Source organism: Azospirillum sp. A23 (genome assembly GCF_042938965.1).
Lineage (GTDB): Bacteria > Pseudomonadota > Alphaproteobacteria > Azospirillales > Azospirillaceae > Azospirillum > Azospirillum melinis.
Map to the genome: position 1 here is coordinate 808,044 of NZ_CP170666.1, position 46,957 is coordinate 855,000.

49 protein-coding genes, 1 pseudogene and 1 riboswitch (2 of these 51 only partly in view) are annotated in these 46,957 nt (G+C 69.2%); of the genes and pseudogenes, 31 read left to right on the forward strand and 19 right to left on the reverse strand.

Annotated elements, in window-relative coordinates:
* Together ABNQ40_RS12525 and ABNQ40_RS12530 are read right to left on the reverse strand one after the other, a co-directional pair.
* Positions 1 to 495 carry the 5' end (the start) of a C-terminal binding protein gene (locus ABNQ40_RS12525; protein ID WP_247880027.1) on the reverse strand. 516 nt of this gene lie to the left of the window's left edge, so only the first 495 of its 1,011 coding nucleotides appear in the window; its start codon is at positions 493 to 495; the stop codon falls past the left edge of the window.
* 126 nt (positions 496 to 621) lie between these two features.
* Complete coding sequence (locus ABNQ40_RS12530; protein ID WP_109051646.1) at positions 622 to 1,632, reverse strand: CorA family divalent cation transporter; 1,011 nt, start codon at positions 1,630 to 1,632, stop codon at positions 622 to 624.
* 189 nt (positions 1,633 to 1,821) lie between these two features.
* Here ABNQ40_RS12530 and ABNQ40_RS12535 point away from each other — a divergent pair, with 189 nt between their 5' ends.
* Entirely contained in the window at positions 1,822 to 2,478 is a 657-nt protein-coding gene (locus ABNQ40_RS12535) for a GNAT family N-acetyltransferase (protein WP_282187223.1), read from the forward strand.
* Between the two features lie 26 nt (positions 2,479 to 2,504).
* Positions 2,505 to 4,853, forward strand: a complete 2,349-nt coding sequence (locus ABNQ40_RS12540) for an Orn/Lys/Arg decarboxylase N-terminal domain-containing protein (protein WP_109051647.1) — start codon at positions 2,505 to 2,507, stop codon at positions 4,851 to 4,853.
* Positions 4,854 to 4,904: 51 nt separating this feature from the next.
* On the opposite strand, the gene tauD is transcribed toward ABNQ40_RS12540, so the two are convergent.
* The 4 genes from tauD to tauA are packed head-to-tail and all read right to left on the reverse strand — an operon-like array spanning position 4,905 to position 8,506.
* Positions 4,905 to 5,756, reverse strand: coding sequence for a taurine dioxygenase (tauD, locus tag ABNQ40_RS12545; protein ID WP_109051648.1), 852 nt, complete (start codon positions 5,754 to 5,756; stop codon positions 4,905 to 4,907).
* 56 nt (positions 5,757 to 5,812) lie between these two features.
* Positions 5,813 to 6,664 carry an ABC transporter permease subunit gene (locus ABNQ40_RS12550; protein WP_109051649.1) on the reverse strand — a complete coding sequence of 284 codons (852 nt, stop codon included), beginning with the start codon at positions 6,662 to 6,664 and terminating at the stop codon, positions 5,813 to 5,815.
* Positions 6,661 to 7,464, reverse strand: coding sequence for a taurine ABC transporter ATP-binding protein (locus tag ABNQ40_RS12555; protein ID WP_109051650.1), 804 nt, complete (start codon positions 7,462 to 7,464; stop codon positions 6,661 to 6,663). The genes ABNQ40_RS12550 and ABNQ40_RS12555 overlap by 4 nt, the downstream gene beginning before the upstream one ends.
* Positions 7,465 to 7,489: 25 nt before the next feature.
* Complete coding sequence (tauA, locus tag ABNQ40_RS12560; RefSeq protein ID WP_109051651.1) at positions 7,490 to 8,506, reverse strand: taurine ABC transporter substrate-binding protein; 1,017 nt, start codon at positions 8,504 to 8,506, stop codon at positions 7,490 to 7,492.
* Positions 8,507 to 8,894: 388 nt separating this feature from the next.
* Here tauA and ABNQ40_RS12565 point away from each other — a divergent pair, with 388 nt between their 5' ends.
* From ABNQ40_RS12565 to ABNQ40_RS12660, 20 genes and pseudogenes are all read left to right on the forward strand, one after another.
* Positions 8,895 to 9,104 (forward strand): hypothetical protein, encoded by a 210-nt coding sequence (locus tag ABNQ40_RS12565; RefSeq protein WP_109051652.1) that lies wholly within the window; start codon positions 8,895 to 8,897, stop codon positions 9,102 to 9,104.
* A 43-nt stretch (positions 9,105 to 9,147) separates the two neighbouring features.
* Positions 9,148 to 10,482: a phenylacetate--CoA ligase family protein gene (locus ABNQ40_RS12570; RefSeq protein ID WP_391346709.1), complete on the forward strand. Its 1,335-nt coding sequence runs from the start codon at positions 9,148 to 9,150 to the stop codon at positions 10,480 to 10,482.
* 27 nt (positions 10,483 to 10,509) lie between these two features.
* The gene (locus ABNQ40_RS12575; protein WP_109051654.1) at positions 10,510 to 11,157 is read left to right on the forward strand and encodes a malonic semialdehyde reductase; all 648 of its coding nucleotides are present in this window, start codon (positions 10,510 to 10,512) and stop codon (positions 11,155 to 11,157) included.
* Between the two features lie 49 nt (positions 11,158 to 11,206).
* On the forward strand, positions 11,207 to 12,259 hold the full coding sequence (locus ABNQ40_RS12580; RefSeq protein ID WP_109051655.1) for an ABC transporter permease: 1,053 nt from the start codon (positions 11,207 to 11,209) through the stop codon (positions 12,257 to 12,259).
* Positions 12,253 to 13,047, forward strand: a complete 795-nt coding sequence (locus ABNQ40_RS12585) for an ABC transporter ATP-binding protein (protein ID WP_391346713.1) — start codon at positions 12,253 to 12,255, stop codon at positions 13,045 to 13,047. Before ABNQ40_RS12580 ends, ABNQ40_RS12585 begins: the two co-directional genes overlap by 7 nt.
* A gap of 12 nt (positions 13,048 to 13,059) precedes the next feature.
* Positions 13,060 to 13,698, forward strand: a complete 639-nt coding sequence (locus ABNQ40_RS12590; RefSeq protein ID WP_109051656.1) for a cysteine dioxygenase — start codon at positions 13,060 to 13,062, stop codon at positions 13,696 to 13,698.
* Positions 13,699 to 13,713: 15 nt separating this feature from the next.
* Complete coding sequence (locus tag ABNQ40_RS12595) at positions 13,714 to 15,345, forward strand: rhodanese-like domain-containing protein (protein WP_109051657.1); 1,632 nt, start codon at positions 13,714 to 13,716, stop codon at positions 15,343 to 15,345.
* A gap of 20 nt (positions 15,346 to 15,365) precedes the next feature.
* Complete coding sequence (locus tag ABNQ40_RS12600; RefSeq protein ID WP_391346716.1) at positions 15,366 to 16,388, forward strand: ABC transporter substrate-binding protein; 1,023 nt, start codon at positions 15,366 to 15,368, stop codon at positions 16,386 to 16,388.
* Between the two features lie 9 nt (positions 16,389 to 16,397).
* Complete coding sequence (locus ABNQ40_RS12605) at positions 16,398 to 17,288, forward strand: TauD/TfdA dioxygenase family protein (protein WP_391346719.1); 891 nt, start codon at positions 16,398 to 16,400, stop codon at positions 17,286 to 17,288.
* A gap of 14 nt (positions 17,289 to 17,302) precedes the next feature.
* Positions 17,303 to 18,133, forward strand: a complete 831-nt coding sequence (locus ABNQ40_RS12610) for an HAD-IIB family hydrolase (protein WP_109491161.1) — start codon at positions 17,303 to 17,305, stop codon at positions 18,131 to 18,133.
* Entirely contained in the window at positions 18,123 to 19,106 is a 984-nt protein-coding gene (locus ABNQ40_RS12615) for an ABC transporter substrate-binding protein (protein ID WP_109051660.1), read from the forward strand. Before ABNQ40_RS12610 ends, ABNQ40_RS12615 begins: the two co-directional genes overlap by 11 nt.
* Positions 19,107 to 19,136: 30 nt before the next feature.
* Positions 19,137 to 20,042, forward strand: coding sequence for a LysR substrate-binding domain-containing protein (locus ABNQ40_RS12620; protein ID WP_109051661.1), 906 nt, complete (start codon positions 19,137 to 19,139; stop codon positions 20,040 to 20,042).
* A 128-nt stretch (positions 20,043 to 20,170) separates the two neighbouring features.
* Positions 20,171 to 20,998 carry an ABC transporter permease subunit gene (locus tag ABNQ40_RS12625; protein ID WP_109051662.1) on the forward strand — a complete coding sequence of 276 codons (828 nt, stop codon included), beginning with the start codon at positions 20,171 to 20,173 and terminating at the stop codon, positions 20,996 to 20,998.
* A 6-nt stretch (positions 20,999 to 21,004) separates the two neighbouring features.
* A complete protein-coding gene (locus tag ABNQ40_RS12630) occupies positions 21,005 to 21,865 on the forward strand; it encodes an ABC transporter ATP-binding protein (protein WP_109051663.1) in 861 nt (286 codons plus the stop codon).
* A gap of 26 nt (positions 21,866 to 21,891) precedes the next feature.
* A complete protein-coding gene (locus ABNQ40_RS12635) occupies positions 21,892 to 22,905 on the forward strand; it encodes an ABC transporter substrate-binding protein (protein ID WP_109051664.1) in 1,014 nt (337 codons plus the stop codon).
* A gap of 64 nt (positions 22,906 to 22,969) precedes the next feature.
* Entirely contained in the window at positions 22,970 to 24,118 is a 1,149-nt protein-coding gene (locus ABNQ40_RS12640) for an LLM class flavin-dependent oxidoreductase (protein WP_391346723.1), read from the forward strand.
* A gap of 7 nt (positions 24,119 to 24,125) precedes the next feature.
* Positions 24,126 to 25,085, forward strand: a complete 960-nt coding sequence (locus ABNQ40_RS12645) for a D-isomer specific 2-hydroxyacid dehydrogenase family protein (protein WP_391346726.1) — start codon at positions 24,126 to 24,128, stop codon at positions 25,083 to 25,085.
* Positions 25,086 to 25,111: 26 nt separating this feature from the next.
* Positions 25,112 to 25,897: a class II aldolase/adducin family protein gene (locus tag ABNQ40_RS12650; protein WP_109051667.1), complete on the forward strand. Its 786-nt coding sequence runs from the start codon at positions 25,112 to 25,114 to the stop codon at positions 25,895 to 25,897.
* 38 nt (positions 25,898 to 25,935) lie between these two features.
* Entirely contained in the window at positions 25,936 to 26,952 is a 1,017-nt protein-coding gene (locus ABNQ40_RS12655; protein ID WP_247880029.1) for an ABC transporter substrate-binding protein, read from the forward strand.
* A 30-nt stretch (positions 26,953 to 26,982) separates the two neighbouring features.
* Positions 26,983 to 28,187, forward strand: a pseudogene (locus ABNQ40_RS12660) (acyl-CoA dehydrogenase family protein).
* A gap of 11 nt (positions 28,188 to 28,198) precedes the next feature.
* Here the strand turns inward: ABNQ40_RS12660 and ABNQ40_RS12665 are convergent.
* The 5 genes from ABNQ40_RS12665 to ABNQ40_RS12685 form a co-directional block, all read right to left on the reverse strand.
* Positions 28,199 to 29,182 carry an energy transducer TonB gene (locus tag ABNQ40_RS12665; RefSeq protein ID WP_391346729.1) on the reverse strand — a complete coding sequence of 328 codons (984 nt, stop codon included), beginning with the start codon at positions 29,180 to 29,182 and terminating at the stop codon, positions 28,199 to 28,201.
* A gap of 48 nt (positions 29,183 to 29,230) precedes the next feature.
* Positions 29,231 to 30,508 (reverse strand): TonB-dependent receptor domain-containing protein, encoded by a 1,278-nt coding sequence (locus tag ABNQ40_RS12670; protein ID WP_391346731.1) that lies wholly within the window; start codon positions 30,506 to 30,508, stop codon positions 29,231 to 29,233.
* On the reverse strand, positions 30,505 to 31,431 hold the full coding sequence (locus ABNQ40_RS12675) for a TonB-dependent receptor plug domain-containing protein (RefSeq protein WP_391346733.1): 927 nt from the start codon (positions 31,429 to 31,431) through the stop codon (positions 30,505 to 30,507). The genes ABNQ40_RS12670 and ABNQ40_RS12675 overlap by 4 nt, the downstream gene beginning before the upstream one ends.
* Before the next feature lie 138 nt (positions 31,432 to 31,569).
* Complete coding sequence (locus ABNQ40_RS12680; protein ID WP_391346735.1) at positions 31,570 to 31,746, reverse strand: hypothetical protein; 177 nt, start codon at positions 31,744 to 31,746, stop codon at positions 31,570 to 31,572.
* Positions 31,746 to 32,024: a hypothetical protein gene (locus ABNQ40_RS12685; RefSeq protein ID WP_391346738.1), complete on the reverse strand. Its 279-nt coding sequence runs from the start codon at positions 32,022 to 32,024 to the stop codon at positions 31,746 to 31,748. Before ABNQ40_RS12685 ends, ABNQ40_RS12680 begins: the two co-directional genes overlap by 1 nt.
* A gap of 261 nt (positions 32,025 to 32,285) precedes the next feature.
* Positions 32,286 to 32,520: riboswitch (cobalamin riboswitch) on the forward strand.
* A 122-nt stretch (positions 32,521 to 32,642) separates the two neighbouring features.
* On the opposite strand from ABNQ40_RS12685, the gene ABNQ40_RS12690 reads away from it, so the two are divergent.
* From ABNQ40_RS12690 to ABNQ40_RS12710, 5 genes are all read left to right on the forward strand, one after another.
* Positions 32,643 to 33,467 (forward strand): ABC transporter ATP-binding protein, encoded by an 825-nt coding sequence (locus tag ABNQ40_RS12690; protein WP_391346740.1) that lies wholly within the window; start codon positions 32,643 to 32,645, stop codon positions 33,465 to 33,467.
* Positions 33,464 to 34,450 carry an ABC transporter substrate-binding protein gene (locus ABNQ40_RS12695; protein WP_109051673.1) on the forward strand — a complete coding sequence of 329 codons (987 nt, stop codon included), beginning with the start codon at positions 33,464 to 33,466 and terminating at the stop codon, positions 34,448 to 34,450. Before ABNQ40_RS12690 ends, ABNQ40_RS12695 begins: the two co-directional genes overlap by 4 nt.
* Positions 34,447 to 35,475 carry a FecCD family ABC transporter permease gene (locus ABNQ40_RS12700; RefSeq protein WP_391346743.1) on the forward strand — a complete coding sequence of 343 codons (1,029 nt, stop codon included), beginning with the start codon at positions 34,447 to 34,449 and terminating at the stop codon, positions 35,473 to 35,475. The genes ABNQ40_RS12695 and ABNQ40_RS12700 overlap by 4 nt, the downstream gene beginning before the upstream one ends.
* Complete coding sequence (locus ABNQ40_RS12705) at positions 35,472 to 36,290, forward strand: ferredoxin (RefSeq protein ID WP_109051675.1); 819 nt, start codon at positions 35,472 to 35,474, stop codon at positions 36,288 to 36,290. The genes ABNQ40_RS12700 and ABNQ40_RS12705 overlap by 4 nt, the downstream gene beginning before the upstream one ends.
* A 145-nt stretch (positions 36,291 to 36,435) precedes the next feature.
* On the forward strand, positions 36,436 to 38,613 hold the full coding sequence (locus tag ABNQ40_RS12710; protein WP_109051676.1) for a TonB-dependent siderophore receptor: 2,178 nt from the start codon (positions 36,436 to 36,438) through the stop codon (positions 38,611 to 38,613).
* A 52-nt stretch (positions 38,614 to 38,665) separates the two neighbouring features.
* Here the strand turns inward: ABNQ40_RS12710 and ABNQ40_RS12715 are convergent, their stop codons facing one another.
* From ABNQ40_RS12715 to ABNQ40_RS12730, 4 genes are all read right to left on the reverse strand, one after another.
* Positions 38,666 to 39,460 carry an ABC transporter ATP-binding protein gene (locus ABNQ40_RS12715; RefSeq protein WP_109051677.1) on the reverse strand — a complete coding sequence of 265 codons (795 nt, stop codon included), beginning with the start codon at positions 39,458 to 39,460 and terminating at the stop codon, positions 38,666 to 38,668.
* Positions 39,457 to 40,464, reverse strand: a complete 1,008-nt coding sequence (locus tag ABNQ40_RS12720) for an iron ABC transporter permease (protein WP_109051678.1) — start codon at positions 40,462 to 40,464, stop codon at positions 39,457 to 39,459. The genes ABNQ40_RS12715 and ABNQ40_RS12720 overlap by 4 nt, the downstream gene beginning before the upstream one ends.
* Before the next feature lies 1 nt (position 40,465).
* Complete coding sequence (locus ABNQ40_RS12725) at positions 40,466 to 41,341, reverse strand: iron ABC transporter substrate-binding protein (RefSeq protein ID WP_247880032.1); 876 nt, start codon at positions 41,339 to 41,341, stop codon at positions 40,466 to 40,468.
* 433 nt (positions 41,342 to 41,774) lie between these two features.
* Positions 41,775 to 41,963 (reverse strand): hypothetical protein, encoded by a 189-nt coding sequence (locus tag ABNQ40_RS12730; RefSeq protein WP_109051680.1) that lies wholly within the window; start codon positions 41,961 to 41,963, stop codon positions 41,775 to 41,777.
* Between ABNQ40_RS12730 and ABNQ40_RS12735 the strand changes: the two genes are divergently transcribed.
* Positions 41,962 to 42,321 (forward strand): hypothetical protein, encoded by a 360-nt coding sequence (locus ABNQ40_RS12735; protein WP_109051681.1) that lies wholly within the window; start codon positions 41,962 to 41,964, stop codon positions 42,319 to 42,321. The two genes, ABNQ40_RS12730 and ABNQ40_RS12735, sit on opposite strands and share 2 nt — an antisense overlap.
* A gap of 177 nt (positions 42,322 to 42,498) precedes the next feature.
* On the opposite strand, the gene ABNQ40_RS12740 is transcribed toward ABNQ40_RS12735, so the two are convergent.
* From ABNQ40_RS12740 to ABNQ40_RS12750, 3 genes are read right to left on the reverse strand one after another with little or no spacing between them, the layout of a single operon-like run.
* Positions 42,499 to 43,053 (reverse strand): hypothetical protein, encoded by a 555-nt coding sequence (locus tag ABNQ40_RS12740; RefSeq protein ID WP_109051682.1) that lies wholly within the window; start codon positions 43,051 to 43,053, stop codon positions 42,499 to 42,501.
* A gap of 6 nt (positions 43,054 to 43,059) precedes the next feature.
* Positions 43,060 to 44,019, reverse strand: coding sequence for a hypothetical protein (locus ABNQ40_RS12745; protein ID WP_158285617.1), 960 nt, complete (start codon positions 44,017 to 44,019; stop codon positions 43,060 to 43,062).
* Complete coding sequence (locus ABNQ40_RS12750) at positions 43,925 to 44,350, reverse strand: MobA/MobL family protein (RefSeq protein ID WP_109051684.1); 426 nt, start codon at positions 44,348 to 44,350, stop codon at positions 43,925 to 43,927. The genes ABNQ40_RS12745 and ABNQ40_RS12750 overlap by 95 nt, the downstream gene beginning before the upstream one ends.
* Before the next feature lie 467 nt (positions 44,351 to 44,817).
* Between ABNQ40_RS12750 and ABNQ40_RS12755 the strand changes: the two genes are divergently transcribed.
* From ABNQ40_RS12755 to ABNQ40_RS12765, 3 genes are read left to right on the forward strand one after another with little or no spacing between them, the layout of a single operon-like run.
* Complete coding sequence (locus tag ABNQ40_RS12755; RefSeq protein WP_199235423.1) at positions 44,818 to 45,306, forward strand: DNA-binding protein; 489 nt, start codon at positions 44,818 to 44,820, stop codon at positions 45,304 to 45,306.
* A complete protein-coding gene (locus ABNQ40_RS12760) occupies positions 45,303 to 45,944 on the forward strand; it encodes a recombinase family protein (protein WP_282187225.1) in 642 nt (213 codons plus the stop codon). Before ABNQ40_RS12755 ends, ABNQ40_RS12760 begins: the two co-directional genes overlap by 4 nt.
* A complete protein-coding gene (locus tag ABNQ40_RS12765) occupies positions 45,916 to 46,530 on the forward strand; it encodes a recombinase family protein (protein WP_391346750.1) in 615 nt (204 codons plus the stop codon). The genes ABNQ40_RS12760 and ABNQ40_RS12765 overlap by 29 nt, the downstream gene beginning before the upstream one ends.
* A 119-nt stretch (positions 46,531 to 46,649) precedes the next feature.
* On the opposite strand, the gene ABNQ40_RS12770 is transcribed toward ABNQ40_RS12765, so the two are convergent.
* On the reverse strand, positions 46,650 to 46,957 hold the end of the coding sequence (locus tag ABNQ40_RS12770; RefSeq protein ID WP_391345271.1) for a transposase. It continues 781 nt past the right edge of the window; only the last 308 of its 1,089 coding nucleotides appear in the window; the start codon falls outside the window, past its right edge; it ends in the stop codon at positions 46,650 to 46,652.

Genomic DNA, 46,957 nt, shown 5'->3' on the forward strand with positions numbered 1-46,957 from the left:
GGTGCCGATCCGCCCGACCCCGACCACCCCGACCGTCGCGGCGTTGGACCGGTGGAGCGGGGTCAGCGTGTTCGCCTGCCATGTCGTCGTGTAGGCGCGGGCGCGGGCATCATGCTCCCACAGCCGGCGTTGCAGCGACAGGATCATGGCGACGGCGTGGTCGGCGACCTCCTCCGTCCCGTAATCGGGGTTGTTGCAGAAGGGAATCCCGGCGGCCTCCAGCGCCGCGACATCGACCCGGTCATAGCCGACGCCGAACCGCACGACGATCCGGCAGCGCTTCAACCGCTCGACGGTGGCCGGACCGATGCGCGTGCTCCACACCAGCAGGGCATCCAGGCGGGCGAGGCGGTCCAGGTCGAGATCCTCCTCCCGCCGGCAGTCGAGAAAATCGACCTCCGCAAACCCGTCCAGCACGGCGGCCTCCAGATCGGGAGGTGGAATCATGTGGTCGGTGACCCCGACGACCAACCGCCCGGTGCTGTGCTGCCCCATCCCCATCGCTCCCGTCACCGTTCGAACCAAGTGTCCGTCATTTTCCCATGCCGCACTGGATTTTCAAAGCCGATTGCCGCTTTGCACAATAGGAAATAACAGCCGCACGTGGACAAGGCTCCGGTTTCACTTGCGCGGGCGCAGGAAGAACAGCATGGCGAGACCGGACAGCAGGATCGACAGCATCACCCACCAGAAGGCGTGCGGCGAGACATGATCCTCGATGGCGCCGACCCCCGGCACCCCCGCCACATTCATGCCGAAGATGCCTGAGATCAGGGTCATCGGCGCGAAGATCACGGTCACCACCGCCAGCACATGCAGGCTGTGGTTCTGCTGGTCGGCGACACGGGCCAGAAGCTCGTCCTGCAAAACCTTGGCCCGGTCCTGCAACGCCTCGATGTCGTAGAGCACCCCGGCGAATTTCTCGACCGAATGGCCCAGGCGGGCGCGGTCGTCGTCGTCGATCCAGGGCACCCCGCTGGTGGCGAGCCGGCCCAGCGCCGCACGCTGCGGCGAGACATGGCGGCGCAGCCGGACGATCAGCTGGCGCAGCTGGCCCAGCCGCTGCCGGGCGAGCTGGTAGCGTTCGGCCAGCACGGTGTCCTCCACCTTGTCCAGATCGGCTTCGGCCCGCGTCACCACCTCGCCCAGCGTGTCGGCCAGCATGTCGATCAGCTCGGCCATCAGGGCGGCGGTGCTGCCGTAGCAGCCCTGGTCGTGCAGGGACTTGCGCAGGCGGTCGATCGCCTTCAGCGGATGCCGCCGGCAGCTGACGATGCGGCGTTCGTCCATGAACAGGCGCAGGGTGCCGATGTCCGACGGCTCGAACTTGAAATCGTAATGCATGTCGCTCAGCACGGCGAGGAAGCCGTCGTCGAACGGCTCCAGCCGCGTCCGGTCGTCCTTGGCGTCCAGCAGGATCTCGCGGGCGAACTCGTCGAGACCGCTCTTGCGGTCCAGCCAGTCGCGCGCCCGCGCCGAGGCGAGGTTGAAGTGCAGCCACAGCACGCCGCCGCTGCGCCGCTGCGCTGCGTCGATCTCATCGAAGGACACCGGCACCGGCGGCGCATCGGGGGTGAGGAAATAACCGCAGATCAGGTCGGTCCCGGTATCGAGCTTGATTGGCACTGCCATACCCGGCGAACCTTCCATTGCCTCTTCGCCGGCTGGGTGCCGGCCGGCGGGCAGGATACGCCGGCGGACGTGCGGCGCAACCTCGTCCTTGGGCGCCTGGAGCAACTGCAACAAGACCGTCTTGAAACCGTCATCACCCTGTCGCGCGTTTGCGGCATCAACGCGCGGGCGTCACCATTCGACAGGGGCATGACCGTGAGGACCGAGACCGCCGCCGGCGCCCACGACATGGACGCCTGCGATTTTGCCCGCCACACCCAAGACCCTGTCGGCCGACTCCGGTCCGACTCGCAGCATCCCGTGATCCGCCAATCCACCGAGGCGGACGTGCCGGCGATGCTGGAGATCTACGGCTATCACATCCAGCACGGCCTCGGCCCCTTCGACATCGAGCCGCTGCACCCGGAAGAGCTGAAGCGCCGGCGCAAGGCGATGCTGAAGCGACGCCTGCCGCATCTGGTGGCCGATCTCGACGGCGCCATCGCCGGCTACGCCTATGCGGCGCCGTTCCGCAAGCGCCCGGCCTATCGCTACACGGTCGAGCACTCGATCTACGTCCACAAGGATTTCCAGGGCCTCGGCATCGGCCGCCGGCTGCTGTCGGCGCTGGTCGATGCCTGCACCGTCGCCGGCTGCCGGCAGATGGTCGCCGTGGTCGACAGCGCCAACGCCCCGTCGCTGCGCCTGCATGAGTCCTGCGGCTTCGAGCAGGTCGGCGTTCTGCGCTCAGTCGGCTTCAAGTTCGGCCGCTGGACCGACAGCGTCTTCCTCCAGCGCGCGCTCGGCCCGGCCGACGGCGCGCTGCCCGACGACCATCGCGGCGGCACCGTCCAGGCCGGCGACTGACAGCCTTCCATCCCCCGGAGTTCCCCATGGATTTCTTTCGACGCTTCTCCTTCCTCGTCTGCGCCCCGGCCTTCGATGCCGACGAGCTGGAGGGCGTGCGCGTGCAGCAGATCGTCGCCGAGGTCGAGCGCATCGGCTTCGAGGTGGTGCGGACGCGCCGCGTCGAGGATGCCGAGCTGGCGATCCGCACCGACGCCGCCATCGGCTGCATGATCGTCGATTGGGGCAAGCGCGGGCTGGAGGGCAAGCCGGCCTCGCTGATCGCGCTGGCGCGCAAGCGCGGGCTGGAGATGCCGATCATCCTGCTGGTCCGCCGCCAGCGGCTGGAGAACATCCCGGTCGATGTGCTGAACCAAGTCGACGGCTACGTCTTCCTGGCCGAGGAAACGCCGGAATTCATTGCCAAGAACCTCGTCTCCCGCCTCAAGCAGTATGCCGAGACGCTGAAGACGCCCTTCTTCGGCGAACTGGTGGATTATGCCGAGGAAGGCAACCAGCTGTGGACCTGCCCCGGCCACAATGGCGGCATCTTCTACAGCCGCAGCCCCATCGGCCGCATCTTCGTCGAGCATCTGGGCGAGGCGGTGTTCCGCGACGACATCGACAATTCGGTGCTGGAGATGGGCGACCTGCTGGTCCATGAGGGGCCGGCGCTGAAGGCGCAGAAGGAAGCCGCCAAGATCTTCGGGGCCGAGCGCACTTACTTCGTGCTGAACGGCACCTCCGCCTCCAACAAGATCGTTCTGTCGGCGCTGGTGGCGGAGGACGACCTCGTCCTCTTCGACCGCAACAACCACAAGGCCGCCCACCATGGCGGGCTGTTCCTCGGCGGCGGCATCCCGATCTTCCTGGAGACCGACCGCAACCCCTACGGCCTGATCGGTCCCATCGACCACGAGGCGCTGGACGAGGAACGCATCCGCGAGAAGATCCGCAAGAATCCCCTGGTCAAGGACCCGGACGCCTGGAAGCGTGAGCGGCCGTTCCGCGCCGCGGTGATCCAGCAATGCAGCTACGACGGCACCATCTACAGCGCCGAGACCATCCTGGCGAAGATCGGCCATCTCTGCGACTACATCCTCTTCGACGAGGCGTGGGCCGGCTTCCTGAAGTTCCACCCGCTGTTCAAGGGCCGCTTCGCCATGGGGCTGGACAGCCTGCATGACGGCCACCCCGGCATCATCGCCACCCAATCGACCCACAAGCAGCTGGCGAGCTTCTCTCAGGCCTCGCAGATCCATGTGAAGGACAGCCACATCAAGGGCCAGCGCCGCCGGGTGGAGCATCGCCGCTTCAACGAGACCTTCCTGCTGCACGCCTCGACCTCGCCCTTCTACCCGCTGTTCGCCTCGCTCGATGTTGGCGCGCAGATGATGAAGGGTAAGTCCGGCGAGGTGCTGTGGGACGACACGATCCGGCTCGGCATCGAGCTGCGCAAGAAGCTGCGCGCCATCCGCCGCGAGTTCGACGAGCGCGAGAGCGACCCGGCGCGCCGCTGGTTCTTCGACCCCTTCGTGCCCGACAGGGTCGAGGTCAGCGGTACCACCTCCGCGTGGGAGGACGTGCCGACCGACGCGCTGGCCTCCGATGTGCGGCATTGGGAATTCGTGCCGGGGGCCGACTGGCACGGCTTCCGCCATGTGGCGGCCGGCTATGCGATGACCGACCCCAACAAGCTGACCCTGCTCACCCCCGGCTTCGACCGCCGCACCGGGGCCTATGAGGACCACGGCATCCCGGCCCCGGTGGTGGCGCAGTATCTGCGCGAGAACCGCATCGTTCCGGAGAAGAACGACCTCAACTCGATCCTCTTCCTGCTGACGCCCGGTGTGGAATCGAGCAAGGCCGGCACGCTGCTGAGCGCCCTGGTGGCGTTCAAGCGGCTGCACGACGACAATGCGCTGCTGGAGGACGTGATCCCGGAATTCGTCGCCCGCCGCCCGGCCCGCTACACCGGCCGCCGGCTGCGCGACCTGTGCGCGGAGATGCACGCCTATTACCGCGAGCGCGGCACCAACGACCTGCAGCGCCGCATGTTCCGCCCCGACCATCTGCCTGCCATGGTGATGCCGCCACGCGAAGCGGTCCGGCATCTGGTGCGCAACGACGTGGATTACCTGCCCATCGACCGCATCGCCGGACGGATCGCCACCACCCTGTGGGTCGTCTACCCGCCGGGCATCGCCACCATCGTGCCGGGCGAGCGGCTGGACGACCATGCCCGGCCTATGATCGAATATCTCCAGGTCTTCCAGGAAGGCGCCAACCGCTTCCCCGGCTTCGACAACGAGATCCAGGGCCTGTACCGCGAGACGGAACCCGACGGGTCGATCCGCTTCTACACCTATGTCGTGCGCGAACCCGGCGCGGACTGAACCCGCGCCGGATGATGGTGGAGGCGGCTGGACCCGCCTCCTCTCCAATCTTCAATAGGGCCGGTCGCCCAGCACGGTGGCGCGGTGCATGATGCGCCGGTGCGGCGAATAGTCGTTCACCGCATAATGCTGGGTCGACCGGTTGTCCCACAGCACCAGATCGTCCGCCTTCCAGCGCCAGCGCACGGTGAATTCCGGGCGGCTGATGTGGTCGTACAGGAACTCCAGGATCGCGGCACTCTCCCGGTCGCTCAGCCCGACGATGCGGGACGTGAAGTTCTCGTTCACGAACAGGGCCTTGGCGCCGCTGACCGGATGGGTGCGGATGACCGGATGCACCACGGCCGGGTGCTTGTCGCGCGCCGTCTTCCAGCGGGCATGGGTCTCGGGATCGCCGTTGTGCCGCCATTCCGGGAAGGAGCGGGTGAAGTCGTGCAGCGCCTTCAGCGGCTCCAGCAGGCGGCGGATCGGCTCCGACAGGCCGTTGTAGGCGGCGATGTTGCTGGCCCACACCGTGTCGCCGCCGATGGGCGGGATCAGCTTGCCGGACAGGGCGACGATGGCCGGCGGCGTTTCGATGCAGGTAACGTCGGTGTGCCAGACATCGTTGTCGGTCGGGTTGTGCGGTCCGGTGTCCAGCACCATGATCTCCGGCTGCTCCGGCACCTTCGGATAGATCGGATGGACATGCAGCTGGCCGAAGCGGGCGGCGAAGTCGCGCTGCGCCTGCGGCGTCAGCGGCTGGTTTTCGAAGAACAGCACCTGATGGGCGACCAGCGCCCGCTCCAGCGCCGCCGCTTCGCTGTCCGACAGCGGGCGGGAGAGGTCGATCCCCTCCACCCGCGCGCCGATGGCGGGGCTGACGGGCGTGACGGTCAGGGCGGACAAGGCGATGTCTGGCATGGCGGTTCCCCAATCTTATTGTACGGCGGTTTATGAATTCCGGCGGTCTGCCGTCCTCAGGACTTGCCCTTCCACGGCACCAGCCACGCTTCCAGCAGGCGCATTCCGTAGGAAAAGGCGAAGGCGAAGACCGCGATGATGCCGATGCCGACGAAGACCACGTCGGTGGCAAGGAAATGCGAGGCGGACATGATCATGAAGCCGATGCCGCGGGTGGCGGCGATCAGTTCCGCCGCGACCAGCGTGCTCCAGCCGACACCGATGCCGATGCGAAGGCCGGTCAGGATCTCCGGCAGGGCGCTGGGCAGGACGATGGTGCGGAACAGCTGCCAGCGGCTGGCGCCCAGCGACAGGGCGGCGTTCACCCGTTCGATCGGCAGCGCCCGCACCCCGGCCTGCGCCGACAGGCAGACCGGCGCGAACATCGCCAGCGTCAGCAGGACGATCTTCGACACCTCGCCGATGCCGAGCCAGATGATCATCAGCGGCAGATAGGCCAGTGGCGGCAGCGGCCAGTAGAACTCGATGGGCGTGTCGAAAACCCCTTTGGCCCAGCGGTTCAATCCCATCGCCAGCCCCAGCGGAATGCCGAGCGAGGCGGCGATGACGGCGGCGGAGAAGATGCGGAACAGGCTGGCCGACACATGCTCCCACAGGGTGGCGCCGGCATAGCCGTCCTCGAAGATCGCCAGGAACTGGGTCGCCACCTCCTGCGGGGTCGGCAGGAACAGCGGCGGCACCAGCCGGTAATGGGTCACGAGGAACCAAGCCGCCAGCAGCAGCAGGGCGGTGGCGAGGCTGATCGGGCCGGTGCGAGCGCCGTCCAGCCCGAAAGGGTGGAGCCGAACGATCTTCGGCCGGTCAGCGGGGCCGATGACTTGGTCGCCGGGACGGGCAATGTCGGTCATTGCAGCACCGTCCGGCGGGACTCCGCCTCGGCATGCGGGCGATGCACCAGGGACCGGATCTCGTCGTAGAGATCGGCGAACTCCGGCGCCGACAGGATGGCGCGCACATCGCGCTCGGCGGCGAAGCGGCGGACGAAATCCAGATCGAAACGGGCGACGATCCGGCCGGGCCGCGGCGACATCACCACCACCGTGGTGCCGAGGAACAGCGCCTCCTCGATGGAATGGGTGATGAAGAAGATGCGCTTGCCGGTGCGCGCCCAGACGTCGATCAACAGTTCCTGCATCTGTTCGCGGGTCAGGCTGTCGAGCGCGCCGAACGGCTCGTCCATCAGCAGGATCTTCGGGTCGGTCGCCAGCGCGCGGGCGATGCCGACGCGCTGGCGCATGCCGCCCGACAGCTCGTGCGGGAAAGCGTCGGCGAAGCTTTCCAGCCCGACCAGCCCCAGCAGCTCCTCCGCCCGCTCGCGCCGCTCTTTGGCGGGAACCCCAGCGAAGCGCAGGCCGAGCGCCACATTGTCGGCGACGCTGCTCCAGGGCAGCAGCGTGTCCTTCTGGAACACCACGCCACGGTCGGCGCCGGGGCTGGCGACCGGCTGGCCGTCCAGCGTGATCGATCCCTCCGACAGGGGCAGGAAGCCGGCGATGGCGTTCAGCAGCGTCGATTTCCCGCAGCCCGAAGCCCCCAGCGCCACGACGATGCTGTTGGCGTCGATGTCGAGCGACGCGCGGTCCAGCGCATGCACCACCCGGCCGTCGCGGGCGGAGAAGAAGACGCTGGCGTTGCGGACCTGGAGCATGGGCGCTCTCCCGTCGGCGGCTGGTTTAGCGGATTTCCTTGACGTAATCGGCGGTGACGAAGCCGCCGTAGCTGGGCAGCACGGTGGTGATCTTCTTCTGCTCCTTCAGGAACTCCGCCGTATCCTTGAGGATCTTGCCCGCACCGCTTCCCTCGCCGCCGGCCAGCCAGGCGGTGGAAGCCTGCACCTCCGCCGGAACCAGCGACAGGTTGGTCAGCGCCGACGCCTGATCGGAGGGCGTGCCGCCCAGCAGCTTGGCCAGCGTCTTCGCATTCTCAGAATCCGGCCCCCAGGCCGCTTTGTCGTTGCGGAAGGAGGCGCTGTAGCGCTCAACGGTGCCGGCAAAGCTCTTGAGGAAGGCGGGATTCTCCTTGGCGAAGGCTGCGGTCGCCACCCAGGCGCTGAAGGTCGGGGCGCCGCGGTCGGCCACCTCGCGTGAGGTCAGCAGCACCTTGCCGGTCTTCTTCAGCTCGGTCAGGGCGGGATCCCAGACGAAGGCGCCGTCCAGATCGCCGCGGTTCCAGGCGGCGACGATGTCCGGCTGCGGGATGGCGAAGACCTGGGCGTCGCGTTCCGTCAGCTTCTCCTGCTTCAACACGGCGAGCAGCTGGTAATGGTCGGTGGAGACCGGGGCGGCGGCCAGCTTCTTCCCCTTCAGGTCCGACGGCTTTTCGATGCCGGAGCCGTTGCGCACCACCAGCGCCTCGTCGGTGCCGGAGATGGTCGCGAGGTGGAAGGCCTTCACGTCGAGCCCGCGGCTGACCGCGGCGGCGAAGGGGCTGGAGCCGACATAGCCGACCTGCACGTCGCCCGAGGCGATGGCGGCGAAGATCTCAGCACCCGAATTGAATTTGCGGAAGTCGATCTCGGTGCCGGTCGCCTTGGCGAAATCGCCGTTGGCAATGGCGACCGAGGAGGGCAGCGCATCGGTCTGATAGCCGACCACGACCTTGCCGGACGCGGCTTCGGCGATGGTGGAGGCGGCAAAGGGAACGACCGCCGCCAGCGCGGCAGAGAGGAGGGTGGGCAGAATGGGCTTCATCGTCGTTTCCCCCGTCACGGTGTGAATGCCGGCCTGCGAGCGCCGGAAATCCGAATGTCCGTGAACCTTAAGGCGACGCTCGCGCCGTTGTCACCATAAAATCTACATCTCTACAGGGAAATAGTTTATAAATACAAAATTTATTTGTTTAATAGTGCTGGCGGTGCATGCCTGAGCGGCCGGGACGCTGGTTTTTCCCACCGTCGGCTGGCCAAGAGCGGTACCGATTCCGCTGAAAATATCGGTCGATACGAAGCTGGCGCTTGACCTCGACGATTTTTCCTATTTTCCTATAGACAATTTGTAAATTAAACAGCTGCCGACTGTTATATCCGGGCAGCCGGCGGGAAGCAGCACGTCCCCACCTCACCTGACAAGGAGTTCCCCCATGCAGGGTTTGAGCGATTTCGACCGGATGGTGATGGCGTCCCTCTGCCCCTCGGGCACGCTGGTTCTGCCGCTCCTGCCGCCCGACGGGCAGATTGTAGACCCGGCGGAAGGGATCCGCGGCGATGAGCTTCCGGACCGCGGCCTGCTTCCCCTCGGCCTCGGCATCGTCTCGGCCATTCTCCTGGCATCGCTGGCGGCGCTGGCCTGATCGGGCTGCCGGCCGCTTCCAAACTCTCGAAGGATAAGAAAAAGTGGCGGTTCAGGACCATGACGCATACTGGCACCCCGGTCTGGAAACCCAGAGCCGCGCCGACTGGCGCAAATTGCAGCTCGACCTGCTGAAGGACCATCTGCGGCACGCTTACGAAGGCTCGCCCTATTACCGCGCCGCCTTCGACGCGCAGGGGGTGTCGCCGGGAGACCTGCACACGCTGGACGACCTGCGGCGTTTCCCCTTCCTGGACAAGGCGACCATCCGCGACCGCCAGACCGCGGTGCCGCCCTTCGGCGATCTGGTCGCCGTGCCGGAACGGGAGATCGTCTACATCTCCGCCTCCAGCGGGTCGACCGGGGTGCCGACCGCCTCGCCCTTCACCGCCAAGGATTTCGAGGAGTGGATCGACTATGAGGCGCGGCAGTTCTGGTCGAGCGGCCTGCGCCCGGCCGACCGCTACGCCCATGCGCTGAACTTCTCGCTGTTCGTCGGCGGCCCCTGCGTGCTGGGCGCGCAGAAGCTGGGTGCGCTCAGCATCCATGCCGGCACCCTGCCGTCGGAACGGCTGCTGGCGGTGCTGAACCAGTTCAGGGCGACGGCGCTGTGGACGACGCCGTCCTACGCCTGGCATCTCGGCGAGACCGCCCAGCGCGAGGGCATCGACCCCGCCCGCGACCTCGCCGTCCGCCGCCTGTTCGTGGCGGGCGAGCCCGGCGGCTCGATCCCCGAGACGCGCGAACGGATCGAGGCGCTGTGGGGGGCGGAGGTCTACGATTATTACGGCCTGTCCGACATCTTCGGCTCCTGCGCCGGCATGTGCGTGGAGAAGGACGGGCTGCACTGGGCCGAAGACCATATCCTGGTCGAGGTGCTGAACCCCGAAACCCTCGAACCGATGGCGGAGGGCGAGCGCGGCGAGCTGGTGCTGACCACCCTGCGCAAGCGCGCCCGCCCGATCATCCGCTTCCGCACCGGCGACATCGTGTCGGTAACGACGGAGCCCTGCCGTTGCGGCCGCACCTCCCTGCGGCTGAAGGGCGTGCATGGGCGGCTCGACGACATGCTGATCGTCAAGGGTGTCAACCTGTTCCCCGGCGACGTGGAGGCGGTGGTGCGCCAGGACCCGGTGCTGACCGGCGAATATCGGCTGGTGCTCGACCGGGTCGAGCGGTTGGACCGCTTGACGGTCGAGGCGGAACACACCCAGGGCTTCAACGGCGATCTGGAAGAGCTGCGGGGCCGGCTGCGCCGCCAGTTGAAGGCCGCCACCGGCGTCGGGGCGGAGGTCGCCCTGCTCGCCCCCGGCACGCTGCCCCGTGCCGTCCACAAGGCCAAGCAAATCGACGACCGCCGCCAGCACGTCTGGTCGTGACCCAATCCCCTGACGGAGCCCGCTCCCATGCCGGACACCCATCTTCCCGCCACCGAACAGCTGCCCGACGACCTCGCGCCCGAACACATTGCGCCCGAACACATTGCTTTGGCGGCTGACCGCCTGTTCCTCAACGCCCGCACGCCGCAAAGCTGGTCCGACCGGCCGGTCCCGGTGGAGACCCTGCACCGCCTCTACGATCTGGTCCGGCTGGCGCCAACCGCCTTCAACGGCAGCCCGGCGCGCTTCGTCTTCCTGACCACGCCGGAGGCGAAGGAGCGGCTGCGGCCGGCATTGAGCCGCGGCAACCAGTCCAAGCTGGCGGCCGGCGCCATCGCCATCGTCGCCTATGACCGCCGCTTCTTCGAACATCTGCCGCTGCTGAGCCCGCATTACGACCCCTCGCCGATGTTCGTCGACGAGCCGTCGCTGGCCGAGACCACGGCCTTCCGCAACGGCAGCCTCCAGGCCGGTTACCTGATCCTGGCCGCCCGTCTGCTGGGTCTGAATGCCGGGCCGATGTCCGGCTTCGATGCCGAAGCGGTCGATGCGGAGTTCTTCGCCGACGGCCGGCTGCGCACCAACCTGCTGGTGGCGCTGGGCCATGCCGACGGCCCGCCGTCGCGCCCGCGCGCCCCGCGGCTGGACGCGGCGAAGGCGGTGGTGATCCTTTGAGCCCAACGCCGTAGCGGCCGGCAAATCCCGGCCGAACGGGAGATCGATCATGAGCGTGAACGACACGGCCGCCGCCCTGCCGGCGGCCAACGGCGGAGCCTTGCCAATCGGCGGCGGCCTGCCGTCCAACCTCCTCCTGCGTTTTTCCGCCGCCGCCCTGCTGTGGTTCGCCGCCTCCGGCGTGACGGCCCTGTGGCCCGACGCCGCCGATTCCCAGGAGTGGGAGCGGACCGGCGAGTTCGCCAGCCTGCTGGTGGTCGCCGCCGGGCTGCTGGTGCTTGCCGCCCTGCTGGCCGCGGCGATCCGCCCGGCGCCGCGCAGCCGGCTGGAAGCCGCCATTGCCAGCCTGTCGGCGTCCGTTCCATGGCTGATCGCCCTGGCGCTGGGCGTCACCGGCTGGGAAATCCTGACTGCCAAGCTCAATCTGCTGCCGCGGCCCTTCTTCGTCCCGCCGCAGGCGCTGCTGGAGGTCTATCTCGACGACTGGCCGCGGTTGCTCGACTGCTTCGCCGCGTCGCTGAGGCTGCTGGTCACCGGCTATGCCGTGGGTTCGATCCTTGGCGTGGTGACCGGCGTCGCCATCGGCTGGTCGCGCGCGGTCGGCTATTGGGTCCACCCGGTTCTGCGGCTGATCGGCCCGCTGCCGGCCACCGCATGGCTGCCCATCGCCTTCTTCGCCTTTCCGACCAGCTGGAGCGCCAGCGTCTTCCTGATCGCGCTGGCCAGTGGCGTGCCGGTGACCGTCCTCACCTGGTCCGGCGTGGCCGGGGTCAACAGCGCCTATTACGACATCGCCCGCACGCTGGGCGCCTCCCCGCGCTTCCTGGTGCTGAAGGTCGCCGTTCCGGCGGCGATGCCGCATGTCTTCGTCGGGCTGTTCATGGGGCTGGGCGCCTCCTTCGCCGTCCTGGTGGTGGCGGAGATGCTGGGCGTGAAGTCCGGGGTCGGCTGGTACCTGCAATGGGCCCAGGGCTGGGCCGCCTACGGCAACATGTACGCGGCCCTGCTGGTGATGGCGCTGCTCTGCTCCGGTCTGGTGACGCTGCTGTTCCGCGTCCGCGACCATCTGCTCGCCTGGCAGAAGGGAATGCTCAAATGGTAGCGTTCGAAAACACCGACACTGCCGGCATGACCGCTGGCATGACCATCGACGTGCAGGCGGTCAGCCACAGCTTCGAACTGCATGGCGCACCGCTGCCGGTGCTGGACGGGGTGGAACTGCGGGTGGAGCCGGGCGAACTGGTCGCCCTGCTGGGACCGAGTGGCTGCGGCAAATCCACCCTGCTGCGGTTGGTCGCCGGGCTGGAACCGCCCAGCCGCGGCAGCATCCTGGCCGACGGCCGCCCCATCGACGGTCCCGACCCGTCGCGCGTCGTCGTCTTCCAGGACCCGACGCTCTATCCCTGGCGCACCGTGCGCGACAATGTCGCCCTGGGGCTGGAGGCGCGCGGCCTGCTGCGCTCGCAAGGCCATCGGATCGACAAGGCGCTGGCGCTGGTCGGGCTGACCGGTTTCGAGAAGGCCTATCCGCATCAGCTGTCGGGCGGCATGGCCCAGCGCGCGGCGCTGGCCCGCGCCCTGGTCAACGACCCCCGCCTGCTGATCCTCGACGAACCGCTGGGCAAGCTGGACAGCCTGACCCGGCTGGCGATGCAGAGCGAACTGGTCGATCTGTGGCGCAGTTCGGGCTTCACCGGCCTGCTGGTCACCCACGACATCGAAGAGGCGCTGTTCATGGCGACCCGCGTGATCGTGTTCAGCGGCCGCCCGGCCCGCATCAAGGCCGACCTGCCCATCGACCGCCCCTATCCCCGCCACCGCGGCGATCCGGTCCTGACCGAGCTTCGCCACCGCATTCTCGAACTGCTCGGCCTTGCCGAGACCTGGTGAGGACACCCGACCATGCCCGAAAGCCTCCCACCCATCACAGCCACTCCGAACTTGGAACGCCTGCGCGGCTTCATCGCCGACTTCACCCGGCTGGTGGAGCGGCATGGCGACGACGAGCCCGCCATGCTCGATGCCGGCCGCGCCCTGCTGGCCGGGCTGATCGCCGTCGACGACTGGCTGCCCGACGCCTATGCCCAGCCCGACCCGGTGCATTACCGGCAGTATCTGCTGCATTGCGACCCGTACGAGCGCTTCTCCGTCGTCAGCTTCGTCTGGGGACCGGGGCAGCGGACGCCGATCCACGACCACACCGTCTGGGGCCTCGTCGGCATCCTGCGCGGGGCGGAGCGGTCGCAACGCTACGACCTCCAACCACAGGGCGGCCCGCCCGTCGCCTCTCCGCCCGAAATCCTGAAGGCTGGGTCGGTCGAGGCGGTGTCGCCCCGCATCGGCGATGTCCATGCGATCTCCAACGCGCTGGCTGACCGGCCGTCCATCAGCATCCATGTCTATGGTGGCAACATCGGCGCCGTCCGGCGGTCGGTGTTCGACCCGCTGACCGGCCAGCGCAAGCCCTTCATCTCCGGCTACGCCAACAGCGCCCTGCCCAACCTGTGGGACCGCTCGCAGCCCGTCCCCCACGCCGCCTGAGGATCCGTCACCGCCATGACCGCAGCAGTCACCGCAACCGCCCCGCTCGCCACCCGCAGCCCCGCCGACATCCGCCGCGCCTGGATCGAGCGCGACGAGGTCGCCCTGCTCGACGCCCGGGAGGAAGACCCCTATTCGCTGTCCCACCCGCTGTTCGCCATCTCCGTCCCGCTGAGCCGCGTCGAGTTGCTCGCTTACGACCTGCTGCCGCGGCACGACGTGCCGATCACCGTATATGACGATGGCGAGGGCTATGCCGAGCCGGCCGCCCGCCGGCTCCAGGCGCTGGGCTACGGCGACGTGACCCTGCTGGAGGGTGGCTTGGCCGGCTGGATCGCCGCCGGCTTCGAGGTCTACCGGGACGTGAACGTGCCCAGCAAGGCCTTCGGCGAGTGGGTCGAGCATCATCGCCACACCCCCTCGCTGCCGGCCGCGGAGGTCAAGGCACTGCTCGACGCCAAGGCCGATCTGGTGATCCTCGACGCCCGCCGTTTCGAGGAATACCGCACCATGTCGATCCCCGGCGGCATCAGCGTGCCGGGAGCCGAACTGGTCAAACGCGTCCACGACATCGCTCCCAATCCGGACACGCTGGTGGTGGTCAATTGCGCCGGCCGCACGCGGTCGATCATCGGCACCCAGTCCCTGGTGAATGCCGGCATCCCCAACCGGGTCGCCGCCCTGCGCAACGGCACCATCGGCTGGACGCTGGCCGGGCTGACGCTGGACAGCGGGCGCGAGGGCCGCTTCCCGGAGGTCTCGGCAGACGGCGACGCCGCCGGCCGCCGGGCGGCGCGCGCGGTTGCCGACCGGGCCGGGGTCGGCCGGATCGACGCGAAGACGCTCGACCGCTTCCGCGGCGACGAGCGCCGGACGCTCCATCTCTTCGACGTGCGCACGCCGGAGGAATATGAGGCCGGCCATCTGCCCGGCTTCCGCCACGCCGCCGGCGGACAGCTGGTCCAGGCGACCGACGAGCATGTGGCGGTTCGCGGCGCCCGCATCGTTCTGACTGACGATCCCGCCGGCGGCGGCGGTCCGCGCGCCGACATGACCGCCTCCTGGCTCTCGCAACTGGGCTGGGAAGTGCATGTGCTGGAGGGCGATGTGTCCGTCCTGGGCAGCGAGAGCGGCCCCGACCGCCGCCGCCTGCCGCCGGAACCGGAGGTGGGGGCCGAGACCATCGCGCCGCGCGACCTGCTGGCCCTGCTGGAGAATGGCGAAGCGGCGGTGATCGACATCACCCGCAGCCCGCGCTACCGCGCCGGCCATATTCCGGGGGCGTATTTCTCCACCCGCGCCCGGCTGGCCGGCACCATTGCCCGCCTGCCCAAGGGGGTGCGCCCGGTGCTCACCTGCGGCGACGGCACGCTGACCCGCTACGCCGTCGCCGATTTCACCCTTTCCCATTTGTCTGGCGGGCAGCGTCCGCTTCTGCTGGCGGGCGGCACGAAGGGCTGGGTCGCTGCCGGACTGCCGCTCAGCACGGACCTCGACCGGCTGGGGGGCGAACCCGACGACGTCTACAAACGCCCCTACGAGGGCACCGACAACAGCGCCGCCGCCATGCAGGGCTACATCGACTGGGAGCTTGAACTGGTCGATCAGCTGAAGCGCGACGGCGCCCACAATTTTCACGTCATCTGATGCACCGGATTTGACAGCTCATGACCAAGCCCTTTTCCATTCGGCGGCGGACCCTGCTGGGCACGGCACTGCTTCTCGCCGCCTCGATGCCGCACACGGCACGGGCCGAGGCGACGGAGGTGCGGTTCGCCCGCAATCTCGGCCTCGGCTATCTGCCGCTCTATGTCATGCAGGACAAGGGGCTGGTGGAGAAACAGGCGCGCGCCGCCGGGCTGGGGGAGGTGAAGGCCAGCTACACCCCGCTCGGCAACCCGACGACGATCACCGAGGCGACCCTGTCCGGCAACGCCGATTTCGGCGCGGCCGGCGTGCCCGCCTTCATCATCGCCTGGGATAAGACCAGAGGGAACGCCAACCTGCGCGGGCTGGCGGCGCTGAACGCGCAGCCGGCCTATCTCAACACCAACCGGCCCGAGGTGAAGACCCTCAAGGACTTCACCGAAAAGGACCGCATCGTCGTGCCGTCGGTCCGCGCCTCCTATCAGGCCATCGTCCTCCAAATCGCGGCGGAGCAGACCTTCGGTCCCGGCCAGCATGCGAAGCTGAACTCCCAGACCGTCTCGCTGGCCCACCCCGACGGCACCGCCGCACTGCTGTCCGGCAAGACCGAGATCACCGCCCATTTCACCAGCCCGCCCTTCCAGGACCAGCAGCTGCGCGATCCCAAGATCCACAAGGTGCTGAGCAGCTACGACGTGCTGGGCGGTCCCGCCTCCTTCAGCGCGCTGTGGACCTCCACCGCCTTCCACGACGCCAACCCGAAGCTGACCAAGGCGGTGCTGGCGGCACTTGAGGAATCGGTCGCACTGATCAAGGCCGACCCACAGGACGCGGCGCGCGCCTACATCCGCATCGAGAACTCCAAGCTCGGCGTGGAGGAGGTGGCAGCGATGATCGCGCATCCGGAGATCTCCTACGATCTCACCCCGCGCGGCATCGGCACCTTCACCGACTTCATGGCGCGCATCGGTTCGATCCGCAACCGGCCGACCGACTGGCGCGACCTGTTCTTCGCCGACATCCACGACCGCACCGGCAGCTGAGGTTTCGCCATGCCCCAAACGGAGTTCACCGTCCACCCGGTCTCGCCCACGCTTGGCGCGGAAATCCGCGGCCTCGACCTGTCGCAACCGCTCCGCCCGGCGACGGCAACGGCCCTGGCCGACGCGCTGGACCGCCATCTGGTGCTGGTCTTCCGCGGCCAGACCCTGTCGGACGCCGACCTCGTCCGCGTTTCCGGCCATTTCGGTCCGCTCGACAAGGCGCCGATCACCGAGAACGGGCGGCTGCACGCGCCGGGCCATGAGGAGGTCTACGTCATCTCCAACATCACGGAGAATGGCCGGCCCATCGGCGCGCTGGGGGCGGGAAAGTCGGTGTGGCACGCGGACATGACCTATCTGGAGACCCCTCCCTACGCCAGCAGCCTCTATGCGCTGGAGGTGCCGGCGGAGGGCGGCGACACCGGCTTCCTCAGCATGTTCGCCGCCTATGACGCCTTGCCGGAGGCGCTGAAACGGCGGGTGGAGGGGCTGTCGATCAAGCATGACAGCACCACCAACAGCGGCGGCTATCTGCGTCAGGGTTTCGCCCCGCCGACCGATGTCGCCACCTCGCCCGGCACGGTGCATCCGCTGATCATCTCCCACCCGGTGACGGGTGCCAGGGCATTGCTGCTGGGCCGCCGTCCCCATGCCCACATCTCCGGCCTATCCGTGGCGGAGAGCGAGGCGCTGCTGGATGAAATCTGGGCGGCGGCGGTGCGCCCGGAGCTTGCCTGGCACCACCGCTGGCGGGTCGGCGATCTGGTGATGTGGGACAACCGCTGGACCATGCACCGCCGCGACCCCTTCCCCGACGACCAGCGCCGCCGCATGCACCGCACCCAGATCGCCGTGCCGGCGGATCGTCGGCAGGACCCGCGGCGGACGGTGGCCGCATGACCGTCATCGCCGCCTTGCGTCCGCTGGCGAAGGCACCGGTGGAGGCCCTGGCCCGCGTGCGTTTCGTCCTGACCGACATGGACGACACCCTCACCCACCGGGGCCGCCTGTCCGCCCGCACCTACGACGCCTTGGAACGGCTGCGCGATGCCGGAATTCCGGTCCTGCCGGTCACCGCCGCCCCGGCGGGCTGGGCCGACCAGATGGCGCGCATGTGGCCGGTTGACGGGGTGATCGCCGAGAATGGCGGCCTGTTCCTGCGCCGTAACGCAGATGGCGATGTCGAGCACCGCTATTGGCACGGGGAGGAGGAGCGGACGGTGGCCGCAAGGCGGCTGGAGCGGTTGCGGCAGGCCATCCACGCCGTTTTGCCCGAGGTGAAATTGGCAAGCGACCAGCCCTTCCGCCTGTGCAGCCTCGCCTTCAGCCTGCCCTCCGATCCCGCCTTGCGAACGGCGCTGGTCCGTCACTTCCGCAACGCCGGAGCGGAGGTGACGGTCAATTCCCTATGGGTGCTCGGCTGGTTCGGCGGCTACGACAAGCTTGGCATGGCGCGCCGGGTGATGCGCGAGGTTCATGGCCTCGACATCGACGCCGCACCGGAGACCGTCGCCTATGCCGGCGATTCGGTCAACGACGCACCAATGTTCGCCCATTTCCCGACCTCCGTCGGCGTCAGCACGGTCATCGACTTCCTGTCCGACATTCCCCGGCCGCCGGCCTGGATCACGCGCGGCCCCGGCGGCGACGGCTTCGTCGAGCTGGCCGACGCGCTGCTGGCGGCTCGGACCCCATCCCCCCTTTTCCCGGAGCGCCGCTCCGCAGGAGACCATCATGAGCCTTGATCGACCGTTCTCCCTGTCGCGCCGCCATGCTCTCGGCCTCGGTGTCGGCGCGCTCGCCGCCGGGCTCGCGCCCCTGCGGCCGGCGAATGCTGCCATTCCCGCTGGCACCGTGCTGAAGGTCGGTGACCAGAAGGGCGGCGTCCAATCGGTGATCGAGGCCGCCGGGCTTCTGGCCGACCTGCCCTACCGCATCGAATGGAGCCAGTTCCCGGCCGCCGCCCCCCTGCTGGAGGCGCTGAACGCCGGCGCCATCGAGGTCGGTTATGCCGGCGACGCGCCGACCACCTTCGCGCTGGCCGCCGGCACCTCGGCCAAGATCATCGGCGCCGTCCGTTCCAACCCGCAGAGCACCACCATCCTGGTGCCGGGCGCCTCCCCCATCCGCAGCGTCGCCGACCTGAAGGGCAAGACCATCGGCACCGGGCGCGGCTCCATCGGCCATTACCTCGTGCTGGCGGCGTTGAAGGCGAACGGGCTGAAGCCGGACGACGTGAAAATCGCCTTCCTGCTGCCGTCGGATGCCAAATCGGCGCTGGCCGCCGGCTCCATCGACGCCTGGTCGACCTGGGGCATCTATGTGTCGCAGGCGCTGCTGGTGGACGGTGCCCGCGCGGTCGTCACCGGCACCGGCCTGATGAGCGGCCTGTCCTATCAGTCCGCCACGCTGGAGGCGATATCCACCAAGCGTGAGGCGTTGACCGACCTGATCCGCCGCTTCGCCGCCGCCCGGCTGTGGGCGCTGGAGAACAGCGACGCCTATGCCGGCATCTGGGCCAGGACGGTCGGCGTCGATCCCGCCATCGCCCGCCACACCTTCGGTGTCGAGCGGGCGCGGCCGGTCGCCATCGATGCCTCGGTCATCGCCGACCAGCAGGAGACATCCGATGTCTGGCGCGAGTTCGGCATCATTCCCAAGCGGCTGGACGCGGCGGCGATCTTCGATCCCGGCTTCAACAGCGCGCTGCCGGCCTGACGGCGGCGAACCGCAGGAAGGCGATGCGGGATGGCGATGCTTCCGACCAACCTCGACATGGATGTGCTGCGGGCGCTGGTGATCGCCATGGAGCATGGTGGCTTCGCCCGCGCCGCCGAACGGCTGGGCCGGACCCAATCGGCGATCAGCCTGCAGATGAAGAAGCTGGAGGAGCAGGTCGGTCAGCCGCTGTTCCGCAAGGCCGGCCGCACAGTGGCGCTGACCGATGCCGGCGACCTGCTGCTGGGCTATGCCCGCCGCATCGTCGCCCTGAACGACGAGGCCCTGTCGGCGGCCCGCGGCCGGGCGATGGACGGCACCGTGCGGGTCGGCTTTCCCCAGGATCTGGCGGAACGCTGGCTGCCATCCGTGCTCGGCTCCTTCCACCGCGCCCATCCCCGCATCCATGTCGAGGCCCAGGTCGGCCGCGGGCGCGAACTGCGCGAGCGGGTGGCGCAGGGTGCGCTCGACCTTGCCCTGGCCTTCGGCGAGATCGGTGGCGATTCCGCAAAAACGACGACCGGAGCGGCCACCCTGGCCCATCTGCCGGTGGCCTGGGTTGCGCCGGACGGCTTTCGCGCCGACCGGGAAAGCCCCTTGCCGCTGGCCCTGCTCGACGCACCCTGCATGTTCCGCCAGCACGGCATCGAGCGGCTGGACGGTGGTGGGCGCCCCTGGCGCATCACCTTCACCAGTCCCAGCCTGTCCGGCCTGTGGGCGGCGGTGGAGGCCGGGCTGGGCGTCACGATCCGCACGCCGCTCGGCCTGCCCGACACGCTGGCCCCCCTCGAGCCGCATCATGACCTGCCGGAACTGGGCTCGGTCCCGCTGGAACTGCATCGCGCGCCGTCCGCCGCCAATCCGGCGGTCGACCGTCTGCACGGGATCCTGGCGGACTCGCTGGCCGCGGTTCTGCGCGACGCGGGCGCACATTAATAACAAAAAATTCACGTTACTTAAGTTTTTCTCAACAGTGTAGTTTGTGTTTTTTGTTTTTCCTATTCACGCAATAGGAATAGGCTTTCTCCCGTAGCCACCGCAACAGACCGGCCTCGGGAGGGATCATGACGGCAGCCACCGCGACCCAACGGACGGGAACCCGATCCCGGAGATGGACGCGTTCGGCAGGGACGCTTCCGGCGGGTCTGCGCCGCTGTGCGGTGCCGCTGGCGCTGCTGGTCCTTTGGCAGGCCAGCGTCGGGCTGGGCTGGATTTCCACCCGCACCATCCCCTCGCCCAGCCAGATCCTGACCGCCTTCTGGGATCTGACGGTCAGCGGCGAACTGGCGGTGCATCTGCTGGTCTCGCTCGGCCGGGTCAGCGCCGGGCTCGCCATCGGCGTGTCGGCCGGCACCGTCTGCGCGCTGATCGCCGGCCTGTCGCGCCGGGGCGAGGATGCGCTGGACGCGCTCCTGCAAATGCTGCGCACCCTGCCCCATCTGGCACTGGTGCCGCTGTTCATCCTGTGGTTCGGCATCGGCGAGACGCCGAAGATCGCGCTCGTCGCGCTCGGCACCGCCTTCCCGATCTACCTGAACCTGTTCGCCGGCATCCGCACCGTCGACGCCAAGGTGGTGGAGGCGGTCTCCACCCTGGGCCTGACAAGGGGGGAGCTGATCGCCCAGGTCATCCTGCCCGGCGCCCTGCCCGCCTTCCTGACCGGCCTGCGCTATGCGCTCGGCGTCGCTTGGCTCAGCCTCGTGGTGGGCGAGCAGATCAACGCCTCCAGCGGCATCGGTTATCTGGCGATGACGGCGCGGGAGTTCCTGCGCACCGACGTGATCATCGTCGCCCTGATCGTCTACGCCATCCTTGGCCTGCTCGCCGACCTGATCGTCCGCGTCATCGAACGCAGGGCGCTGGTCTGGCGCCCGGCCTTCATCAAGGAGTGACCCTCCATGAGCCACACCCTTTCCCGCATCGCCGCCTCCCAGTCCACAATTGGCAAGCCTGTCGTCAGCGTCCGCGGCCTCGTCCGCAATTTCGGCAACGGTAATGTGCTGGACGGCCTGTCGCTCGACCTACAGCCGGGCTCCTTCACCGCGCTGCTCGGCCGCTCCGGCTGCGGCAAGTCCACGCTGCTGCGCACCCTGGCCAAGCTGGACCCGGCGCCGGAGGGCACCGTGCAGTTGCCGGAAGAGCGCGCCGTGGTGTTCCAGGAGCCGCGGCTGGTGCCCTGGATGCGGGTGCTGCGCAACGTCACGCTGGGCCTGCGCCGTCCCGATGCCGAAGCCCGCGGCCTTGCAGCATTGGCGGAGGTCGGGCTGTCCCATCGTGCCCGTGCCTGGCCGCTGACCCTGTCGGGCGGCGAGGCGCAGCGGGCGGCGCTGGCCCGCGCCCTGGTCCGCGAACCGCGCCTGCTGCTGCTCGACGAGCCCTTCGCGGCGCTGGACGCCCTGACCCGGATGCGCATGCAGGGTCTGGTGGAGACGCTGTGGCGCGCCCATGCCCCCGCCATCCTGCTAGTGACCCATGACGTGGACGAGGCGCTGCTGCTGGCCGACCGCGCCGTGGTGATGGCGGACGGCAGGATCGCCGCCGATATCCCGATCCCCCTCGCCCGCCCGCGCCGCCACGGCGACCCCGGCTTCATCGCGCTGCGCTCCCGCCTGTTGGCCGAGCTTGGCGTCGACGAGGAGCATCTGGCCGCACGGGAACCGCAGCGCACCGACGCCAGGGAATCCGACGCCAGGGCAGCCGGTGCAAGGCCCGGCGGTTACGGCCTGCCCGCCGGTGCCGCCGCAGCGCCCAGCCTCTGACCCTCGACGCCGACGGACCCGCCGCCATGACGACCGATAATCTCCGCCTCCCCTCGCCCCCGTTCGGCCGCCGCAGCCTGTTGCGCGGAGCCTGCGGCGCCCTGGCGCTGGGCACCCTGCCCGGCCTTGCGCAGGCCGCCTCCGGCCCGGCCTCTGAAACCGTCCTGCGCATCGCCGACTACAAGGCGCTGGACGGGCTGGCGCTGGAAGCGTCCGGCAATGCCGGGTCCAGCTTCCGGTCACAGTTCGCCGAGTTCGCGTCGGGCAACCTGATCGTCGAGGCGATCAATGCCGGCTCCATCGACGTCGGCTCCAGCAGCGAGATCCCGCCAGCCTTCGGCATCGCCGCCGGTGCCCGCCTGTCCATCGTCGCCGTGGTCAAGGACGACGTGAACTGGCAGGTGGTGCTGGTGCCGCCCGGCAGCCCGATCCAGTCTGTCGCCGATCTGAAGGGCAAGCGCGTCGGCTATGTCCGCGCCACCACCACGCAGTACTATCTCGCCAAGATGCTAGGCGAGGCCGGGCTGCGCTTCACCGACATCCAGGCGACCAGCCTGACCCCGTCGGAAGGACAGGCCGCCTTCGAGCAGGGCGCGCTCGATGCCTGGGCGATCTACGGCTATTCGGTGCCCTTCGCCATCAAGAAGGGCGCGCGGGTCCTCGTCACCTCCAACGGCTACCTGTCGGGCAACTACCTGTATCTCGCCTCGCCCGACGCGCTGGCCGATCCGGGCAAGTCCGCCGCCATCGGCGACTATTTCCTGCGGCTGCGCCGCGCCTTCGCCTGGCGCGCCACCAATCTGGAGCGCTGGGCCCAGGTCCATTCCACCGCCATCGGCGTGCCGGTCGAAACCGACCTGGAAATCCTGCGCAAGAATTCCCGCCAGCGCGATCTGGCGCCGATCACCGATGCCGACATCGCATCCGCCCAGAACGTCGCCGACACCTTCCACCAGTTGGGCGTCCTGCCGAAGCGCATCGACATCGCCCCGGCCTTCGACCGCCGCTTCACCGACATCCTGTCGCGTCCGCTCAGCTGACCGGCACGGCTTTGCAAAAAAGCCCTTTCCCGAATCCCGCCACGCACAAGAAGGGACCATCGCCATGACCGCCTCCCACAGCGCCTCCGCCCATCCGCTCCGCTTCGTCGGCTTCGTCGGCAACCACAATGCGTCGGAGATCATCCCGCGCCAGGGTCCGGTGGTGGACCGCGACTACATCGAGACGGTCGCCAAGGCCCATGAGCTCGGCGGCTTCGATTCGGTGCTCCAGGCCTTCCATGCCGATGCGCCGGACAGCCTTCAGGTCAGCCAGCACATCACCAGCGTCACCGACCGGCTGGGCGTGCTGATCGCCCACCGCCCCGGCTTCCAGGCGCCGACCATCCTCGCCCGCCAGCTCGCCACGCTCGACCAGTTGAGCCGCGGCCGTGTCGCCATCAACGTCATCACCGGTGCCGAGCGAAGCGAGCTTGCCCGCGATGGAAACATTGTGGACGACAAGGACGACCGCTATGCCCGCACGTCGGAATTCCTCGACATCGTCCGCGCCGAATGGACCAGCGACAAGCCCTTCGACTATCAGGGCCGCTTCTATCAGGTCGAGAAAGCCTTCTCCCAGGCGAAGCCCTACAACGCGTCGGGCATCCCGGTGTGGATCGCCGGCGCCTCCGCCGCGGCCGTGGAGGTGGCGGGACGCCACGCCGACACCTATGCGGTGTGGGGGGAGACCCACGATCAGGTGCGCGAGCTGCTGGCCCGCGTGCGCGCCGCCGTCGCCAAGGCGGGTCGTCCGCAGCCGGCCTTCAGCCTGTCGCTGCGCCCGATCCTGGCCGAGACCGAGGACGCCGCCTGGGCCAAGGCCGACGCCATCTATGAGAAGGCCAAGGCGCTGCTGGAGAAGACCGGATTCACCCGCGGCGACCTGCCGAACAACGAGGGCGCCCGCCGCCTGCTCGCCATCGCGGACAAGGGCCACCGCCACGACAAGCGCCTGTGGACCGCCATCGCCGCCCTGACCGGGGCGAAGGGCAACTCCACCTCGCTGGTCGGCACGCCGGATCAGGTCGCCGACGCCCTGCTCGACTATTACGACATCGGCGTCACCACCTTCCTGATCCGCGGCTTCGACCCGCTGCCCGATGCCATCGCCTATGGCCGCGACCTGCTGCCGCGCGTCCGCCAGCTGGTCGCCGAGCGCCAGCGCGCTCAGGCGGCCGCGGCGGCGGTCGCGGCGGCGGTCGCGGCGGAGTAAGCGCAAGGTGGCGGTCCGCTCCCCGGTCATCCTCAACCAGCTGGGCACCGCGGTGGGGGAGCGGATCGCCGCCCACCCCTCGCGCCCCACGGTGCTGGACCATCGGGCCGGCCACGCCCCCTGGGATTTGCCGGCCGGCGTCGAGGTCCTGCTGACCCGTCCGCTGATCGGCTGGGAGGCGGCCCCCGCCGCCCCTCCTCCCGGCTGGGGTAACGGCTTGCGCTGGATCGAGTCGGCCTCTACGGGCATGGACTTCTACCCGCCCTGGCTGCTCGACGGCGCCCCGGTCGTCACCTGCGCCCGCGGCGTGTCGGCGGTCGCCATCGCCGACTACGTGATGACGGCAATCCTGAGCGTCGAGAAGCGGTGGGACGCCATCCGCCTCACCGGACCGGAGGACTGGCGGCGCGAGACGCTGGGCAGCCTGTCCGGCAAACGGCTGGGACTTGCCGGCTTCGGCGCCATCGGCCGGGCGGTGACCGAGCGAGCGCTCGCTTTCGGGATGACCGTCGGGGCGGTGCGCCGCTCGGGCTGGGCCGAACCGGAACCGGGCGTCGAACCGTTCGGCCGGCTGGAGGATTTGGCGGCGGTCAGCGACCATCTGGTGCTCGCCCTGCCGCTGACCGCCGCCACCCGCGGGCTGGTGAGCGCCGACCTGCTGGCGCAGGCCAAGCCGGGGCTGCATCTGGTCAACGTCGCCCGCGGCGCGCTGGTCGATCAGGACGCCCTGCTCGCCGCCATCGACAGCGGCCGGCTCGCCAACGCCACGCTGGACGTGACCGACCCCGAACCGCTGCCCGCCGGCCACCCCTTCTACAGCCATCCCGCGATCCGGCTGACGCCGCATGTCTCGTGGTCCGCCCCGGACTTCGACCGGCGGCTGGCCGACCGCATCCTCGCCAACCTCGACGCCTACGCGCGCGGCGAACCGCTGCGCGACGTGGTGAACGCCGCCACCGGCTACTGACCCTTTCCCGACGGAGCCCCCGCCCGATGACCCACATCCAGCCCAGGCCGCGCAAGTTCTGGCCGCCGGTCGATCCGGTCAGTTACACCAGCGTCGAGGAGGAGCGGCAGCACCGCAAGCAGCGGCTTGCCGCCACCTTCCGCCTGTTCGGCCGCTACGGCTTCGACCAGGGGCTGGCCGGCCATGTCACCGCCCGCGATCCGGAGCATCCCGACCGCTTCTGGATCAACCCGCTGGGCCAGCATTTCCGCACCATCCGGGTGTCGGACCTGCATCTGGTCGACGGCGACGGCACCATCCTGCAGGGCGACTGCGCCATCAATCAGGCCGGCTTCACCATCCATTCCGCCATCCACCGGGCGCGTCCCGACGTGGTGGCCGCCGCCCACACCCATTCGACCTACGGCAAGGCATGGTCGGCGCTCGGCCAACCGCTCGCGCCGCTGAGCCAGGATGCCGCGGCCTTCTACGAGGATCAGGTCATTTTCGATCCCTATTCCGGCGTCGTCCTGACCGAAGGCGAAGGCCAGCGGCTGGTGGAGGCGCTGGGCGACCGGAAGCTGGCGATCCTGAAGAACCACGGCCTGCTGACCGTCGGCCCGAGTGTGGAGGCCGCCGCCTGGTGGTTCATCAGCGCCGACAACGCCGCCCACACCCAGCTGCTGGCCGAGGCCGCCGGCCGGCCCCAGCCCATCGACCATGAAACGGCCCTGCTGACCCGCTCCCAGGTCGGGACCCATCAGGGCGGCGCCTACAACTTCCACCCGCTGTGGGAATGGATCGTGGCGGCCGAACCCGACCTGCTCGACTGACCCTGTCCCGTCCCACCTTTCGCGAAAGCACAAGAACGATGACCGCGAATCCGGCTTCTCCCCTTTCCCGCCCATTGGCCCGCCCCCTGTCCCGCCGCGGCCTGATCGCCGCCGGCGCCGTCACCCTCGCCGCCCCCTTCGTTCTGCGCCGCCGGGCGGTGGCGGCGGAACCGCTCCGCCTGTCGTGGAACGCGGGGGCCGTCTGCTTCTCCGCCGTGCCGCTGGCCTTCCAGCTCGACCTGTTCAAGAAGCACGGGCTGGAGGTCGAGCTGGTCAACTTCACCGGCTCCACCGACCAGCTGCTGGAGGCCATCGCCACCGGCAAGGCCGATGCCGGCGTCGGCATGGCGCTGCGCTGGCTGAAGCCGCTGGAGCAGGGCTTCGACGTGAAGATCTCCGCCGGCCTGCATGGCGGCTGCATGCGGCTGTTCGGGGCCAAGGCGGCCGGGGTGAAGACGGTGCTCGACCTGCCGGGCAAGGTGATCGGCGTCAGCGACATGGCCAGCCCGTCGAAGAACTTCTTCTCGGTCGTGCTGACCAAGTTCGGCCTCGACCCCAACAAGGACGTCGAATGGCGCCAGTTCCCGGCCGACCTGCTGGGTCTGGCGGTGGAGAAGGGGGAAGTCCACGCCATCGCCGACGGCGACCCGCTGGTGTGGAGCCAGACCAAGAACCCGCAGATGGTGGAGATCACCAACAACGTCTGCGGCGAGTTCGCCACCCGCACCTGCTGCCTCGTCGGCGTGCGCGGCAGCCTGCTGCGCGACAACCGCCCGGCGGCCAAGGCACTGACCGCCGCCCTGATCGAGGCGCAGCACGCGGCCTACGCCGACCTGCGCGCCGCCGCCGCGGCCTATGCCCCCTTCGCCCCGAAATTCCCGGTGGAGGAGCTGGAGGCGATGCTGCGCAGCCACGCCCACAACGTCACCCCCATCGGCGACGAACTGCGCCAGCAGCTGGCGCTCTACACCGACGAGCTGAAGAGCGTGTCGGTCATCAAGCGCTCGACCGACAGCCAGCGCTTCGCCGGGCGCATCACGGTCGACCTCGCCTGAACCGGTTCCATTGTAGCGGGATTGCCTGCCATGCCCTTTGACGACCTGCCCTTTCCGGCCTCTCCGTTCGCCGGGACCGCTCCAGCCTTGGCGGTCGACCCTTCGCTGATCGCCACCCTGTCGGCGGAGTTCGCGACGCGCGCCGCGGAGCATGACGGCGCGGCCAGCTTCCCCTTCGAGAATTTCGAGCGGCTGGCAACATTCGGGCTTCCGGCGCTGGTCACCCCGGAAGCGGCGGGCGGCAAGGGCGGCGGGCTGCGCGATGCGCTGGCGGTGGTGAACGGGATCGCCGCCGGCGAACCATCCACCGCGCTGGTCCTGGTGCTGCAATATGTCATCCACAACCAGCTCTGGCGCGGGTCCGCCTGGCCGGAGGCACTGCGCGAGCGCATCGCCCGCTCCGCCGCGACCGATGGCGCGCTGATCAACATCCTGCGGGTGGAGCCGGAACTGGGCACGCCGCACCGCGGCGGGCTGCCGGCGACGGTGGCGCGCAAGGTGCCGGGCGGCTGGCGCATTTCGGGCGCCAAATCTACTCCACCGGCATTCCGGCGCTGTCCTGGCTCGGTGTCTGGGCCCGCACCGACGATGCTGAACCGCTGGTCGGCACCTGGGTGGTCCCGCGCGGCACCGGCCTCGCCGAACAGGGGATCGAGGTGCGGGAAAGCTGGAACCACATCGGCATGCGGGCCAGCGGCAGCCACGAGGTGGTGTTCCGAGACGTGTTCGTCCCCGACGACCATGCCGGCGAATTGCGCCCGCCCGCCGGCTGGGCCGCCCCCGACGCGGTCGCCACCGCCTGGATGGCCACCCTGTTCAGCGGCGTCTATGACGGCATTGCCCGCTCCGCCCGCGACTGGCTGGTCGGCTTCCTGCACGCCCGCAAGCCGACGGGGCTGAACGGTGCGTCGCTCGCCACCGTCCCCCGCCTGCAAGAGGCTCTGGGCGGGATCGAGGCGCTTCTGCTGACCAACCGCATCCTCCTGCGGTCCCTGTCGGCGGCGATGGACGGCGGCACGTCGCCTTCGCAGAGCGACGCCCTGCTGGTGAAATACACGGTGACCGACAACGCCATCGACGCGGTGGCGCGGGCACTGGAGGTCACCGGCAATCCCGGCCTGTCGCGCGACAACCCGCTGGAGCGCCATCACCGCGATGTCCTGTGCGCCCGCGTCCATGCCCCGCAGAACGACATGATCCCGACCGGCGCCGGGCGCGCCGCTCTGTCACGGTGATCGGCAGGCCGTCATTGCAAGGCGTAGCGAACGGGAAGCGTGATGTCGATCTGGGAGCGGCCCAATCCGGCAGGGATGGCGGGAAGCGGCGACGCACGCTGGATCATCTCCTCCGCGGCCCGATCGAGGCTGCCGTGCCCCGATCCCTGGACAATCGTCCAACCCGTGATGGTGCCGTCGGCGACGATGGTGAAGCGGACCAGCACGGTGCCTTCCTCCCGCATCAGGCGCGCGGCCTGCGGATAAATCTTGTGACGGGCCAGCCTTGCCTGGATCGTGCCGAAGTAATCGGTCGCCTGCCTGTCGGAGTTGGCCGACGGGTCCGAGGGTGGCGACGAAACCGCCGCCGGAGCGGCTGGCTGGGTCGCCGGTGCGAATGACGCCTGCACAGCCGGCTCCTCGGCGCGCCCGGACCTGTCCGTCAGGGGGATTGCGGCCGGCAGGGCCCTGGTGGGAGACGGGGTACGCTGCGGGGGGCCGGGAGATGGCCGGCGTGCCGGAATGGGCGGCCGGACGGGCGGCGGCGTTTCCTCCTTGAGCGGCTCCGCCGGAACCGGCGCGGACGGCTCCGCGACCGGTGTGTCGGCGACCGGCGGCATCGGGGCATCGGAAGGCGATTCCGCAGCAACGTCGCCGGTGTCGGGTGGTGGCGGCGGCACCGGGTCCGGCTGCCGCAGCGGCTCGGACGCAGGGTCCGGAACCGCCTCCGGCCGGGCGCCCTCCTCCGAGTCCATGACACTTTCCGCAACCGGCCCCGATGGCGATGGCGACGGCGGTTCCGCCGCAGCCGCGACGAAGGAAAGCTCCACCGCATGCACCGCCGGCGGGGGAGCCGGCGGTGCATGCAGACCGACCGCAAGGGCGATCACCTCCACGTGCAAGGCGAGCGACAACGGCAGGCTCCACCGCGCCGCCCCGGTCCGGGCGGCCGATGGAACAGGTGCCGTTTCCGCGGCAAGACGGGGCGAGGCGGCAATCGTCCGGTGCTCGGGCATGGAGCGGACCTTCGGCAGGGTGAGGCGCGGTGCGACGGACGGTCCGCCTTAGAACTTCACCGTCATGCCGGCGATGAAGGACCGCCCCGCCCCCGGCAGCGCGCCGACCGTGCCCCGGCTTCCCCCCGCCCGGAAATCGGCATAGTCGACACCGCCCAACGGCAGGTAATACTGCCGGTCGAACAGGTTCTCGACACCGGCATCGACCCGGACATTCCCCCACTCGTATCCCGTCCGCAGATTGACCAGCGCGTAGCTGGGCGTCTTCGGCTCGTTGCGCGCCGCTTCCACCCGGTCCTTGCGGGCGGTCGCCTGCAACTCGACGGCGCTGTTCCATCCGCCCAGCCGGTGCTCCATCGTCAGCAAGGCGTTCAGCGGCATGATGTGATAGAGCGCGTCGCCGGTGTCGAGGTTGCGGCCATGCACCCAGCCGACCACGCCGGACAGGCGGAAGGAGCCGATCCTGTCATCCTCGTAGAGCCCGGCCGCCGCCGACAGGTTGGCGCCGACCAGGATGGCGTCATGGTTGGCGAAGCGCAGCTTGACGAAGCCGTTGCTCAGCGTGCCGATCCGCTCGACGTCGATGAAATCCTGCACATAGGTGTAATAGGGGATCAGCTTGACTTCCCAGGATTTGCGGGCGGCATTGTGCAGCGAGAGGGTGGTGCTGACGGTGTTGGCGATCTCCGGCTTGAGGTCGGGGTTGCCGACATAGCCGTTGGCGTCGCCGAACCAGCCGTTCATGCTGCTCGACATCCCGCCGGTGCCCCAGGCGTAGCGCTCGTAGAGGTTCGGCGAGCGGGTCTTGCGGGCGTAGCCGGCTTCGATCGCGCTGGTGTCGGAGGGGGTGTAGCGGACCAGGGCCGTCGCATCGAAATTGACGTCGGTGCGGCCACGGCCGCGGGCGTTGAAGGCGCGTGCGTCGGCCGCATCCGGGTTGGCCATCCGCATCATGCCCATGCCCAGGCTGTTCTGCCAGGAATAGGGCTGCACCGCGCCGGTGTCCATCCACACCACGTCGTTGCGCACGCCGAGCAGCGTCGTCCAGGCCGGCGACCAGGCGGCCTCCCACTCGGCGAAGGTACCGAGGCGGTTGCGGGTGCCGTCCTTGACGTTCCAGTAGGTCAGCGGACTCATCATGCTGCTGCCGGCCACCGGGTCCCACCAATCGTCGAGATGGGTGTGGCGGAACTCGCTGCCGACGCGCAGGGTGTCGCGTGCCGACAGCGGCAGCGTCGCCTTGACCGAATAGCCGGCGTCGGTGGTCAGCGTGTCCATCGGCATGCCGCCGCCGGCGCTGCCACCCTTGTCCTCCAGGAAATTCATGGTGTGCCGCGTCCGCCGCCAGTTGGCGCGGGCGTCGAGATTTCCCAGTCAAAGGCCCCTTCGTACCGGCCGTTGAGGAAGGCGGTGCGGTTGTCGGTCAAATCCATGCGCTGGGTGGGAAAGCCCTGGTAGGGCATGGTCTGGATACCGCCCTGCAACGTGACCTGATGCCCGTCGCGGCGCGCCCCGAACGTCACCGCATTGTCCTGCACGTTGTAGAGGGTCGAGCGGACGGTCTGACCGTCGCCGGCCTTGTAGTTCCCGGCCCGGCTCCAGGATCCGCTGTAGCCCAGGCTGAGGCTGTCGGTGGCGACGGACGCCTCGGCGGCCCCCGTCACGCCGCGGCCGTTGGACCGGTAGGAGGCCGACAGTTTGCCCTCGGTATGCACCGCCTCGCCCGCCGGAGCGAAGACCGGAGGCGCGCTTTCGGCGGCGATGGTGCCGGCGATGCTGTCGCCACCGGCGCTGACCGGCGTGATGCCGGCCAGCACCTCGATCTTGGACAGGCGCGTCGGCGTGATGGTGGACAGCGCCGGGTTCATCTGGTTGGGGCAGGCGGGCGCGACGGGCGCGCCGTCGACCAGCACATTGACGCGGTCGGCGCCCAGCCCGTTCAGCGCCGGCAGGCTCGACACGCCGCCATTGCCGTAGAGGCTGACGCCGGGCAGGCCGCGCAGCAAGGCCGCGACGTCTCCGGTGGCGGGCCGGCGGGCGGCCAGCCCATCTCCGCCCAGGGCGGTGCCGACGGCCAGGGCATCGTCCGGGCCTGCGATCACGGAAATCGCCGGAAGCGATTGGGCAAGCGGCGGACCAAACGGCGGAATGGTCTGGGCGGACACAGCGGCGGGGAACAGTGCGGTGAGGGCAGCACCGGACAGCAGGGCGGCGCGCAGGGCGCCGGCCGCGGCGAAACGCAACATCATGAGATATCTCGATCTGAGGCCAGCCGAACACGGCTCCGCGCCATCGGCGCGAAGGATGTGCAAGGCTGCGAACAGGGAAGGTCGGCAAGGGCGGATCGCCGCGCGGACGTCCCGCACGGCGATCCCGCAATTCCGGCCTCAGACCGGTGGCGCGCGGGCCTGAAGGGTGGAGAGGAACCAGCCGGCGGCGATCACGTCGCCGGGCAAGACTTCCGGGCTGTGGCGCCCGACCGACGCGCGCGTCATCGGCAAATCCGGCGGCGGCATCGCCAATCCGCCGATCAGCGGACAGAGCGGGCAGGAACCGCCCGACATCAGCAGATCGCCTTGGAGCAGATCGCCTTGGCCCGAATCGTTCTGCGCCAATCGCTCTCGTCGCCTGCCGGATCGCCTGCCATTCCGTGGTCGTCCATAACCACGGTCTTGAACCCATCCGGCGTGCAGATGACGATCCGGCTGCTCTCGGCCGCATTGGCGGATGCGATGACGGCGGGCATCCAGGCCCAGGCGACGACCTGCAACAGCAGCGCAATCGCACCGGCCGCAAGGCCGGCCCGTCGCGTGGGTCGCAGTCTGTCCTGGGTCGCGCTCATGCCGATCCGTGCATCGATCCATCTTGCCCATCGCACGTGCAACCGCACGCATTGGGTGCGGCACATTAGCCGAAGTGCCGCAGTCGGGATCAGCGGCATTTTCCCGCAGGCCCCAGATCCGACGCCCGGATCCGACGGCGAACTTCTCCTTGCAGGTCGCACGATGGCACGATATGTAACGTTATAACATAACATTTTGGATATGGACTCTCCGATGCTTTTGTTCGTTCGCAAAGCTTGACCGGGGGCGCCGCGTCGCTCATGAATGGTCCCGGTTCTGGTTCTTCCGGCGGTTCGCCACCGGAAGCTAAGAGGGAACCCGGTGAGCCGCCGACCCTGCGAAGGGAAGTGCGGTGAGGCCGGGGCTGCCCCCGCAACTGTGAGCGGCGAGCCGTACCGTCATTTCAAGCCACTGGCGCCCATCGGCGCTGGGAAGGCCCGACGGAACGGCGACGACCCGCAAGCCAGGAGACCTGCCAGCACCACAACGAAACGTCCTCGGGCGGGGTGTCCCGGTGGAACGCTTGCCATGCGTGTGCCCGGACTCCGCTCCGGTCGCGTCGCATGATCCGCAAGACGTCCGCCATGCCTCCCCGTCCGCAAAGACAGGAAGCACGGATGGCGTCAGCGCCCTTCCCCACAGAGGCATCGCTCCCTCTCCCCGCCATCGCGGTGGAACGGCTGAGGTGCCGGCTGGCCGGCCGCATGGTCCTGTCGGACATCGGTTTCTCGGTTTCCGGCGGTGAAATCCTCGGCATTCTCGGGCCGAACGGCTCGGGCAAGACCACGCTGCTGCGCTGCCTCGCCGGCCTGCAAACCCCGTCCGCCGGCCGAATCCTCATCGACGGCGACGATCCGCGCGCCCTGCGGCCGGTCGAACTGGCCCGCCGGCTGGCGCTCCAGGCGCAGGATTCCACCGCCGCACTCGGCTTCACCGTTCGCGACGTGGTCGGCATGGGGCGGCTGGTTCACCGCCGCTCCCCTTTCGCCGGAGCCGGGGCGGAGGACCGCGCCATCGTCGAGGATGCCCTGGACCGGCTGGAGCTGTCCGGGCTGGCCGGGCGTGCGGTCGAACAGCTGTCGGGCGGCGAACGCCAGCGGGTGATGATCGCCCGCGCCCTGGCCCAGCGTCCGCGCATCCTGCTGCTCGACGAACCGACCAACCACCTGGACATCTACCACCGCTTCGCCGTGCTCGACCTCGTGCGCTCGCTCGGCATCACCGTGGTGGCGACGCTGCACGACATCGAGCTGGCAGCCCGCTGGTGCGACCGCATCCTGCTGCTGGCCGACGGACGGCTCCAGGCCGATGCCGCGCCGGAGGGCGCGTTGACCCCGGACCGGCTGACCGCCGTCTACCGCGTCGCCGCGGCGGTGGACCGCCGCCCCCAGGACGGCCGGCTGCGCATCGACCTGTCGCCCCTGACGGAGTCACCACGATGAGACGCATTCTCCGCGGCGTTCCGCCTTTCACTCCGGTCTTCGCCTTGGCCCTCGCCATGCAAGCCGGCGGCGCCCTCGCCCAATCCTATCCGGTCGAGGTCGCCAACTGCTTCGAGACCGCCCGCTTCGCCGCGGCCCCGAAGCGGCCGATGGTCCACGACACCAACATGACGCAGACCATGCTGGACCTCGGCCTCGCCGACCGGCTGGCCGCCGTTTCCGGCATCGAGGGGGTGGAGCACCGGCTGGTCGCTCCGCCGGGCGTGGTCGCGGCGCTGCCCCGGCTGCCCGACCGCTCGCCGACGCTGGAGGCGGTGCTGTCGGTCAATCCAGACTTCCTGTTCGCCGGCTGGAGCTATGGCTTCAACGAGGCCCGCGGCCTCACCCCCGCCCGGCTGGCGGAGATGGGCGTGGCGACCTACACGCTGCGGGAAAGCTGCATCCGCATCGGCCCGCGCGAGCCGATCGGCATGGACACGCTTTATGCCGATCTGCTGGCGCTGGGCGCCATCTTCGGCGTGACGGAGCGTGCCGAGGCCATGGTCGCCGATTTCCGCCGCCGGGTCGCCGCCGTCACCGAGCGTGTCGGCGGCGCCGCCGACCGGCCGCGCGTGATGTATTGCGACCAGTGCCACACCGACGCGGCGCCCCTGTCTGTCGGGCGCGAAGGGATGACCAGCCTGCTGATGGAGCTGGCCGGCGGGCGCAACATCTTCGACGACATCCCCGACAGCTATGTCCGGGTGAGTTGGGAGGAGATGGTGCGGCGCGATCCGCAATGGATCATCGTCAGCGCCCACCGCATCCCGGCCGAGGACGCCATCCGACACCTGACCTCGGCACCGCAGTTGGCCGACGTCGAGGCTGTGCGCAAACGGCAGTTCATCGTGCTGACCTATGCCGAGCAGACGCCCTCCACCCGCAATGTCGAGGCGCTGGAGCGGATGGCGCGGACCCTGCACCCGGAGCGCTTCACACCATGAAGCGCTCCCGCCTGCTGGGCCTGTCGCTGCTGCTGACCTCCGCGCTGGCCCTGTCCGCGGTGGCCGCCGTCGGCTTCGGCGCCGCCCGCGTCCCCATCCCGAAGGTCTGGGCGGTCGTCATGCACGAGCTGTGGCCGGCGCTGGCCCCGCCCGCCGAGGCCAGCCGGGCCGAACGCAACATCGTCTGGGAATTGCGGGTGCCGCGCGTTCTGCTGAGTGCGCTCGCCGGGGCCGGACTGGCGGCGGTGGGGGCCGTGCTTCAGGTGCTGACGCGCAACCCGCTGGCCGACCCCTATCTGTTCGGCGTGTCGGCCGGCGCCTCGGTGGGGGCGGTGACCGTTCTGCTCTATGCCGGCGCGGTCGCCGGAATGCTGGGTTTGCCGGTCGCCGCCTTCCTCGGTGCGCTCGCGGCGATGCTGGCCGTCTTCTCCGCGGCACGCGGGCGCGACGGCGTGGTGACCGGCGAAAGGCTGGTGCTGACCGGTGTCGCCGTCGCCTTCATCCTGCACGCCGTCACCAATGTCCTGATCGTCATGGCGACGGATCGTGGCGACGACGCCGCGCTGTTCTGGATGATGGGCGGCTTCGGCACCGCACGCTGGAGCGTGCTGCCCGTTCCGGCCGGTCTGGTCGTCGGCGGGCTGCTGTGGCTGTGGCTGCGGGCGGAGACCGTCAACACGCTGGCCCTGGGCGACGATGCGGCCCGCTCGCTCGGCACCGATCCGGGCCGCCTGCGGCTGGAGCTTTTCCTCGTCACCGCCCTGATGACCGGGGCGCTGGTGTCGGCCTGCGGCGGCATCGGCTTCGTCGGGCTGGTGGTGCCCCACATCGCGCGGATGCTGGTCGGCGGGCATCTGCGAGCGCTGCTGCCGGTGGCAGCACTGGGCGGGGCGCTGCTCCTGCTGTGGGTGGACGTCGTCGCCCGGTCCCTGTTCGCCCCGCGCGAAATTCCGGTCGGCATCGTCACGGCACTGGTCGGCGGCACCTTCTTCCTGTGGCTCATGCGGCGGAGAGGCTCGCTATGACGGAGACCCCGGCGAACCCGCCATCCAGGCGCGCCATCGTCCTGTACGGGCGCGCCTCCTTCGACCATGGGCAGAACCTGAAGGCGCTCGCATCGGCTCTGGCCGCCCGGCACGCGGCACGCGGCGAAGCCGTTACGGTCACGACCGCCCACGCCGACCTGTCCGGCCCCGCATTGCCCGGCGTGCTTGCGGATCTGGAGCGGGACGGCGTGACCGAGGCCCTGGTCATTCCCGCCATGGTGCCGTCCGACCCCAGCCTGTCGGCGTGGCTGCCGGGCGCGCTCAGCCATTGGGCCACGACGACCGGCACCGCGATGGCCATCCGGCTGGCGCCGCCGGTGGAAAGCGCGCTCGACCTGCCCGCCGCCCTCGACCGCATCGCCCTCAACTCCATCGCCGGCGGGCCGTCGGATACCCCTGCACAGGATGTCCGCGGAACCGAGCCCAGCCTCGGCAAGCCCGGCTGGTCGGCAATCCCCGAACATGGCCGGCAGCTCTTCGTCTGTGTCGGCGCCCGCTGCCTGCATCGCGGTGCCGAGCCGCTGTACCAGCATCTGCGTGCGGCGATGAAAGGGCACCGCGCCCTGAACGCCGGTCCGCGCCGGGCGATGTGCGCGCGGACGAGCTGCCTTTACCCCTGCAACCGCGGACCGCTGCTGGTCGTCCAGCCCGACGCCGTCTGGTACGGCGACCTGACGACCGGGAAGATCGACCGCATCGTCACCGACCACCTGCTGTCCGATACCCCGCCCGCCGCCGACATCCTCCACCGCAATCGCCCGGCGGAGCGGGCGGAGGACGACCCCATGGGGTGATCCGGCCTCCCTGATCTCCGGCCGTCCGGCTTTTCAACTCGACCGAACGGCGCCGTCCACCCAGCACCCCGCACACCCGTCAGCCGCGAAGCACCGACTTCGCGGAATGCCGTCTCCCGTCCTTTTTCATCCTGAGGAATTGTCCATGCTTCCTGCCCATCCTGCCCGCATCGTTTCCGGCCGGCACAATCGCCGGCGCTCCGGTTCGCTGGCGACGCTGCTCCTGGTCGCCGCATCCTTCGGCCCTGCGGCGGCCGGAGCGGCCGAATCCGAACCGCCGGTCACTCTGGACCCGGTCACCGTCACCGGCCGGGCAACGGACGCCGCTGCCGCCGGGCTGGCGCTCGACCGGCCGAACACCGGCGGCAGCCGGCTCGGCCTGACGCCGCTGGAAACCCCGGCCAGCGTCGAGGTAATCGACGGCCGGACCATCCGCGACCGCGGCCAGACCAGCGTGACGGAGGCCGTCACCCAGAACGCCACCGGCTTCACCTCGCTGGCGGCTCCCGGCAACGGCGGATCGTCGCTGGCGACGCGCGGTTTCGCCGGCCATGGCTCGGTGATGCAGCTTTATTACGGGACGCGGCTCTATGTCGGGTCGGGCACCGTCACCTTCCCGTTCGACGCCTGGTCGGCCGAACGCATCGAGGTGCTGCGCGGTCCGGCCTCCGTCCTCTATGGCGAGGGCGCCATCGGCGGCGTGGTCAATGTGGTGCCCAAGCGCCCGACCACCGATTTCCGCAACGAGGCGACCGTCGCCGTCGGCACCGACGGCACCCGGCGCGCCGCCTTCGGCAGCGGCGGTCCGGTCGGGGAAAAGCTGTCCTACCGGCTGGACGCCAGCGGCAACCGCTCCAACGGCTGGGTGGATCGCGGCGACACGAAGAATCTCGCGGTGTCCGGCGCGGTGAAGCTACAGGCGACTCCGGATCTGGCCTTCACCCTGTCCAACGATTATGGCGACCAGCAGCCGCAGGAGTATTTCGGAACCCCGCTGATCGCGGGCAGCCTCGACCGCGCGCTGCGGCATCGCAACTTCAACGTGGCCGACAGCGACATCCGCTATCGCGACAACTGGACCCAGCTGAAGACCGAATGGGCGGTGTCAGACGCGCTGACCCTGCGCAACACCGCCTACCACCTGACCAGCCACCGCCACTGGAAGGATGTGGAGAGCTACGCCTGGAATGCCGCCACCCGGGGCATCCAGCGCAGCAGCTACATCGAGATCTACCACGACCAGCGGCAGGTCGGCGACCGCTTCGACGCGACCTGGCGCAACAGCGTCTTCGGCATGAAGAACGAGATGGTCGGCGGCTTCGACCTGAACCGGATCGAATTCAAGCACACCAACAATTCGCCCTATGGCGGGTTCAGCACGGTCGATCCGTTCGACCCGGCACCCGGCCTGTTCCTCAACAGCGCCGGCACCTCCCCGCGCAGCCGGTCGCGCACCCGCCAATATTCCCTGTTCGCCGAGGACCGGCTGGCGGTGACGCCGCAGCTGTCGCTGGTCGGCGGCATCCGCTACGACGCCCCCACCGTCGAGCGCTGGGATCTGGTGGCGGGAACCGCCTATACCAAGGACTTCCGGGCCACCAGCTGGCGGACCGGCGCGGTGTACGAGGTCATTCCCGGACTGGCCCTCTACGGCCAGTACGCCACCGCCGTCGACCCGGTCGGCAATCTGGTCTCGCTGTCGCCGACGCAGAAGGACTTCGATCTGTCCACAGGCCGGCAGATCGAGATCGGCGTCAAGCAATCCTTCCTCGAAGGGCGTGGCGAGTGGACGCTGGCCGCCTACCGCATCGTCAAGGACAAGCTGCTGACCACCGACCCCAACCAGCCGGCGGTGACGGTACAGGTCGGGCAGCAATCCTCACGCGGGCTGGAGGCGTCCCTGTCGCTCGGCCTGTGGGAAGGCGTGCGGGTGGACATGAACGGCGCGATGCTGCGGGCGAAATATGACGACTTCACCCAGACGGTGTCGGGCCGCGCCGTGTCCTACGCCGGCAACGTGCCGACCGGCGTGCCGGAGCGCACCGCCAATGTCTGGGCGAACTGGGCCTTCCTGCCGGGCTGGGAGGTGCGGGCCGGCGTGCAGTATGTCGGCAAGACCTACGCCGACGCCGCCAACACCAGCGTCCGGCCCTCCTACACGGTGGTCAATGCCGGGCTGGATTACCGGCCGACCGACAACACCAAGCTCAGCCTGCGCGCCTTCAACCTGTTCGACGAGGTCTATGCCGTGGCCGGAAGCACCGGCAGCTGGGTGCTCGGCCGTCCGCGCTCGGCGGAGCTGGCCTTCTCGATGACCTTCTGACCCTTCGGCATTCCGCCCGGTCCGATCGCCGGAACCGGGCGTCCCCTGCCCGTCACGCCCTGCGGTGCAGACCACGGGGCACGCACACGCGCATGCCGGCATCGCCGACCGGCAGCACATCCACCTCCGCGCCATAGACCTCGCGCATCATCTCCGCGGTGATCACGTCCGCCGGCGGGCCGAAACGGGCGAGCCGGCCGTCGTGCAGCAGGGCCACGCTGTCGGCGACGGCGAAGGCATGCTCGGGATGGTGGGTGGAGAAGACGACAGCAAGACCTCCCTCGTCGGCCAGCCGGCGCACCTGCTCCAGCACCCGCAGCTGGTTGCCGAAATCGAGGCTGGCGGTCGGTTCGTCCAGCACCAGCACGCGCGACGCCTGGGCCAGCGCCCGTGCGATCAGCGCCAGCTGCCGCTCGCCGCCGCTGATGCGCAGCCAGTCCCGCCCGGCCAGATGGGCGATCCCGAGACGGTCCAGCGCAGCCCCGGCGGCGGCATGGTCGCCGGCGGAAGGGGCGGCGAACGGCCCGCGGTGGGCGGTGCGGCCCATCAGAACCATCTCGCCGACGCTGAAGGGAAACTGCCCGGCGCCGGCCTGCGGCACATAGCCGAAGGCCAGCGCGCGGCGGCGCGGGTTCCAGCCGCCGACATCCTCGCCATCGACCAGGATGCGGCCGCCATGCGGGGGGAGCAGGCCGAGGATCGTCTTGAACAGCGTCGTCTTGCCGCCACCGTTGGGGCCGAGCAGACAGAGAACCTGCCCGGCCGCCACGGCGAATCCGACGGCGGCGCCGATGGTCCGCTCGCCATGGCCGAAGGCCAGATCCTCGACGGCAAGCCGTGCGCTCATGACCAGCCCCGGCGGCCGAAGGCCAGCAGCCAGAGGAACACCGGCGTGCCGATGACCGCGGTCAAGACCCCCAGCGGCAGCTCGACCCGGCCGATCCCGCGCGCCAGCGTGTCCACCGCCAGCAGATAGGCCGCCCCCAGCAGCACGGCGGTGGGCAGCAGGCGCACGAACGCCGGCCCGACCATCAGCCGGGCGAGATGCGGCACCAGCAGCCCCACCCAGCCGACGATGCCGGCGACGGAAACGGCGGCGGCGGTCATCAGCGTCGCCGCCGCGATGACCACGGCACGGACGATGCGCACCGACACGCCGAGCGAGGTGGCCTCCTCATCGCCCAGCGTCATCACATCCAGCCGCCAGCGCAGCAGCACCAGCGGAACCAGCGCCACCGCCACCGGCGGCGCCAGTGCGGCAAGATCGGCGCGGTTGACCGCCGACAGGCTGCCGAGCAGCCAGAAGGTGATGGCCGGCAGCTGGTTGTACGGGTCGGCAAGATACTTGAGCAAGGCGACGCCCGATCCCAGCAGAGCGCCGATGACCACACCGCCCAGCACGAGGACCAGCACCGGATCCCGCCCGCGCACGACGGAGGCGAGCCCATAGACCGCCGCCACCGCCACCAGCCCCCCGGCGAAGGCAAGCCCCTGGATGGCGATCACCGGAAGCGAGGCGAAGATGCCGAGCACCGCGCCCAGCGCCGCCCCCGACGAGACCCCCAGTATGTCCGGCGAGACCAGCGGGTTGCGGAACAGCCCCTGATAGGCGGCACCCGACGCGGCGAGCCCGGCGCCGATCAGCATGGCGGCGAGCACGCGCGGCCCGCGGATTTCCCAGATCACCGTCTCCACCGTGCGCGGAACGCTCAGGGAAGCCCCCGTCGCCTTCGACCACAGGAGTGCCGCGATCTCGCCCGGCGACACGGGGAAGGCGCCGACATGGAAGGCGACGAGTACAGCCGCCAGCAGCACGGCGGCGACACCCCCCAGCACCAGGGCGAAAGGCATCTCACCCCGGCGGGCGCGAACTGGCGAGGAGGTCGTCGATCTGCCGATCGTCCGGTGCTCGGTGGTAGAAGAGGGCATAGAAGCGTCGCGTCTCCTCACGCAGGTCTTCCGGGAAAAGGTCAGGGTACAACACCTTGCCGAGCCAGCGCAGGCCGAGCAGCCGGTTGGCGGAGGGCGGCGAGTCGATCCAGGTGAAGGGCAGTCCCGGCGACAGGTAGACACGCCGTTCGCGCACCGCCTTGACGCCCTGCCACAGCGGGTCGGTCCACACGCTGTCGTAAAAACCACGGTCGATGGTGACGATGGCGTCGGGCTGCCACGCCAGCACCTGCTCCATGGAGACATTGACGATGCCGCCGTCGCCCAGCGCTTCGGCGGCGACGTTGCGCACCCCGGCGACGTCGAGCGCCTCGACATTGATCGAGCCGCGGATACCGGTCTGCAACCCGCGCGGTCCCCGCGCCATATAGACCTTCAGCCGCCGGTCCGCGGGAATGCTCTCCAGGCGCCGGCGCACCTCGGCCAGCGTTTCCTCGGCGTAGCGGGCCAGCCTTTCCCCATGCTCCGGCACGCCGAGCAGCCTGCCCACGGTCCGGAAGGTCCCGGCCGATTCCGCCAGCCGCCCGTCGATCAGCACGGTCGGCACGCCGGTCTGCTCCTGAACGCGATCCGCGAGCGATATGAAGGTCGGAGCCGTGCTGCCGATGTCGAGGACGATGTCCGGCCGGGCACCGACGACCGCTTCCAGGTTGACGGTGTTGCCGCGCCCGGTCAGCCGCCCCAGTTCCGGCAGATCGGCGAATCCTTCCGGCAGGAACGGGCGCTCCGGAGGACTGATGGCGCGGGTCCAGCCCAGCAGCTTCTCGGGCGCCAGCATGTAGACGATGACCGAGGCAGGCGGACCGGCGGGAAACACCCGCTCGACGCGGGGCGGCGGGGCGACCCGACGCCCGGCTGAATTGACGACCGACTCCTCCGCTGCAGCAATGGGCTGGGCAATGGGCTGTGTGGCACAGACTCCAAGAAGGAGCCCGAAGCTCAGCCAAAGCACGGCAAGCCGGGGGCGAAATGGTTTGGCACGACCGGGCCGCATGATCGCTCCGGATGGTGAACATGTGTCGGCCCAAGACGATGGGGGCTCGTCGCCCCGTCGTCCATAGGCCAATGGCGTTGCCCACTGGCGGTCCGCTCTTTCCCGGCACGATCATCAAGGCAACGGAGGAGGGTCGCGAACGTCACCGGACCGGAAACAGCACGAAGCCACCGAGAGTTGATTCTGCCGCCAATGGCGATGCAATGCCCAACCCTGCTTAAAACAGCCGATCCAGATTGGCCAGTTCCTGGCGACGCTGCGCCACCGGTCGTTCGAAACTGGCTTGATTCTTGGTGGCGATCAGGCTGTAGGGTCGCCCCTTCCGCTCCGTCGTCAGGTCGACATCTGCCTTGCCCCGCAGGGCGATGTCTTCCAAATTGCCCCGGACCTGCTCGGCCGCCTTCATGGAGCGGTTGATCCAGCGCCTGGGCCGGGTCAACCGGGCCGGCGGCGAGGGGCGGGTCGCCCGCATGACCGTTGTGGTGCCACCGGATATGGACGCTGAAACCCGCGCCCGGCTGGTGGTGTCCCTGCGCGCCCTGCCGCAGCTCGACGACGGCAGCCTGGATGCCGGAGGCCTGGATGATGCCGGCAGCCTGAACGCCAGTCCGGGTGCCCTGCTCGCGCTGCGGCAGGCGCATCCCGACCTGATCGCGGCCGCGACCCCGGCGCCGCTGTACCCCCTGCTCGCCCGCGCGACGGTGGATACCTGGGGGATGACCGCGCTGGAGCATTATGCCGGCCGGCAGGCTCCGGGCCCTTAGCTGCGCGGCTGGGAGGAGGAGGCATCGGCAACGCTGCTGTGGCGCTGCCATCTGCCCTGGCGCGAGGGGCATCCCACCGATGCGGAGCTGGAAGACTTTTTCGACGCTACCCTGCCCCACATTCTGGAAGGGCTGGAGGCGCCGGTGGAGCGTATCCGCCGTGTGCTTGCCGCCCGGCTAGGCTGCCGGCCGGACGAGACGCCGGCCCTTGGTGCTGCTAACCACCGCACACACCGTCAAAGCCACCTTCACCGCGCGAACCGGCCGCCGAACACGACCGCAAGCGAGGACGGATGATCGAGGGGGACGCGCTTGCCGATCTTCGTCGGCCTGCCGGGCAGCCGCCGCTCCGGTGATGGTCGCAGACTCGGCGCTGCGCTTCGCCTTGGTCAGTTGCTGCCGCAGTGAAGTCCCTTCCGCGCGCAGGGCACCACAGTCCGCTTCCGTTGCCCGCCGCTTCTCCTGCTCCAGCACCAGAGCGGTCTTCGTACGTGCCAAGTCCCTGGTGAGTTCCTCGGCGCGCGTCTCCGCCGACACGCGCGCCTGCTGCTCGCGCATCAGCACGCCGCGCGATTTCTCGTACGCGGTCGCCATGGCGCCGCGGGCGACGGTGACGATGCCATCGGCCAGAGAGGCCGCGGCATCCGGCTGCGCCTGCTCGGTCTTCGCCGCGATGGTCGCGACGCTCCGCGTGGCAGCATCCAGTTCCTCCCGCAGCCGCGCCGCTTCCACCGTCGGTTACGGCGCCGTCGACATCCTGTCACTTGCCTCAGGAACGGCGGTCCCGACGGAGCCCGGTTCGGGCGCGCGCGCTTTCCATTCCGCGTCGCGGATCTCCAGATAGTCGAGCACCATCGCGTGTATTCCGCTCCACAAGGCGCGGTCATGCCAGTCAACGACCACACCGGAAGGAGCTTCGACCTTCACCATCCCACCCGTTTCCCGGCTGAAGCGGACCCCTTGCGCTTCCAGCTCTTCGATCCGGACAACGGCACGAGCCAGACGCACCGACTTTTCGTCGGGCATTGCACGTCTGGACTTTTCGAGTTCCGCCACGATGGCATTGAATTCATGAGGCATAACGTCCACTCCTCCAAAATCCAGAGCGCGCCCCTCGACGACCGGGTGATAGGCCGGACCGAGCGGCACCTGGGAAAGCTGTTCAGGGATTGGCCCGGCGGCGCCGAGGTCCTGCTGTTGACGGTGGCGATGCCACTTCGACCGCTGAGATACGCGATGAGGCGCTCCGGCCTCGGCCAAGACCTCGTTGCACAGTTGCTCCCACAGCTTGCGGCTTCCGATCAGAAAGGCCTTCCGCGACAGGTCGCGGTCCTTCGGGCCCAGGGCGCCGTCGACGAGCGGGCGCGTCGTCGCCAGAACGTGGGCGTGCGGCTGGTAGACGACGAGGCGCCCGTCGGGCAACTCCAGGGCGTGGGGGCCGTCCACTGGTGGAGTGCTGGGGACACTGGCCACCGAGATCACCGGCCACGCGAGATCGACCGTGTTCGCCAGCCTCTCGGCGGCGGCCGGCACCCTGGGGTCCAGGGGGCGCCCGTACAGGTGGACCGCAATGTCGGCGATCAGGCTGCGTGCCACGAGGTGCTCATCGACGAAGCGCTCGACCGACTGGATCGACGTCGCGATGGGGACCTCCCGGCTGAGCGACAGCGTGTATTGCGAGCGCCAGCGTCGCGTCACGGCGCCGTTCACTGAGTTCCACCCGGGTCCACAAGGTCTGCCGGTCGGCGCACCAAGCAGGCGCGTCCGCGGGCACGCGGATGTCGGTGTGGTGAACGCCCGATTTGCCCGTGAAGTCCGCAACCGCCGACACAGGATCCTGCCCCTTCGCCGCCCACGCCTCCCGCAGGTCGGCGCCGATGGTCAGACCGACCCCAGCCTGGTAAGCGGCCGCTGCGATGACGGTGCGGAACCGGTCACCGGACTGGTAGGCGGCCGATGCGCCGGCCGTCGCGCCGGCGGCGCGGGAGAGCATGCCCTGTTCGATGCGAAAGTATCCCAAGTCCGCCACGGCATCGGCACCTCCCCGCCGTCGTCGATCCGGCGACCGGCCCTGGCCGGCCCCGGAGGCGTTGCGGCCCGCCGCAACGCCTAACTGCACACTTCTTCGCTCGAGGTTGCCCGTAGCGAGGGCCGGAGGTCCGACGCCCCGGGCAGCTTGGTTCAGAAGAAAGCGTATGGAGGGTTCCGCCCCGCCGCATCGGACGCCGGGCAATTTTCTGCACGGCCTGGGTGAAATGGTGGAGCTGAGCGGCCCGCAGGCGGAGGGGTGGGATCGACGTGGATGGCGACGGTAAGGCCGGTATCAGGTGCCGCTACCCGGTAGCGCTACCGCGGTATCACCTCACCATCGGCCGGCTTGGACCGGAACCGTCAAGATTCCGTCGCCGCAGCCCTTTCCTGGCATCGCAACTCATCCAGATACTCAGCCGGCCGACGGCACGGCCGCCCAAACCGCAGTCCCCGCAGAGGTTCTGGATGTCCTGCTCCCAGCCCACCCATCCTCTGATCACGCGCGAGTCCGTCTCGGAAGCGGTCAGCAAGATCGTGTCGAAGGACAGCGCCTATCCGTCCTACCGCCGCATCCGCGCCGAGATTGGCGGGGGTTCCTTGCGCGACGTATCGCGCTTCATCCATGACATCAGGAAGACCGATCCTCACCTCTTCGTCATTCAGAAGGGCGCGGTCAGCGCGTCGGGCGATGCGTTCGCGGGAGGGCCGGTTGTCGTCCAGTCCTGCGCCGCGGCCGAGCAGATGCGGCGCGCCATCGACGGCGCCTTTGTCCAGCCGCCCCAGCAGGATCAGCGGACCGTTCCGCTCGAGAAGCTGCTCGGATTGGCCCGCATTCTGACGCGCCATGAGATGCGCCGGCGGCCGTCCCAGGCCGGCTTCATGACGTTCGCTGCCGGCCTCGCCCTTGTTCTTCTCGCCGCCCTGATCGCGTTCTCCCTGAAGGCCCTGCGATGACCGTCCTCCACCACCCCCGGCCCCGCGCCGTCATCTACGCGCATTACTCGACCGACAAGCAGCGCCAGGAATTGATCGCCAACCAGATCGAGCTGTGCCGGCGTTACACCGTCCAGCAGGGCTGGGAGGTTGTCGATACCTACACGGACGCGGCGATCAACGGCGCCTCCCGGCACCGCCCGGGCTTTCTGAAGCTGGTGGATGACGCCGGGCGCCGCCGCTTCGATGTCGTAGTGTCGGAGGGCATCGACCGTCTGGGCCGACAATTGGCGGACACCTCCGATCTCTATGATCGCCTCAACTTCCACAATATCAAGCTGTACATGCCGCACCTCGGCGAAATCACCACGCTCCACATCGCCATCATGGGCATGATGGCGCAGGTACAGCTCAAGGAGATCGGTCAGAAGACCCGACGCAGTCATCTCGGCCTCGCCAAGGAGGGATGTACTCCCGGCGGCAAAGCCTATGGATACGATGTCGTCGACGGCGACAAGGCTGGTGGCGGGTACCGCCGCATCAATGCGGACGAAGCCGCCGTTGTCCGCCGAATCTTCACGTTGTACGCCGACGGCATGAGCCCCCGCGCCATCGCCCGCCTGTTGAACGATGAGAACGTTCCAGGTCCCAGGGGGTAGGAGATGGGTCGATACCACGATTCGCGGACAGGTCGCCCGCGGGACCGGTATCCTCAACAACGCCAATTATGCCGGCGTCCTGGAATGGGGACGTTGCGAGTTCGTCAAGGAACCGGGCACCGGCAAGCGCGTCGCCCGCATCAACCCTCAGGCAAAGCGGGAGATTGTCGAAGTCCCCGAGCTGCGCATCATCGACGACGTTCTGTGGAACCGCGTCAAGGTGCGACAGGAGGCGGTTGCCACCGAGATCGGTCGGGATGAGCAGGGCAACGCTCTGAACCGCGACCAGGAGCGCGCCCTCGTCGGCATCGACCGGAAGATCGCGTCGATCCTGGAGGCGGTGGAGAACGGGATGTACAGCCCGTCCCTGAAGGAGCGGCTGTCCGCCCTGGAGGCCGAGCGTGCCACGCTCGCCGCCGAGATCGGCGCCCTGGGGACGGAGGCGCCGGAGATGATGCTGCCGGCCAACCTGCCGGAGCTGTACCGGCGGAAGATCGCGGAGCTGGAATCCGTGCTCGGCGACGGCGACGAGGGGATGGCCGCGATGGAGATGATCAGGTCCATGGTCGACCGAGCACCTCGATAAACCGGCCTTTTTGGGCAGTTAGGCCACGGAACGGGGTTGATCCGGTGAGAAACCGGCAAATTTGGGGTCGCAATCCCGATTTTGATGCGAGAAGGCGGAAATATGCGGCGATTTTGGCACTATACGGGCGCAGTTTGCCCCTCGAGCCAGATCAGGCGTCGGAAATTGTAGGCGAGGTTGGCGATGCCGATCTTCACCGTGGCGCGCGCCAGGCCGATGGTGCGGATGAATAGCGCCATGCGCTGCTTCTGGTCGGCGAACACATGCTCGACGGCGGATCGCACCATCGAACGGGCGCGGTTGGCGCGCTGGTGCGGCTCCGGCATCGGCCGTCCCTTCGGCTTGCGGAAATGCACCATGCTGCGACGGCCCGCCGCTGCGATGGCCGCTTCATTGGCTTTCGAGCGATAGGCGCTGTCCGCCCACA

Excerpts from the sequence above, each read along its gene's own strand:
- ABNQ40_RS12665 (WP_391346729.1), bottom strand. The coding sequence starts at position 29,182 with ATGCCCGAGCACCGGACGATTGCCGCCTCGCCCCGTCTTGCCGCGGAA.
- ABNQ40_RS12680 (WP_391346735.1), bottom strand. The coding sequence starts at position 31,746 with ATGTCGGGCGGTTCCTGCCCGCTCTGTCCGCTGATCGGCGGATTGGCG.
- ABNQ40_RS12670 (WP_391346731.1), bottom strand. The coding sequence starts at position 30,508 with ATGAATTTCCTGGAGGACAAGGGTGGCAGCGCCGGCGGCGGCATGCCG.
- ABNQ40_RS12720 (WP_109051678.1), bottom strand. The coding sequence starts at position 40,464 with ATGCCTTTCGCCCTGGTGCTGGGGGGTGTCGCCGCCGTGCTGCTGGCG.
- ABNQ40_RS12730 (WP_109051680.1), bottom strand. The coding sequence starts at position 41,963 with ATGAAGGCGGCCGAGCAGGTCCGGGGCAATTTGGAAGACATCGCCCTG.
- ABNQ40_RS12540 (WP_109051647.1), top strand. The coding sequence starts at position 2,505 with ATGGATTTCTTTCGACGCTTCTCCTTCCTCGTCTGCGCCCCGGCCTTC.
- ABNQ40_RS12615 (WP_109051660.1), top strand. The coding sequence starts at position 18,123 with ATGAGCCTTGATCGACCGTTCTCCCTGTCGCGCCGCCATGCTCTCGGC.
- ABNQ40_RS12590 (WP_109051656.1), top strand. The coding sequence starts at position 13,060 with ATGCCCGAAAGCCTCCCACCCATCACAGCCACTCCGAACTTGGAACGC.
- ABNQ40_RS12725 (WP_247880032.1), bottom strand. The coding sequence starts at position 41,341 with ATGCTGGCGCCCGAGAAGCTGCTGGGCTGGACCCGCGCCATCAGTCCT.
- ABNQ40_RS12555 (WP_109051650.1), bottom strand. The coding sequence starts at position 7,464 with ATGCTCCAGGTCCGCAACGCCAGCGTCTTCTTCTCCGCCCGCGACGGC.
- ABNQ40_RS12655 (WP_247880029.1), top strand. The coding sequence starts at position 25,936 with ATGACCGCGAATCCGGCTTCTCCCCTTTCCCGCCCATTGGCCCGCCCC.
- ABNQ40_RS12760 (WP_282187225.1), top strand. The coding sequence starts at position 45,303 with ATGACCGTCCTCCACCACCCCCGGCCCCGCGCCGTCATCTACGCGCAT.
- ABNQ40_RS12685 (WP_391346738.1), bottom strand. The coding sequence starts at position 32,024 with ATGAGCGCGACCCAGGACAGACTGCGACCCACGCGACGGGCCGGCCTT.
- ABNQ40_RS12700 (WP_391346743.1), top strand. The coding sequence starts at position 34,447 with ATGAAGCGCTCCCGCCTGCTGGGCCTGTCGCTGCTGCTGACCTCCGCG.
- ABNQ40_RS12765 (WP_391346750.1), top strand. The coding sequence starts at position 45,916 with ATGAGAACGTTCCAGGTCCCAGGGGGTAGGAGATGGGTCGATACCACG.
- ABNQ40_RS12675 (WP_391346733.1), bottom strand. The coding sequence starts at position 31,431 with ATGATGTTGCGTTTCGCCGCGGCCGGCGCCCTGCGCGCCGCCCTGCTG.
- tauD (WP_109051648.1), bottom strand. The coding sequence starts at position 5,756 with ATGCCAGACATCGCCTTGTCCGCCCTGACCGTCACGCCCGTCAGCCCC.
- ABNQ40_RS12595 (WP_109051657.1), top strand. The coding sequence starts at position 13,714 with ATGACCGCAGCAGTCACCGCAACCGCCCCGCTCGCCACCCGCAGCCCC.
- ABNQ40_RS12690 (WP_391346740.1), top strand. The coding sequence starts at position 32,643 with ATGGCGTCAGCGCCCTTCCCCACAGAGGCATCGCTCCCTCTCCCCGCC.
- ABNQ40_RS12565 (WP_109051652.1), top strand. The coding sequence starts at position 8,895 with ATGCAGGGTTTGAGCGATTTCGACCGGATGGTGATGGCGTCCCTCTGC.
- ABNQ40_RS12635 (WP_109051664.1), top strand. The coding sequence starts at position 21,892 with ATGACGACCGATAATCTCCGCCTCCCCTCGCCCCCGTTCGGCCGCCGC.
- ABNQ40_RS12715 (WP_109051677.1), bottom strand. The coding sequence starts at position 39,460 with ATGAGCGCACGGCTTGCCGTCGAGGATCTGGCCTTCGGCCATGGCGAG.
- ABNQ40_RS12640 (WP_391346723.1), top strand. The coding sequence starts at position 22,970 with ATGACCGCCTCCCACAGCGCCTCCGCCCATCCGCTCCGCTTCGTCGGC.
- ABNQ40_RS12600 (WP_391346716.1), top strand. The coding sequence starts at position 15,366 with ATGACCAAGCCCTTTTCCATTCGGCGGCGGACCCTGCTGGGCACGGCA.
- ABNQ40_RS12710 (WP_109051676.1), top strand. The coding sequence starts at position 36,436 with ATGCTTCCTGCCCATCCTGCCCGCATCGTTTCCGGCCGGCACAATCGC.
- ABNQ40_RS12705 (WP_109051675.1), top strand. The coding sequence starts at position 35,472 with ATGACGGAGACCCCGGCGAACCCGCCATCCAGGCGCGCCATCGTCCTG.
- ABNQ40_RS12530 (WP_109051646.1), bottom strand. The coding sequence starts at position 1,632 with ATGGCAGTGCCAATCAAGCTCGATACCGGGACCGACCTGATCTGCGGT.
- ABNQ40_RS12755 (WP_199235423.1), top strand. The coding sequence starts at position 44,818 with ATGTCCTGCTCCCAGCCCACCCATCCTCTGATCACGCGCGAGTCCGTC.
- ABNQ40_RS12625 (WP_109051662.1), top strand. The coding sequence starts at position 20,171 with ATGACGGCAGCCACCGCGACCCAACGGACGGGAACCCGATCCCGGAGA.
- ABNQ40_RS12650 (WP_109051667.1), top strand. The coding sequence starts at position 25,112 with ATGACCCACATCCAGCCCAGGCCGCGCAAGTTCTGGCCGCCGGTCGAT.
- ABNQ40_RS12630 (WP_109051663.1), top strand. The coding sequence starts at position 21,005 with ATGAGCCACACCCTTTCCCGCATCGCCGCCTCCCAGTCCACAATTGGC.
- ABNQ40_RS12550 (WP_109051649.1), bottom strand. The coding sequence starts at position 6,664 with ATGACCGACATTGCCCGTCCCGGCGACCAAGTCATCGGCCCCGCTGAC.
- ABNQ40_RS12535 (WP_282187223.1), top strand. The coding sequence starts at position 1,822 with ATGACCGTGAGGACCGAGACCGCCGCCGGCGCCCACGACATGGACGCC.
- ABNQ40_RS12580 (WP_109051655.1), top strand. The coding sequence starts at position 11,207 with ATGAGCGTGAACGACACGGCCGCCGCCCTGCCGGCGGCCAACGGCGGA.
- ABNQ40_RS12695 (WP_109051673.1), top strand. The coding sequence starts at position 33,464 with ATGAGACGCATTCTCCGCGGCGTTCCGCCTTTCACTCCGGTCTTCGCC.
- ABNQ40_RS12735 (WP_109051681.1), top strand. The coding sequence starts at position 41,962 with ATGGAGCGGTTGATCCAGCGCCTGGGCCGGGTCAACCGGGCCGGCGGC.
- tauA (WP_109051651.1), bottom strand. The coding sequence starts at position 8,506 with ATGAAGCCCATTCTGCCCACCCTCCTCTCTGCCGCGCTGGCGGCGGTC.
- ABNQ40_RS12620 (WP_109051661.1), top strand. The coding sequence starts at position 19,137 with ATGGCGATGCTTCCGACCAACCTCGACATGGATGTGCTGCGGGCGCTG.
- ABNQ40_RS12605 (WP_391346719.1), top strand. The coding sequence starts at position 16,398 with ATGCCCCAAACGGAGTTCACCGTCCACCCGGTCTCGCCCACGCTTGGC.
- ABNQ40_RS12575 (WP_109051654.1), top strand. The coding sequence starts at position 10,510 with ATGCCGGACACCCATCTTCCCGCCACCGAACAGCTGCCCGACGACCTC.
- ABNQ40_RS12585 (WP_391346713.1), top strand. The coding sequence starts at position 12,253 with ATGGTAGCGTTCGAAAACACCGACACTGCCGGCATGACCGCTGGCATG.